Origin of the sequence: Pseudomonas sp. SR18 (assembly GCF_023701505.1) — a bacterium.
Lineage (GTDB): Bacteria > Pseudomonadota > Gammaproteobacteria > Pseudomonadales > Pseudomonadaceae > Aquipseudomonas > Aquipseudomonas cyclaminis.
This window is the reverse complement of sequence record NZ_JAMQAU010000004.1, coordinates 1-57671: the sequence shown is the minus strand read 5'-3', so window position 1 is coordinate 57671 and position 57671 is coordinate 1. Positions and strand designations below refer to the sequence as shown.

Genomic DNA, 57671 nt, shown 5'->3' with positions numbered 1-57671 from the left:
GGAATCCCTGCAGAAAGCCCTGCGTGGCCTGGAAGTGGGCGTTTGCGGTCTGGACGAGAAGCTCGACCTGAGCAACCCGGAAAGCATGAGCGTGCTCAAACGCGAGCTGACCGTTCCGGGCGCTGAGCGTATCTGGTACGTGGCCGATGCTTTCCGCGCCGGCATGACCGTCGAAGATATCTTCGGCATGAACATGATCGATCCGTGGTTCCTGGTACAGATCGAAGATCTGATCAAGGAAGAAGAGAGGGTCAAGACCCTCGGTCTTTCCTCTATCGACCGCGACCTGATGTTCCGCCTCAAGCGCAAAGGCTTCTCCGACCAGCGTCTGGCCAAGCTGCTGGGCGTGACCGAGAAGAACCTGCGTACGCATCGCCACAAGCTGGATATCTTTCCGGTCTATAAGCGCGTTGACACCTGCGCTGCAGAGTTCGCCACCGACACCGCGTACCTGTACTCCACCTACGAGGAGGAGTGCGAGGCCGCACCGTCGGGTCGCGACAAGATCATCATCCTGGGTGGCGGTCCAAACCGTATCGGCCAGGGCATCGAGTTCGACTACTGCTGCGTACACGCCGCTCTCGCCCTGCGCGAAGACGGGTACGAGACCATCATGGTCAACTGCAACCCAGAAACCGTTTCCACTGACTACGACACTTCCGACCGCTTGTACTTCGAGCCGGTTACGCTGGAAGACGTGCTGGAAATCTGTCGCGTCGAGAAGCCAAAAGGCGTGATCGTCCAGTACGGCGGCCAAACCCCGCTGAAATTGGCACGCGCTCTGGAAGCTGCCGGTGTGCCAATCATCGGCACCAGCCCGGACGCTATCGACCGTGCTGAAGACCGTGAGCGTTTCCAGCAAATGGTTGAGCGCCTGAACCTGCGTCAGCCGCCAAACGCTACCGTGCGCAGCGAAGACGAAGCTATTCGCGCAGCCAGCAAGATCGGCTACCCGCTGGTGGTGCGTCCGTCCTACGTGCTGGGCGGCCGGGCGATGGAAATCGTCTACGAAGAAGAAGAACTCAAGCGTTACCTGCGCGATGCAGTGAAAGTGTCCAATGACAGCCCTGTGCTGCTGGATCACTTCCTCAACTGCGCCATTGAAATGGACGTGGATGCGGTTTGCGACGGCACTGATGTAGTGATCGGCGCGATCATGCAGCACATCGAACAGGCGGGCGTTCACTCCGGTGACTCCGCGTGCTCGCTGCCGCCGTACTCGTTGCCGCTGCACATCCAGGACGAGATGCGCGAGCAGGTCAAGAAAATGGCCCTGGAATTGGGCGTGGTCGGCTTGATGAACGTTCAGTTGGCGCTGCAAGGCGAAGACATCTACGTCATCGAAGTCAACCCACGTGCTTCGCGTACCGTACCTTTCGTGTCCAAGTGCATCGGTGTGTCCCTGGCGATGATCGCTGCCCGTGTAATGGCCGGTAAGACCCTGAAGGAAATCGGCTTCACCAAGGAAATCATTCCGAACTTCTACAGCGTGAAAGAGGCGGTGTTTCCATTCGCCAAATTCCCTGGTGTGGACCCGATCCTGGGCCCAGAGATGAAGTCCACCGGTGAAGTGATGGGCGTGGGCGATACCTTCGGTGAAGCGTTCGCCAAGGCTCAGATGGGTGCCAGCGAAGTGCTGCCGACCGGCGGTACTGCGTTTATCAGTGTGCGTGATGACGACAAGCCACTGGTTGCAGGTGTTGCCCGTGATCTGATCAACTTGGGCTTTGAAGTCGTGGCTACTGCCGGTACTGCCAAGCTGATCGAAGCGGCGGGCCTGAAAGTGCGTCGCGTAAACAAGGTGACGGAAGGCCGTCCGCACGTGGTCGACATGATCAAGAATGACGAAGTCACGCTGATCATCAATACCACCGAAGGTCGTCAGTCGATCGCGGACTCCTACTCCATTCGTCGTAATGCCTTGCAGCACAAGATCTACTGCACCACCACCATTGCTGCTGGCGAAGCTATCTGTGAAGCGCTCAAGTTCGGTCCGGAAAAAACCGTGCGCCGCTTGCAGGATCTACACGCAGGATTGAAGGCATGATCAAATACCCAATGACCGTCCAGGGCGCAAAGGCCCTGGAAGAGGAGCACGCTCATCTGACCAAGGTCGTACGTCCGAAGCTGAGCCAGGACATCGGTACGGCCCGCGAGCTGGGTGACTTGAAGGAAAACGCTGAATACCACGCGGCTCGCGAGCAGCAGGGGATGGTTGAGGCGCGGATTCGTGACATTGAGGGTCGGATCCAGAATCAGGTCGTCATCGACGTTACGAGCATTCCTCACACTGGCAAAGTGATCTTCGGTACCACCGTCGAAATCGCCAATGTGGAGACTGATGATCGCGTGACTTACCATATCGTTGGCGAAGACGAAGCTGACTTTAAGCTCGGAAAAATCTCCGTCGGTTCGCCGCTGGCCCGCGCCTTGATTGCCAAGGAAGAGGGTGATGTGGTGGCTGTAAAAACACCCGGTGGCGTGATCGAGTACGAGATTGTTGAAGTTCGCCACGTCTGAAAGGCGGCGCCCGCTTCGTGCGGGCGCCATGCTTTGGCAGCTTGCCCAGATGCTTTGGGTGGGTGGCCTGTGGTTGCTGCACATTGGTGTGCTGCCGGCGCTGGGCCTTATTGGTCTGGCTCCGTTGCTGATCGATGAGATCGATGGATTACTGAGTGCGTTGCTGGTGGGTTTTGCAGCAGCGTGCGTGACTCTTCAGGCATTGGTGCTGGTCAAGGCCGAGGGCTTGGGGAGTTTGTGGCGGGATATTCGCGGCCAACTGCTGTTGATGGCGCTGTATGCGTGTGCAATGTTTTGCATCGTGCATGTGTGGCTGCCGGAAGCGTTGCGCTGGCAGCTATTCAGCTATCTTGTATTAGGGTTCTCCGGCCTGGTGCTGGTTGTACAGCCCGCGCCAGGATGGAGTGGCAGGGCGCGCAAAGCACGCCCGTGACCCTTGTATCATTTGAAGCGATGCACGTTCGACAGTTGCTTGTTGACGCTGAAGTTCTTGCGATACAGCAGCGCCATCTTGCCGATGACCTGAACCAGGTCCGCTTTGCCAACCTTGCACAGTTCTGCAATGGCGGCCAGGCGCGCTTCGCGGTCAAGGATGTTGACCTTGATCTTGATCAGTTCATGATCGCCCAATGCGCGTTCAAGTTCGGCTAACACACCTTCAGTCAAACCGTTGTCTGCCACAATCAGAACTGGTTTCAGATGGTGGCCAATGGATTTGTACTGTTTCTTCTGCTCTTGAGTGAGCGGCATAATCTGACCCCTGCGTCTGATCTTGTAAAAAGCGGCGGCCAGTTTACCCGAGCGAGTCCGGGACCGCCCAGTTAATCACGACCCGTTTTATTTTCGAGGTGGCCCGTGGCCCGTTCCAAAACTAGCCTTAAGTGGCTGCAAGAGCATTTCAACGATCCTTACGTCAAAAAGGCGCAAAAGGACGGGTACCGTTCGCGGGCCAGCTACAAGCTCCTGGAGATCCAGGACAAGGACAAATTGATCCGTCCGGGCATGAGCGTTATCGATCTGGGTGCCGCTCCAGGTGGTTGGTCCCAGGTGACCAGTCGTCTGATTGGTGGGCAAGGCCGGTTGATCGCCTCCGACATCCTTGAGATGGACAGCATCCCGGATGTGACCTTCGTGCACGGCGACTTCACCCAGGACTCGGTGTTGGCCGAGATCCTGGAGGCTGTGGGAAATTCGCAGGTAGACCTTGTGATTTCCGACATGGCCCCCAATATGAGTGGATTACCGGCCGTCGATATGCCGCGAGCCATGTTCCTCTGCGAACTGGCGCTGGATTTGGCGGGTCGGGTGTTGCGTCCCGGTGGAGATTTCCTTGTGAAAGTCTTCCAGGGCGAAGGTTTTGACGAGTATCACAAGAACATTCGCAAGCTGTTCGACAAGGTGCAAACTCGCAAGCCAGACTCGTCCCGAGACCGTTCTCGTGAGCAATACCTGCTGTGCCGTGGGTTCCGCGGGGTTGAAGGTGCGGCGAGCGAAGAGCGTTTTTGATTTATTCGAGGAGGGTGATAGGTTTTTTTATATCGCTTTCGTCACGAAGCTTTACGAATATTGTGTAGTCAAAGTTTCACAAAGGGTTACAGACGGCGCCTGCCAGAGTTGTAGGTAATGTAGTAAGTTAGGCCGGTGAATATCATGCGAAGCGCGCGCCAGTAGCGGAGCTTGCTTCAGAGGGTAGTTAATTGAACGATATGGCAAAGAATCTGATCCTGTGGTTGATCATCGCGGCTGTCCTGGTGACGGTGATGAACAACTTCTCCAGCCCTAACGAGCCGCAGACCCTCAACTACTCCGACTTCATCCAGCAAGTTAAGGATGGCAAGGTCGAGCGCGTAGCGGTTGATGGCTACGTGATCACCGGCAAACGCAACGATGGCGACAGCTTCAAGACCATTCGTCCGGCAATCCAGGACAACGGTCTGATCGGCGACCTGGTGGATAACCACGTGGTGGTCGAAGGCAAGCAGCCTGAGCAGCAGAGCATCTGGACTCAGCTCCTGGTGGCAAGCTTCCCGATCCTGGTAATCATTGCCGTGTTCATGTTCTTCATGCGCCAGATGCAGGGCGGCGGCGGAGGCAAGGGCGGGCCGATGAGCTTCGGCAAGAGCAAGGCGCGCCTTCTCTCAGAAGATCAGGTGAAAACTACCCTGGCTGATGTTGCAGGCTGCGATGAGGCCAAGGAAGAAGTCGGCGAACTGGTCGAGTTCCTGCGCGATCCAGGCAAGTTCCAGCGCCTGGGTGGTCGTATTCCTCGCGGCGTTCTGATGGTAGGTCCTCCGGGTACCGGTAAAACCTTGCTGGCCAAGGCGATTGCTGGCGAAGCCAAGGTGCCGTTCTTCACCATTTCCGGTTCTGACTTCGTTGAGATGTTTGTCGGCGTGGGTGCCAGTCGTGTCCGCGATATGTTCGAGCAGGCCAAGAAGCACGCTCCGTGCATCATCTTCATCGATGAAATCGACGCTGTTGGTCGCCATCGTGGTGCTGGCATGGGTGGTGGTCACGACGAGCGTGAGCAGACTCTCAACCAGTTGCTGGTCGAGATGGATGGTTTCGAGATGAATGACGGCATCATCGTCATCGCCGCAACCAACCGTCCAGACGTGCTGGACCCTGCGCTGCTGCGTCCGGGCCGTTTCGACCGCCAGGTTGTGGTCGGTTTGCCGGACATCCGTGGTCGTGAACAGATTCTGAAAGTGCATATGCGCAAAGTGCCAATGGGGGATGACGTGGCTCCGGCCGTGATTGCCCGTGGTACTCCAGGCTTCTCCGGTGCCGACTTGGCCAACCTGGTGAACGAAGCTTCGTTGTTTGCGGCTCGTACCGGCAAGCGCATCGTTGAAATGAAAGAGTTCGAGCTGGCGAAAGACAAGATCATGATGGGCGCCGAGCGCAAGTCCATGGTCATGTCCGAGAAAGAGAAGCAGAACACTGCCTATCACGAAGCCGGCCACGCCATTGTTGGGCGCGTTGTGCCTGAGCATGATCCGGTCTACAAAGTGTCGATCATTCCTCGTGGTCGTGCGCTGGGTGTCACCATGTTCCTGCCGGAAGAGGATCGTTACAGCCTCTCCAAGCGTGCGCTGATCAGCCAGATCTGCTCGCTGTACGGCGGCCGTATTGCAGAAGAGATGACGCTGGGCTTCGACGGCGTAACCACTGGTGCTTCCAACGACATCATGCGTGCAAGCCAGATTGCTCGGAACATGGTGACCAAGTGGGGATTGTCGGAAAAGCTGGGCCCGTTGATGTATGCCGAGGAAGAAGGCGAAGTGTTCCTGGGGCGTGGTGGTGGCGGTCAAAGCGCCAGCTTCTCCGGTGAGACAGCCAAGCTGATCGACTCTGAAGTGCGCAGCATCATTGATCAGTGCTACGGCACAGCCAAGCAGATCCTGACCGACAATCGCGACAAGCTGGATGCAATGGCTGATGCGCTGATGAAGTACGAAACCATTGATGCGGACCAGATCGACGACATCATGGCTGGTCGGGCGCCTCGTGAGCCTCGCGATTGGGAAGGTGGTTCGGGGACTTCGGGTACACCGCCCGTGGTTCAAAACGAGCGTCCTGAAACCCCGATCGGCGGTCCGGCAGCGGATCACTAAGGTTTGAAATGACTTTTGGTACGTCCTCCACCCGGTTGCCTTGCGGCAACCGGGTTCTTGATTTGGCCCATGCGCATGTCATGGGTATTCTTAATGTAACCCCCGATTCCTTTTCCGATGGTGGCCGCTTCAGCCAGGTTGATGCAGCATTGCGTCATGCCGAGTCAATGGTGGCTGCCGGCGCGACACTGATTGATATCGGTGGCGAGTCGACCCGGCCGGGTGCTCGTGTTGTTTCTCCGCTGGAGGAGCTGGAGCGTGTGGCACCGATTGTCGAGCGCATTGCCCGTGAGCTGGATGTGATTATTTCGGTAGACACGTCAACGCCGGCCGTGATGCGCGAGACGGCTCGGCTGGGGGCCGGATTGATCAATGATGTGCGGTCCCTGCGGCGCGACGGCGCTCTGGATGCGGCCGCTGCTACCGGTCTGCCCGTGTGCCTGATGCATATGTTGGGTGAGCCCGGCAATATGCAGGACAGCCCGCACTACGATGATCTGGTCGGCGAGGTAAGTGGTTTTCTCTCCGAGCGGGTTGCCCAGTGCGCCGCGGTGGGCATTGCGCCGGAAAAGATAATTCTTGATCCGGGTTTTGGTTTTGCCAAGACCCTGCAACACAATTTAAGTCTGTTCAAGCACATGGAGTCCCTTCATGCCCTTGGTCGCCCCTTACTGGTTGGCGTTTCACGCAAGAGCATGATCGGGCTGGCGTTGAATCGGCCTGTGGGTGAGCGATTATACGGTGGCCTTGCGCTGGCCGCGCTGGCCTTGACCAAGGGTGCGCGCATCTTGCGTGTGCATGACGTCGCAGAAACCGTTGATGTGGTGCGCATGATTGCCGCTGTAGAATCAGCCGAATAAGAATGATGGAGCACTTATGACTAAAAAATACTTTGGCACCGACGGGATCCGTGGTCGGGTCGGCGAATTTCCAATTACTCCTGATTTTATGCTCAAGCTGGGTTGGGCGGCGGGTATGGCCTTTCGCAGCATGGGCGCTTGCCGGATCCTGGTGGGCAAGGACACCCGAATCTCGGGGTACATGTTTGAGTCTGCGCTTGAGGCAGGTTTGTCCGCCGCAGGTGCTGACGTGATGTTGCTAGGCCCTATGCCGACCCCGGCGATTGCATACCTGACGCGTACCTTCCACGCTGAAGCCGGTATTGTGATCAGCGCCTCGCACAACCCTCATGATGACAATGGCATCAAGTTTTTCTCGGGGCAGGGCACCAAGTTGCCGGACGAGATTGAGCTGATGATTGAAGAGCTGTTGGACGCGCCGATGACTGTGGTCGAGTCCAGCAAGTTGGGCAAGGTTTCGCGGATCAATGACGCGTCGGGCCGGTATATCGAGTTCTGCAAGAGCAGCGTGCCAACCAGCACCAACTTTGCAGGCCTGAAGATTGTGATCGATTGCGCCCATGGTGCGACCTACAAAGTCGCCCCAAGCGTGTTCAAGGAATTGGGCGCAGATGTCACAGTGCTCTCGGCCCAGCCCAATGGATTGAACATCAACGAAAACTGCGGCTCCACCCATATGGGGCAGTTGCAGGCCGCTGTCCTGGCTGAGCATGCGGACCTCGGGATTGCCTTTGACGGTGATGGAGACCGCGTGCTGATGGTTGATCACACGGGGGCCGTGGTGGATGGCGATGACCTGTTGTTCATCATTGCTCGTGACCTGCACGAGCGTAACAAGCTCCAGGGCGGTGTCGTCGGTACGTTGATGAGCAATCTGGGGCTTGAGCTCGCATTGGCAGACTTGGGTATTCCTTTTGTCCGTGCCAACGTGGGTGATCGTTATGTGATTGCCGAGCTGCTGGAGCGTAATTGGCAGGTGGGCGGTGAAAACTCTGGGCACGTCGTATGCTTCCAGCACACCACCACGGGCGATGCGATTATCGCGGCTTTGCAGGTGTTGCTGGCTTTGCGTCGTCGTGAAGAGAGCTTGGCGCAGGCGCGTCAGGCTTTACGCAAATGTCCGCAAGTTTTGCTTAACGTGCATTTCTCGGGCGGCGAAAACCCGATCGAGCACCCTGCTGTCAAAGAGGCTTGCGAGCGCGTGACCCTGGCAATGGCGGGGCGCGGGCGGGTACTGCTGCGCAAGTCCGGCACAGAGCCTTTGGTGCGCGTTATGGTCGAAGGTGACGACGAAATACAGGTTCGCGGCCACGCCGAAGACCTGGCAAAACTGGTAACTGAAGTTTGCGCCTGAATTCGGCTTGCCAGTAATGATGTGGTTGGGTAACATCTGCGCCCACTTTGACCGACGAGGTACAGCATGCGTCGCACTATGGTAGCTGGTAACTGGAAGATGCACGGTACCCGCGCCAGTGTCGCTGAGCTGATCAATGGCCTTCGTCACCTGGCCTTGCCTAGCGGTGTTGATGTCGCGGTTTTCCCGCCTTGCTTGCATATCACCCAAGTGGTTGATGGCTTGAAAGGTAAGTCGATTCAGGTCGGCGCGCAGAATTCTGCGGTGGAGGCCATGCAAGGTGCGTTGACCGGTGAGATTGCACCGAGTCAGCTGGTCGATGCGGGTTGTTCCTATGTGCTTGTTGGGCACTCCGAGCGTCGTCAGATGATGGGCGAGCGTGATGGAACACTCAATCGCAAGTTCGCAGCGGCACAGGCTTGTGGCTTGATTCCAGTGTTGTGCATAGGCGAGACCCTAGAGCAGCGCGAATCAGGCAAGACTCTTGAAGTTGTCTCGCGTCAGTTGGGCAGCATCATCGAGGATCTGGGTGTTGGTGCGTTTGCAAAGGCGGTAATTGCTTACGAGCCGGTCTGGGCCATTGGTACCGGGCTGACTGCTACGCCGCAACAGGCGCAGGATGTGCACGCAGCCATCCGCGCGCAGTTGGCGGCAGAGAATTCTGAAATCGCACAAGGTGTGCGGCTTCTATACGGCGGCAGCGTGAAGGCGGCCAATGCGGTCGAACTGTTCGGCATGCCGGATATCGATGGGGGGCTCATTGGTGGAGCTTCCCTGAATGCAGATGAGTTCGGTGCGATCTGTCGCGCCGCGGGAAACTGAAAAAATGCTGGAAACAGTCGTAGTCGTTTTTCATCTGTTGGCTGCCCTGGGCGTAGTTGCCCTGGTTTTGTTGCAACAGGGTAAAGGTGCGGATGCTGGTGCGTCTTTCGGTGCAGGTGCTTCAAATACTGTGTTCGGAAGCCAAGGTTCCTCTACCTTTCTTAGTAAGTTTACTGCTATACTTGCCGCCGGTTTCTTCATAACCAGCTTAGGGTTAGGTTACTTTGCTAAAGAGAAAGCTCATGTGCTGACTCAAGTAGGTTTGCCAAACCCAGCAGTGTTGGAAGTTCCAAAAGCAAAACCGGCTTCTGATGATGTCCCGGTGCTTCAAGAGCAAAAGTCGGCTACTCCAGCGACTGACGTACCTCCAGCTCAAGAGCAGAAGTAAGAAGGGTTGTAAGCGCTGTATTGCCGAGGTGGTGGAATTGGTAGACACGCAACCTTGAGGTGGTTGTGCCCATAGGGTGTAGGGGTTCGAGTCCCCTTCTCGGTACCAATTATCAGAAGAGCCCGCTGTTGCGGGCTTTTTTGTAGGTGGAAGGTTACATTGACCCTGTAAGGGATCGGTCGTATACTTCCGCCCCAGCTTTGTCGCGGGGTGGAGCAGTCTGGTAGCTCGTCGGGCTCATAACCCGAAGGTCGTCGGTTCAAATCCGGCCCCCGCAACCAGTTTTAGCGGAGCCCCTTTTAAGGGGCTTTTTGTTAGCTGGACACTTTCAACGCCGCTGTTCGACGGCGTTTCAAGGATGGGCGTTTCGCCCATTTTTTTATTTTGCACAGCATGCACATACATGCACGAGGGGGTTCAGGTGTCGAGCAAGCTAGAAGAGTTGCAGGCCTTGCTGGCCCCGGTGGTCGTGGCCCTAGGCTATGAATGCTGGGGTATTGAGTTTTCGGCTCAAGGTCGCCACTCAATGTTGCGCGTTTATATCGATAAAGAGGGCGGTGTGCTGGTGGACGATTGTGCCATTGTCAGCCGTCAGATCAGCGGTGTCCTGGATGTTGAAGATCCAATTTCCGTTGAATACACCCTCGAAGTTTCCTCGCCAGGCATGGAACGCCCACTGTTCACTATTGAGCAGTTTGCAAAATTTGCCGGTGAACAAGTGAAGATCAAGCTGCGGTCTCCTTTTGAAGGGCGACGCAACTTTCAGGGCCTTCTGCGCGGTGTAGAAGAACAGGATGTCGTGGTGCAGGTAGAAGACCATGAGTTCCTGTTGCCGATCGATATGATCGACAAGGCCAACATTATTCCCAGTTTTGACTGAGACGCGGATCCCGCGGATCCAATGGCTTGCGAAAGGCGAGGCGTACGATGAGCAAAGAAGTACTGCTGGTTGTTGAGTCGGTATCCAATGAAAAGGGCGTACCGGCAAACGTGATTTTTGAAGCGCTGGAGCTGGCCCTGGCCACTGCTACCAAAAAGCGTTTTGAAGACGAAGTTGATCTGCGTGTGGAAATTAACCGCCACACCGGTGCCTATGAGACTTTCCGTCGCTGGACGGTCGTCGAAGAAGCCGATCTTGATGATCCGGCCATCGAAACCTGGCCAAGCAAGGTTGCTGAAACGCACCCGGGCGCCCAGGTCGGTGATGTCGTCGAAGAAAAGATCGAATCCATCGAGTTCGGCCGTATTGCTGCACAGACCGCCAAACAGGTGATCGTGCAAAAGGTTCGCGAAGCCGAGCGCGCTCAAGTTGTCGACGCTTATCGCGAGCGCCTGGGTGAAATCATCTCCGGCACCGTGAAAAAAGTGACCCGCGACAATGTGATCGTCGACTTGGGCAACAACGCCGAAGCGTTGCTGGCCCGCGAAGACATCATCTCTCGCGAAACCTTCCGTGTTGGCGTGCGCCTGCGTGCACTGCTCAAGGAAATCCGCACCGAGAACCGCGGCCCTCAGTTGATCCTGTCGCGTACCGCGCCGGAAATGCTGATCGAGCTGTTCCGTATCGAAGTGCCGGAAATCGCCGAAGGCCTGATTGAAGTCATGGCTGCGTCCCGCGACCCGGGCTCGCGCGCCAAGATCGCGGTCCGCTCCAAGGACAAACGCATCGACCCGCAGGGTGCTTGCATTGGTATGCGCGGTTCGCGCGTCCAGGCAGTGTCGGGCGAATTGGGCGGTGAGCGTGTGGACATCGTCCTGTGGGACGATAACCCGGCGCAGTTTGTGATCAACGCAATGTCGCCTGCTGAAGTGGCGGCAATTATCGTTGACGAAGATGCCCATGCAATGGACATCGCCGTTGGCGCAGACAATCTGGCTCAGGCCATTGGTCGTGGTGGTCAGAACGTGCGTCTGGCCAGCCAACTGACCGGTTGGACCCTGAACGTGATGACCGAATCGGACATCCAGGCTAAGCAGCAAGCTGAAACCGGTGACATCCTGCGCAACTTCATCGACGAGTTGGAAGTCGACGAAGACCTGGCACAGGTGCTGGTAGATGAAGGCTTTACCAGCCTGGAAGAGATTGCCTACGTACCGTTGGAAGAAATGCTCAACATCGACGGCTTTGACGAAGACACCGTCAACGAGCTTCGCGCTCGGGCCAAGGATCGTTTGTTGACTAAAGCCATCGCTACTGAGGAAAAGCTGGCAGACGCCCATCCGGCCGAAGACCTGCTCTCGCTTGAGGGTATGGACAAGGATTTGGCGATGGAACTGGCGGTGCGCGGCGTAATTACCCGCGAAGACCTGGCCGAGCAGTCTATTGACGACCTGCTCGACATCGACGGCATTGACGATGATCGTGCCGGCAAGTTGATCATGGCCGCCCGAGCCCATTGGTTCGAGTAATTAGGCGCGGCCTGAGGAGAGAAGTGCATGACGCAAGTCACGGTGAAACAACTGGCCGATGAGGTCAAAACACCGGTAGAGCGCCTGTTGCAGCAGATGCGTGAGGCAGGTCTGCCGCACACCGCCGCCGATGAAGGTGTGAGCGATAGTGAGAAGCAGTCTTTGCTGACTCACTTGAAGAGCAGCCACAAGGCGAAAGTGGAAGAACCGCGCAAGATTACATTGCAGCGCAAAACTACCAGCACCCTGCGTGTTGCTGGTAGCAAGAGCATCAGCGTTGAAGTACGCAAGAAAAAAGTCTTCGTACAGCGCAGCCCGGAAGAAATCGAAGCCGAGCGCAAACGCGAACTGGATGAACGTCGCGCAGTAGAAAATGCTGCTCGTCAGAAGGCTGAAGAAGAATCCAAGCGTCGCGCCGAAGAAGAAGCGCGCCGTCAGCCTGCTGCTGCGCAAACTGCTTCGACTGATGCGGTCGCCGCTCCCGCAGAAGCTGTGCGTGAGGCCGCTCCGGTTGCCGCAGCACCAGCACCTGCTGCCGATGCCCGCAAGCGCGAGGAACCTCGTCGTCCGGACAAACCACGTGCCGACGATAACAATCGTCGCGGTGGCGGTGGCGATGGCGAGCGCAAAAACGCTCCGCATCGCGCTTCGGTCAAAGAGAAAGCGCCTGCGCCACGCGTTGCCCCACGTACTACCGACGAAGAAAGCGATGGCTTCCGTCGTGGTGGTCGCGGCAAGGCCAAGCTGAAGAAGCGCAACGCCCACGGTTTCCAGAGCCCAACCGGCCCTGTCGTGCGTGATGTGCAGATCGGCGAGACCATCACTGTTGGCGATCTCGCCAACCAGATGTCGGTCAAGGCTGCTGAAATCATCAAGTTCATGTTCAAACTGGGTACTCCAGCGACCATCAACCAGGTGCTTGATCAGGAAACTGCTCAGCTGGTAGCCGAAGAACTGGGCCACAAAGTGACCCTGGTCAGCGACACCGCCCTGGAAGATTCCCTGGCAGAGTCCCTGAAGTTTGAAGGTGAGACGTTCTCCCGTGCACCAGTTGTGACCGTAATGGGCCACGTTGACCATGGTAAGACGTCGCTGCTCGACTATATCCGTCGTGCCAAGGTAGCTGCTGGCGAAGCCGGCGGTATCACCCAGCACATCGGTGCATACCACGTTGAAACCGAGCGCGGCATGGTCACCTTCCTCGACACCCCTGGTCACGCCGCGTTTACCGCAATGCGTGCCCGTGGTGCCAAGGCGACTGACATCGTGATCCTGGTAGTTGCAGCGGACGACGGCGTGATGCCGCAGACCATTGAAGCTGTCCAGCACGCCAAGGCCGCTGGTGTTCCACTGGTTGTTGCCGTGAACAAAATCGACAAGCCGGGCGCCGATCTTGATCGCATCCGTAGCGAACTGTCGGTTCACGGCGTGACGTCTGAAGAGTGGGGCGGTGATACGCCGTTCGTTTCGGTTTCGGCGAAAGTCGGTACTGGCGTGGACGAACTGCTCGAAGCGGTCCTGCTGCAAGCTGAAGTACTCGAACTGAAAGCAACCCCATCGGCCCCAGGTCGTGGCGTTGTGGTTGAATCGCGTCTCGACAAAGGTCGTGGCCCGGTTGCAACCGTTCTGGTTCAGGACGGTACCCTGCGCCAAGGCGACATGGTCCTGGTCGGTTCGAACTATGGCCGTGTACGTGCCATGCTCGACGAGAACGGCAAGCCAATCAAGGAAGCCGGTCCTTCCATCCCTGTCGAGATCCTCGGCCTGGACGGTACCCCGGACGCTGGCGACGAGATGAGCGTGCTGTCGGACGAGAAGAAAGCCCGTGAAGTGGCTCTGTTCCGTCAAGGCAAGTTCCGCGAAGTCAAACTGGCTCGCGCTCACGCCGGCAAGCTGGAAAACATCTTCGAGAACATGGGCCAGGCAGAGAAGAAGACGCTGAATATCGTCCTCAAATCTGACGTTCGTGGTTCCCTCGAAGCGTTGAACGGCGCCTTGAATGGCCTGGGTAACGACGAAGTGCAAGTGCGTGTTGTGGGTGGCGGTGTCGGTGGTATCACCGAATCCGACGCTAACCTGGCACTGGCTTCCAACGCTGTATTGTTCGGCTTCAACGTGCGTGCCGATGCTGGCGCACGGAAGATCGTCGAGCAGGAAGGCCTGGACATGCGTTACTACAACGTCATCTATGACATCATCGAAGACGTCAAGAAAGCCCTCACCGGCATGCTTGGCAGTGACGTTCGGGAAAATATCCTGGGTATCGCCGAGGTGCGTGACGTGTTCCGCTCGCCGAAATTCGGTGCGATCGCCGGTTGCATGGTTATCGAAGGTACTGTGTACCGTAACCGTCCGATCCGTGTACTGCGTGAAGACATCGTTATCTTCGAAGGCGAGCTGGAATCCCTGCGCCGCTTCAAGGATGACGCTTCCGAAGTACGTGCCGGCATGGAATGCGGTATCGGCGTCAAGAGCTACAACGACGTCAAGCCTGGCGACAAGATCGAAGTCTACGAGAAGGTTCAGGTTGCTCGCAGCCTCTAACTCGCGCACTTCCGGAGCCACGTCGCGTGTGGGCATGCAAATGCCCCGCGCAGCGTACGGACTCTAAACGCAACGCCCGGTCTGGCTTTTGTCAGGCCGGGCGTTTGCCGCTTTCAGACCCCACGGGTTTCACCGTGTGGCAGTAACAGGTAACAAGACATGGCAAAAGAATACAGCCGTACCCAACGTATCGGCGATCAGATGCAGCGCGAGCTGGCCCAACTGATCCGTCGCGAAGTCAAAGACCCGCGCGTTGGCCTGGTCACTATCACCGCCGTTGAAGTGAGCCGTGACGTGGGTCACGCCAAGATCTTCATCACTGTGATGGGGCAGGACAACAGCGAAGAAATCGCACAAAGCATCAAGGTGCTCAACTCTGCCGCCGGTTTCCTGCGCATGCAGTTGGCCCGCGAAATGAAGTTGCGCAGTGTTCCGCAGTTGCACTTCCACTACGACGAAAGCGTCGTGCGTGGTGCGCACCTGTCGGCGTTGATCGAGCGCGCCGTGGCTGAAGACAGCCAGCATCCGTCCACACCTGAAGACGCCAAGGAGTAAGCGGTGGCTCAGGTCAAACGTATCCGTCGCAACGTCAGCGGCATCATTCTGCTCGACAAGCCCATTGGCTTTACCTCCAATGCCGCGTTGCAGAAGGTCCGCTGGCTGCTCAATGCCGAGAAAGCCGGGCATACCGGTAGCCTCGATCCCCTGGCTACCGGCGTACTGCCGTTGTGCTTTGGCGAAGCGACCAAGTTCTCGCAATACCTGCTGGATTCCGACAAGGGTTACGAAACCCTGATGCAACTGGGCAAGACCACCACCACGGCGGATGCCGAAGGTGATGTTTTGCAGATTCGCGAGGTGACCGTTGGTCGTGCTGATATCGAAGCCGCTTTACCCGCTTTTCGTGGGCAAATCAGTCAGATACCGCCGATGTACTCGGCTCTCAAGCGTGACGGGCAGCCACTTTACAAGCTGGCACGTGCGGGCGAAGTAGTGGAGCGTGAACCGCGTTCTGTTACTATTGCGCGCTTGGAATTGCTCGCCTGTGAAGGTGAAACCGCACGCCTGGCCGTGGACTGCAGCAAAGGCACCTATATCCGTACCCTGGTGGAAGATATTGGTGAACAGCTCGGTTGCGGCGCGTACGTTGCAGAACTGCGACGCACCCAGGCCGGACCTTTCAGCCTCGCTCAGACGGTCACGCTGGAAGAGTTGGAAGCGGTACACGCCGAAGGCGGCAATGAAGCGGTTGATCGCTTCCTGATGCCATCGGACAGCGGTTTGCTGGATTGGCCGTTGCTGCACTTCTCGGAGCACAGCGCGTTCTACTGGCTCAACGGCCAGCCGGTACGTGCCCCGGATGCTCCGAAGTTCGGCATGGTGCGGGTACAGGATCATAACGGTCGCTTTATCGGTATCGGTGAAGTGAGCGAAGACGGGCGCATCGCGCCGCGTAGACTGATTCGGTCAGAATGACCGGACGAGTGTGGCTGTTAACAGGCACGGTCAACACTCATTTTTAGATACAGGGATTTGTCCCTGGCCTGTTGAAACTGCCCTTTGGGTGGTTTCCTGAAAAAAGGATTGCCTCATGGCTCTCGACGTTCAAGAAAAAGCACAAATCGTTGCTGACTATCAGCAAGCTGTTGGTGACACTGGTTCGCCAGAAGTGCAAGTTGCACTGCTGACCCACAACATCAACAAGCTGCAAGGTCACTTCAAGGCCAACGGTAAAGATCACCACTCCCGTCGTGGTCTGATCCGCATGGTAAACCAGCGTCGTAAGCTGCTGGATTACCTGAAAGGCAAGGATCTGGGTCGTTATCAGGCTCTGATCGGTCGCCTGGGTCTGCGTCGCTAATAAGCGATTGCGCTAGAGGTTGGTTGTCTGCCGTGTGTCATCGGGATTCCCGTTGGCTCATGGTAGGCTCCCAGCCTCAAGTTTTATCTGGATACACGTTTTACCCCCTGGACAAGGGTTGGGCCGATTCCCGACATTGCCCAAGAATTTCGCAAGAAAACAAGTTCCCCAAGAGCCACAAAGAAGGTAGGACACCGTGAACCCGGTTATCAAAAAATTCCAGTTCGGTCAGTCGACCGTTACCCTTGAGACAGGCCGTATCGCCCGTCAAGCCTCCGGCGCAGTGCTGGTTACCGTTGATGACGACGTTACCGTATTGGTGACCGTTGTTGGCGCCAAGACCGCTGATCCGAGCAAAGGCTTCTTCCCTCTTTCTGTTCATTACCAGGAAAAGACTTACGCTGCCGGTAAGATCCCTGGCGGTTTCTTCAAGCGTGAAGGTCGTCCTTCCGAGAAAGAAACCCTGACTTCCCGACTGATCGACCGTCCGATCCGTCCGCTGTTCCCTGAAGGCTTCATGAACGAAGTGCAGGTTGTCTGCACCGTCGTTTCCACCAGCAAGAAAACCGATCCGGACGTTGCTGCAATGATCGGTACGTCGGCTGCCCTGGCGATCTCCGGTATTCCTTTCGATGGCCCGATCGGCGCTGCCCGCGTTGCTTTCCACGAAAGCACCGGCTACCTGCTGAACCCGACTTACGAGCAACAGAAAGCATCGAGCCTGGACATGGTCGTTGCCGGTACCTCGGAAGCCGTATTGATGGTTGAATCGGAAGCCAAAGAGCTGACCGAAGACCAGATGCTGGGCGCCGTACTGTTTGCTCACGACGAATTCCAGGTTGTGATCAACGCAGTTAAAGAACTGGCTGCCGAAGCTGCGAAGCCTACTTGGGCCTGGGCTCCACAAGCCGAAGCTACCGAACTGCTGGGCGCTATCCGCTCCGAGTTCGGCGCAGCCATCTCCGACGCCTACACCATCACCGTCAAGGCCGACCGTTACGCTCGCCTGGGCGAGCTGAAGGATCAGATTGTAGCCAAGCTGTCCGGTGAAGAAGGCCAGCCTTCTTCCAGCGAAGTCAAAGCTGCATTCGGTGAAATCGAATACCGCACCGTTCGCGAAAACATCGTTAACGGCAAGCCACGTATCGACGGTCGTGACACCCGCACCGTACGTCCGCTGAACATCGAAGTCGGCGTTCTGCCGAAGACCCACGGTTCGGCACTGTTCACCCGTGGTGAAACTCAGGCTCTGGTAGTTGCGACCCTGGGTACCGCCCGTGACGCACAGCTGCTGGACACCCTGGAAGGCGAGAAAAAAGACCCGTTCATGCTGCACTACAACTTCCCTCCGTTCTCGGTGGGCGAGTGTGGTCGTATGGGTGGTGCTGGTCGTCGCGAAATCGGTCACGGCCGTCTGGCCCGTCGTTCGATTTCCGCAATGTTGCCTGCTGCTGACGTGTTCCCGTACACCATCCGTGTTGTGTCGGAAATCACTGAATCCAACGGTTCCAGCTCCATGGCTTCCGTTTGCGGTGCTTCCCTGGCCCTGATGGACGCCGGTGTACCGATGAAGGCACCGGTTGCCGGTATCGCCATGGGTCTGGTTAAAGAAGGCGAGAAGTTCGCCATCCTGACCGACATCCTGGGCGACGAAGACCACCTGGGCGACATGGACTTCAAAGTAGCCGGTACCGCTAAAGGTGTTACCGCGCTGCAGATGGACATCAAGATCAAAGGCATCACCGAAGAAATCATGGAGATCGCTCTGGGCCAAGCCCTGGAAGCGCGTCTGAACATTCTCGGCCAGATGAACCAGATCATTGGCCAGTCGCGCACCGAGCTGTCGGAAAATGCTCCGACCATGATCGCGATGAAAATCGACACCGACAAAATCCGTGATGTTATCGGTAAAGGTGGCGCGACCATCCGTGCGATCTGCGAAGAAACCAAGGCTTCGATCGACATCGAAGACGACGGCTCGATCAAGATCTTCGGCGAAACCAAGGAAGCGGCTGAAGCTGCACGTCAACGCGTCCTGGGCATCACCGCTGAAGCCGAGATCGGCAAGATCTACGTGGGTAAGGTTGAGCGCATCGTCGACTTCGGCGCATTCGTCAACATCCTGCCGGGCAAAGACGGTCTGGTTCACATCTCCATGCTGAGCGACGCTCGTGTTGAGAAAGTGACCGACATTCTGAAAGAAGGCCAGGAAGTGGAAGTGCTGGTACTGGACGTGGACAACCGCGGCCGTATCAAGCTGTCCATCAAGGACGTAGCAGCAGCCAAGGCTTCGGGAGTTTAATTACCCGCAGGTTTAAGCTGAAAAAAAGGACCCTTCGGGGTCCTTTTTTCATGGGCGCGGGAAAGTGAAGCGAAATCAGCCGTTTAGCCCAATGCAAAAGCCGCAACTTGCATGCAGGCACGACGGCCTTCATGCAAGTTGCACGATTCCGGAAATATTCAATATTCATAAGTTATTGTTTTATAAGGGTTTAATTGAGGGCTTCGACTTGGCACACTGCCTGCAATATCCCTGTTAACGCTGCAGCATCAAGGTTCACGTACTGCAGACTTTTAATAAAACAGGAGTTACTCGTATGAAGAAGTTCGCTCTCGCTACTGCTACCGCTCTGACTCTGGCCATGGGTGCTAACGTAGCCTTTGCTCAGACTTCCCAAGCCCCTATGACGTTGGCGGCTGGCGAAGCTACCAAGGCCAAGGAAAGCGTTTCGGATACTTGGATCACCACCAAAGTCAAATCCGACCTGCTGACCGAAAAGGGCATTCCTGGTTCGGACATCAAGGTTGAAACCAACAAAGGCGTGGTTTCCCTGTCCTCGACAGTCGCTATCTCTGACGCACAGAAAACTACTGCTGTCGCGATCACCAAAAAGATCAAAGGCGTCACTGCTGTTTCCGCTGATGGCCTGATGGCTGGCGGTGCTACCAAAGCAGATGGCATCGACAAAACCAAAGGCGCAGCCCATGACGCCAAGGAAACCACCAGCGACACTTGGATCACCACCAAGGTAAAAGCTGACCTGGTTACCGAAAAGGGTATTCCTGGCACCGACATCAAGGTCGAAACCAACAAAGGCGTTGTTTCCCTGTCGTCGACCGTAGCCGTTAGCGAAGCGCAGAAAACCACTGCTGTAGCGATTACCAAGAAAATCAAAGGCGTTAAAGCTGTCTCGGCCGATGGCCTGAAAGCAGAGTAACGCTGGACAGTTCGTTTGACTTAAGCGGCGGCCACGAGTGAGCTAGATATCCACTCAATGCACCTCTAAGGTTCATGCGACCGACCACACGGATGTGGTCAACTCAGGCCCCGGCACTTGTGTCGGGGCCTGTTCTATTGGGCCAGGTTATTCGGCATCCAGGTGCATGAGCGTTACCACACGGCCATCTTTCTCCGCCTGGCCCAGGTTGGCATCAATAAAGTACACGCGGTCGTCTTCCAACTGGCCCTTGTCCACCAGGTAATCCTTGATGGTGCTGGCACGATCCTGGCCGAGTTGACGCAGCAGCACGTCGCTATTGCTCCAGAACTTGATCACGCCGTCACGCAGCTTGGCTGACCGGTCATCGCGGCTCAGGTCTTTCCAGTCCGCAGGTGGCTGTTGTTTCACGCGGGTACGGTAGATGCCTTCGAGCAACGGTGCTTTTTCGCTTTCCGGAACGACCAGCAATGACGCCTGAGCCGGGACTTTATCGCCGCGGCGCTGGAGGATTTTGTAGTAGTTGTACTGGTATTCGCGTTCCAGGCGTTCGGCGGCCAGGAAAGGGCCGTCGCTGCTGGCAGCCGCTGTGCCTTCAATTTCCAGGCGCAGGGCTGGGCGTTCCTTGAGTGCCTTGGCCAGTGTGTTCAGCGCGCTCTCGGCGTCTTTGCTCAACTCGGTGGAACCCGGGGCGAAGGACACATTGCCCAAGTCCTCCGAGCCGCCCCCGGTGACCAACCCGCCGATAAACTTGAACGGCGCTGTCGCTGCACGGACCACCAGGTTACGCAGGGTCTGCCACACAATCGGCATCACGCTGAATTGCGGGTTGTTCAGGTCGCCAGTAACCGGCAGCTCGATCGAGATCTTGCCGTCGGTGTCCTTGAGCAAGGCGATTGCCAGACGAATCGGCAAGTCCACGGCATCGGCGCTGTCGACCTTCTCACCCAGTTGCAGTTGCTCGACCACCACCTTGTTCTCGGCCTTCAACTGGCCTTTGGTGATCACGTAGTGCAAGTCGAGGTTCAGGCGGCCCTTGCGGATACGGAAGCCGGCGAACTTGCCTGAATAAGGCGTCAATGTGGTCAGCTCAACGCGTTTGAAACTGGTGGCGATGTCCAGCGCTGACATCGGGTCAAACGGGTTTACGCTGCCTTTGATCGTGACCGGCGCGTAGCGGTCCACCTTGCCCTTGATATCGACGCTGGCCGGTTTGGCCTGACGGCTGTCAATCGTGCCGATCTGTCCGTTGAGCTGTTGAATGGCGGTGGCGAAGTTGGGTGTAAGACTGAAGTCGGCAAAATTGGCCGAGCCGTCGTTGATAGCAATCTGCCCGATACGAATGCCCAGGGGTTTATCGTTGCTCGCAGCAGGCTTGGCCGCCGATTTGGCACCCGTGTCGGCTGGCTGCGGGATCAGCAGGTCGTCGACGTTGGTGGTGCGGTCATCGTTGATCATGAACCGCGCATAGGGTTGCAACAGGTTGACCTTGTCGATCGACAGGCTGTTGCCGTGCTGATAGTTCAGACCCTCGACGACCAGACGCTGCCATTTGAGGAAGTCACGGGTCTTCAGGGTGTCCAAGGTGTGCAACTGGTCAACCTGCGCCCGCCCGGTAATCTGCAGCGCCAGGGGCTCGGTGCTTTTCAGGTTCACGTCGAGGTCACTGCCGAGCATGCCACTACGCAGTTCAAGACGGATAAACGGGCTGATATAGGACTGGGCGACCCGCAGGTCGATGTCCTTGGTGGTGACCTTCAACTTGGCGCTGACCGGGTTGAGGTTGACTTCGCCGGTTGCCTGGATCTTGCCTTGCTTGCCCAGGCCGCTGTCGACCTTGAGGGTGAATGGGCTCTGGTTGAGGCTGTCGAAATTCTGTACATCGACATTCAGCGGGCCCAGCTCCAGCGCTACGGCTGGTTTGACCTGTCGGTCGGCCAAGTGCACTTGATAGTTGCGCAGTTGCACGTCCTTGAGCAGCACCTGCCAAGGTTTGCTTGGCGCAGCGGGTGCAGGCTTTGGCGAATCGGCGGTGGCGGGCGCCGTGGCTGGCTCCGGCGCCTTGGCTGGCTTGCTCGGTTGGCTGGCGAACAGTTTCTGCCAGTCCAGTTGCCCATCGGCTTCACGGGCGGCCCAGGTTTCCAGTTTGTTGCTGCGGATCTTGCCGACCACCACTTGTTGCTTGGCCAGGTCCACCGTGGTCTCGCTGACGTCCAGGCGCTCCAGGCGCACCAGCGGGCGGCCATCCGGCGCCTTGATGGCGAACGGCGCGATGCTGGCGGCTGTGTTTGTCAGGTTCAGCTCGGTTTCTTTGGCCAGGCTGAATTTATAGTCGGTACTGAAGTTGAGCACACCGTCTTCGAGGACCAGGGGCAGCGCGTCACGCACATACGGCCACCAGGCTTTCATCTTGCCGTCAGTGACCTTCAGCGTACCTTCGGACGTGATCGGCACCAGGCTGAAGTTGCCTTTCCAATCGATCTGCCCGCCCTCAGGGCCTGCCGCGACCAAGGTCATGTCGGCATTGTCTTCAGGCAAGGTGCTGAGGTTTTTGAGCTCAAAGTCGAGTTTGTCGTAGAGAAATTCGATCGGCTCGCTGGGGCGTAGATCCTGGAAGTGCACATAACCGCCGGCCAGCTTGATGCTGTCGATACGCAGTGGGAACGGCTTGGCGTCGGGATCGGCGGGGGACGGTTCGCTCGCAGGCAATTTGAGCAACTGCGCCAGGTTCAATTGGCCAGACTTGTCGAACAGCAGCTCGGTCTTGGGCTGATCCAATTGCACATCGGCCAGATGCAGTGCGCGGGTCCACAGGCTGTCGATCTGCAGGTTGGCGTAAAGGCGCTCAAAACCTACCTGTTCCTTGCCGGGTTCACCAATCTTCAGGCCCCATGCGGTGACTTCCAGGCTGAACGGATTGAGCTCGATGCGCTCGATCCGCGCCGGCACCGTGGCGTAATTGGCCAGTTGTTGGTTGGCAATGCGAAGGGCAATGCCCGGCAGAATCAAAAAGCCCAGCAAGCTGTACAGGGCAAGGGCGGTCAACAAGGCGCCAGTGGCGCGAATCAATCCTTTGGACATGGGGCGGCGCCATCTATATCGAACAGGAGTGCCTTGGAGTATGGCACGGGTTTTCGGTTCCGAAGAACCGGGGCTTTGGGACGTGTCCTACAGCTGGAGTATCAGTGTTTTCAGAGGTGGCTGCTGATCCTGTGAAGGAAAGTCCGCCCCCGGTGTCATGATTTGCCAGTCGCGCACTGGCCGCCCGGCTTTTTCCGCACAGCGCAGGACCTGTTCGCGCCAATCCTCCATGCTGACTTTTGCCAGGTTGTTGCAGCAAATCAGCACGCCGTTATCCGCCGTCGCGAGCAGTGCGGGCTTGAGCAGGCTCTGGTAGTCGCGCAACAGGTCGACGGTGCCGAAGGCGCTCTTGGCCCAGGCCGGAGGATCGAGCAGCACCAAGTCATATTGACGCTGTTCAAGACGCGGGTAGCTCGGCAGTTTCTGCCCGCGCCGTTGGGTAATCGGCAGTCCGGCCAGCTGGCGAATCGCCGGGAAGTAGTCGGACTGCACAAACGCCATGCTTGGCAGTTTTGGGTTGAGCAGGCCGTTTTCACGCCCCACCGCCAGGTTGCCTTCAGCGAAGTCCAGGTTGCACACCTCACTCGCGCCACCGGCCGCCGCGCTCAGGCCCACGCCGCAGGTGTAGGCGAACAGGTTCAGCACGCTTTTGCCGGCGCTGTGCTCTTTGACCCAGCCGCGTGTATTGCGCAGGTCGAGGAACAGCAAAGGATCCTGCCCGGCATGGCGGCCACGCACACGGTAATTGAGGCCCCATTCGTGGCCGACCAGGTCTTCCAGTGCTGCGGGTTCGGCGCGATAGACCGTGTCTTCGCGGTCGATCCGCGAGTTGCCACGGGAGCGGTCGTTGTAGACCAGCAGCAACTCCAGGCCCAGGTACTGGTTGATCAGTTGATGCAGGTCCAGCAGGTCTGCTGTTTCCAGCGACTGGTGGAAACTCTGCACCAGCAACTGCGGGCCGTAGCGGTCGATGGTCAGGCCACCGGCACCTTCCTGGCTGCCGTGGAACAGGCGATAGCAATCGGTGCCTTGGGCGTGCAGCTCGTTGATCAGGTCTTGGCGATGATCGAGGGCGGCGCGCAGCGCCTGATTCAAGGGAGACATGGAGCGCGCCTGGCTGTAAATGAGGGCGCGAAGTTTAACAGCTATAGGGCCTTGCCTACATCAACCCCATCCGTCGGTGTGCCCGTTGTACCGAACCATTGCGCATCGCCCAGCGCAGCAGCGGCGCACTGCGCTTGACCCCGGCGCGGATCATCTGGCGTTGCATCGGGTTCTGCTGCTGACCGAGCATGGCGCTGGCCCAGTCCGGCAGCAGGTCGATTCCGGCCTGCATCATAAAGGCGCCAAACGGCTTGGCCAACGTGCTGGGCGAAGGCGCGTTCAGCAGCAGGCGCAGTACTTCGCGGCTGCGTTCGTCACACAGCAATTGCGGGCGGATGCGCTCCAGATAATCGGAAATTTCCTGCCGTGATCGCGGTACATTCCGTGCGCCCAAGCGCTCCGCTATCAGGGCGATTTCGCTGTAGTAACGATCCTGGTCGCGCCCCGAAAGCGTCGGGTTGCGATAGCGCAAATGGGCGGCGAGAAAGTTACTCACCTCCGCTACATGCACCCAGGTCAGCAGGTCCGGGTCGCTTGCCGCATAGGGCCGCCCATCCGGGGCATGGCCGACCACCTGCAAATGAATGGTGCGCACTTTTTCGATCAGCCAGTCGGCATCTTTGCGCGAACCGAAGGTAGTGCCGGAAATGAACTGCGAAGTGCGCCGCAGGCGCCCGAGCATGTCCTGGCGAAAGTTCGAATGGTCCCACGCGCCGGCCAGGGCCAGAGGATGCAGGGCTTGCAGCATCAACGCACTGATACCGCCGATGAGCATGCTGCTGAAATCGCCATGAACCTGCCAACTGACCGAGTCCGGCCCGAACAGGCCTGGATCGCCCTTGGGGTTTTCCAGGTCCAGTTGGCCCAGTGACAAGCCGGTGAGGCTCATCAGTTGGGTTTCGATACGGCTGCGGATAAATTCCATGGCGAGTCAGGGGTTCCTAGCGGTTCAGGCGTTTGTCGATCAGGCCGTCCACGACGCTGGGGTCGGCGAGGGTCGAGGTATCGCCGAGGCTGTCCAGTTCGTTGCAGGCGATCTTGCGCAAAATCCTGCGCATGATCTTGCCGGAGCGGGTTTTCGGCAAGGCCGGTGCCCATTGGATCAGTTCCGGCTTGGCAAAGCTGCCGATTTCCTTGCTGACCAGCTCCAGCAGGTGTTTTTTCAGCGCATCGCTGGGTTCCACGCCGTTCATGGGGGTGACGAAGGCGTAGATGCCCTGGCCTTTGACATCGTGGGGGTAGCCCACCACCGCAGCCTCGGCCACTTGGTCGTGGAGCACCAGCGCACTTTCCACCTCGGCGGTGCCGATACGGTGCCCGGACACGTTGATCACATCGTCGATACGCCCGGTGATCCAATAATCGCCGTCTTCATCGCGACGTGCGCCGTCGCCGGTGAAGTAGTAGCCGGGGTAGGGCTTGAAATAGGTGTCGATCATCCGCTGTGGGTCGCCGTAGACACTGCGGATCTGCCCCGGCCAGCTTGATTTGATCGCGAGCACGCCGCTGCCGGCGCCCGTGATCACCTTGCCCTGCTCATCCAGCAACACCGGTTGCACGCCAAACATCGGCTGGGTGGCGCAGCCCGGCTTGATCCGCTGGGCGCTGACCAACGGGCTGAGCATGATGCCGCCGGTCTCGGTCTGCCACCAGGTATCCACAATCGGGCAGCGTTGTTCGCCCACGGCGTTGAAGTACCAGTCCCAAGCCTCCGGATTGATCGGCTCGCCCACGCTGCCCAGTAAACGCAGGCTGGCGCGGGAGGTGTTTTCCAGTGGGCCGTGGCCCTCGCGCATCAAGGCGCGCAAGGCCGTTGGGGCGGTGTAGAAAATATTCACCTGGTGTTTATCGATGACCTGCCAGAACCGCGAGCTATCCGGGTAGCTCGGCACGCCCTCGAACATCAGCGAGGTGGCGCCATTGGCCAGCGGGCCATACACGATGTAGCTATGGCCGGTGACCCAGCCCACATCGGCGGTGCACCAGAACACCTCGCCGTCTCGGTAATCGAGCACGTATTTGAAGGTCATGGCCGCCTGCAGCAGGTAGCCGCCGGTGGTGTGCAGCACGCCTTTGGGTTTCCCGGTGCTGCCGGAGGTGTAGAGGATGAACAGCGGGTCTTCGGCGTCCATCGGCTCTGGCGGGCAATCGTCGCTGGCCGCGTCCACGGCCTGCTGGTAGTTGAGGTCGCGGTCTTCGCTCCAGTTCACGGCGGCACGGGTGCGTTGCACCACCACGACGGTGCTGACATTCGGACAACTGGCCAGGGCCTTGTCGACATTCTGTTTCAAGGCCACGGGCTTGCCGCCGCGCACGCCTTCATCGGCGGTGATCACGGTCCGACAGTCGGCGTCGAGAATACGGTCGCGCAGCGCATCCGGCGAAAAGCCACCAAACACGACTGAGTGCACGGCGCCAATCCGCGTGCAGGCCAGCATGGCGTAGGCCGCTTCCGGGATCATCGGCATGTAGATGCACACGCGGTCGCCTTTATTCACCCCACGGCTTTTCAGCACGTTGGCCAGGCGGCAGACGTTTTTGTGCAGTTGGCGGTAGGTGATGGTGCAAGAGTTTGTCGGATCATCGCCCTCCCAGATGAAGGCCGGCTGATCGGCGCGTCGTGCCAGGTGACGGTCGATGCAGTTATAGCTGACGTTCAGTTGGCCGCCGGCAAACCATTGGGCCGCGCCCGTGCGGATGTCCGAGTGTTGAACGGTGTGCCAGGGGGTGATCCAGTCGAGAAAGCCCTTGGCCTGTTTGGCCCAGAACGTATCGGGTTGCTCAATGGATTGACGATAGAGGCGCTGGTAGTCCTCTTGACTGAGTTGCGCAGCCCGACGGACGGCATCGGCGGTGGGAAACGTGCTGATATCGAACATGAGCGATCCTTATTCTTGTTTTTGCGACAAGCTATAAAGATGCACCCTGTGTGAGGAGGGTTCAAGGCCAACGTCCAAACGGACGTTGGCCCTTTAATACCTGGATCAGCCGCGGTGACGGCCGCGGAAGTAGTTGATCAGGCCCTGGGTCGAAGCGTCTTCGGCCAAGGTTTCTTCGGCGCCGGTCAGGCGGTTGTAGACGCCCTTGCCCAGCTCTTTACCCAGCTCCACGCCCCATTGGTCAAAGGCGTTGATACCCCAGATCACGCTCTGCACGAACACTTTGTGCTCATACATGGCAACCAGCGCGCCGAGGCGACGCGGGCTGATGCGCTCCACCACCAGGGTATTGCTCGGGCGGTTGCCCGGGATCACCTTGTGAGGGGCCAGCTTCTGCACTTCGTCTTCCGGGATGCCCTTGTCGCGCAGCTCGGATTCGGCTTCGCTGCGGGTTTTGCCGAGCATCAGGGCCTGGCTCTGGGACAGACAGTTGGCGTACAGCCACTGATGGTGGTCGGACACCGGGTTGAAGCTGACGATCGGCACGATGAAGTCGGCCGGGATCAGTTGAGTCCCTTGGTGCAGCAACTGGTGGTAAGCATGCTGACCGTTGCAACCCACGCCACCCCAGATCACCGGGCCAGTATCGGTGGACACCGGTTTGCCATCCTGGCGCACGCTCTTGCCGTTGGATTCCATATCCAGCTGTTGCAAATGTTTGGTGATGTTACGCAGGTAGTGATCGTACGGCAGGATCGCATGGCTCTGCGCACCCCAGAAGTTGCCGTACCACACGCCCAGTAGGCCCAGCAGTACCGGCATGTTCTGCTCGAAGGGCGCGTTCTGGAAATGCTGGTCCATGGTGTAGGCACCGGACAGCAGTTCCTTGAAGTTGGACATGCCGATGGCCAGGGCAATAGGCAAGCCGATGGCCGACCACAGCGAGTACCGGCCGCCGACCCAGTCCCACATCGGGAAGATGTTTTCTTCGCGGATACCGAAGGCCACGGCTGCCGCGTTGTTGCTCGACACGGCAATGAAGTGGCGGTACAGCTCGGCTTCCGAGCCACCCTGGGCCAGGTACCAGGCGCGGGCGGCCTGGGCGTTTTTCAGGGTTTCGAGGGTGTTGAAGGATTTCGACGAGACGATAAACAGCGTGGTCTCGGCGCGCAGCTTCATGGTCAGCTCGTGGAACTCGCTGCCGTCGATGTTCGCCAGGTAATGGCAGCGCACGCCTTTGTGGGCGTAGGACAACAGCGCTTCGGAGACAAGTTCCGGGCCGAGGAACGAGCCACCGATGCCGATGTTCACCACGTCGGTGATGGGCTTCTCGGTGTAGCCACGCCACAGGCCGTCATGGATGCGGCCGACCAGGTCAGTGATCTGGTTCAGCACCTTGTGCACGTCCGGCATGATGTTCACGCCGTTGACCGACAGCTTGTCGCCCACCGGGCGGCGCAGGGCGGTGTGCAGGGCAGGGCGGCCTTCGGACGAGTTGACCGGCTCGCCAGCGTACAGCGAGTCGATCGCGTCCTTGAGGCCGACTTCCTTGGCCAGGCCGACGAGCAGGTCGCGGGTCTCGCTGGTGATCAGGTTTTTCGAGTAATCGAGGAAAAGTCCGCAGCTGCTCAAGGTGAATTGGGAAAATCGCTGGGGATCGGCATTGAACGCTTCGCGCATGCTGAAATCCTGCATGGCTTGGCGATGTTGATTGAGCGCTTGCCAGGCGGGCAGAGCGGTAACGTCATGAGGGGTGCGGTAGTACGCCATCGCTGCGGGTTTCCTTTTATTACGGGGACTGCCTTTAGGACACTTCAAAGCCCGGAACATCCAGTCTTATCTCAAGGAATGGGTTCCAGACAGCGCTAACTATAGCGCCGGGCGATTACATTAAACCTAGCGTGTCGATATGTCTTGGCTTTGTCTGCGCTGTGGCCGGTACTTTTTTATACCGGCACGGCGAGCAGGGCAATCGGCGGGGTGTATTGCGGGGTTTAAATGAGGTTCAGATGCAGGTTGTCGATCAGGCGGGTCGTGCCCAGGAAGGCCGCCACCAGGATGACGATGTCCTTGTCCTCGGGGGTTGCCGGGCGCAGATGCACGCCCTGGCGCACTTCGAGGTAATCCAGGCGCAACCCGGCCGCTTCGATCTGCTTGACCTGTTCGGCGCGCAGCGCGGCAAAGTCGTGGTCACCATTCTTGATGGCGGCGGCAATCTGGCTGAGGCAGCGATACAGCACCGGCGCGATCCCACGTTCCTCTGCATTGAGGAAACCGTTGCGCGAGGACAGCGCCAGGCCGTCTTCGGCGCGCACGGTGGGCTCGCCGATGATCTGGATCGGCATGTTCAGGTCATGGACCATGGCGCGAATCACCGCCAGTTGCTGGTAATCCTTTTGACCAAATACAGCGATGTCCGGCTGGACCATATTGAACAGCTTGCTGACCACGGTCGCCACGCCTTCGAAATGCCCAGGACGGCTGGCGCCGCACAAGCCTTCGGACAGTTGCGGCACGCTGACGCGGGTCTGACCGGTCATGCCGCCGGGGTACATCTCTTCGACGGTCGGTGCGAACAGCAGGTTGCAGCCCGCTTGCAGGAGCTTCTCCTGGTCGGCGGCGAGGGTGCGGGGATACTTGTCCAGGTCTTCACCCGCGCCAAATTGCAGCGGGTTGACGAAGATGCTGGCGACGACAAAGTCCGCTTGCTGCACAGCCTTGGTCACCAGGGTGGCGTGGCCGCTGTGCAGGTTGCCCATGGTGGGCACGAAGCCAATGCGTTTACCGGCTTTGCGGGCGTGGGCGACGGCGGATCGTAGTTCGCGTACGGTTCTTACGGTGTTCATGCAGAGAATCCGTGTTCGGCGCCTGGGAAGGTCACGCCTTTGACTTCGCTGACGTAAGCGCTCAATGCCGCGTGGATGCTGTCCTGGCCGGTCATGAAGTTCTTCACGAACTTGGGCACGCGGCCGGTAATCGACAGGCCAAGCATGTCGTGGAGCACCAGCACCTGCCCATCGGTGGCCGAGCCCGCGCCAATGCCGATCACTGGCACTTTGACGGCCTGGGTGATTTCGGCGGCGAGTTCGCTGGGCACGCATTCAAGCAGGATCATCGCAACGCCCGCTTGCTCCAGGGCAATGGCATCGGCACGCATCTGGCGCGCCTGGGCTTCGTTGCGGCCTTGTACCTTGTAGCCGCCGAGGATGTTCACCGACTGTGGCGTAAGGCCCATATGTGCGCACACCGGCACGCCGCGTTCAGCCAGCAGGCGAATCGACTCGGCGAGCCACACGGCACCTTCCACTTTGACCATGTGCGCACCGGCGCGCATCAGTTTGCCAGCGTTGAGGAAGGTCTGTTCGACCGTGGCGTAGTCCATGAACGGAAGGTCGGCGATGATGAAGGCGCCGTTGTTACCGCGCTTGACGCTGGCCGTGTGGTAGGCCAGTTCATCGGTGGTCACGGGGAGGGTGCTGTCATTCCCTTGAAGAACCATGCCCAGGGAGTCGCCTACCAGCAACACCTCAACCCCTGCCTGGCAGCTGGCGTGGGCGAAGGTAGCGTCGTAGCAGGTCAGCATGGTGATTTTTTCACCTTTGAGCTTGAGGCTCTGCAAGGTGGTCAGGGTAATGTCTGGCATGAAAAGGGTCCTCGTTCAGGCGCTTGGAAACAGCGAGTTACGCGCGTGAGTCTTCGTTTTATACAGGCGCACCGTCTTGAGAGCAGTGCTTATAAGGCCTGGATTGCGCCCTTCAGCGCCGGGTTGGCGGCAGCGGGACGCCTATAGTCGTGAGGAGGACACGGGAAGTCAATTGGATGTGTTACCGCATTGTTACGATGACGGTGTTACCGCTGTTACTGACGCGATTCAGCAAATGGGAAAGCAATTTTGAGGGTGTAGGTGATCAAAATGTGGGAGCTGGCTTGCCTGCGATGCAGGCGCCTCGGTCTTTCAGTGAAACCGAGGTGATGCTATCGCAGGCAAGCCAGCTCCCACATTGATCGAGTCAGTTTTGGGGCAAGCGTTCCAGGCCGACAAACGGGCAGGCGGTCAGCAAGTCGTTGAGCGTTTGACCGTTGGGCAGTTGCAGCGATGCGGGCGCTAGCTCGGCCAGTGGATACAGCACAAATGCGCGCAGGTGCATCTGGTAGTGCGGGACCTTGAGGCGCGGTTCATCGATCAGTTGATCGCCAAACAGCAGGATATCCAGGTCAAGCGTGCGCGGCCCCCAGCGCTCAAGGCGTTCGCGGCCCTGGTCGTTCTCGATGGCTTGCAGCGCATCCAGCAGGTCCAGGGGCGCGAGGTTGCTGTCCAAGGCGGCGACCGCATTGGTGTAGCGCGGCTGGCCTGGGAGCAGGGAATCACTTTGATAGAAGGCAGAGACGCCTGAGACGTGGGTGCCGGGCAACTGCGCCAGCGCTTCGATAGCGCTGCGCAATTGTTGCTCCGGGGCAGCGAGGTTGCTGCCCATGCCGATGTAGATACGTTCCACGTTTATTCGCCTGCGGCGCCCGAGGCATCAGCGCTGCGTTTGCGCTTGCTGCCGCTGCGACGACGCTTTTTAGGTCCTTCGCCGACACCATCACCCTTGCTGCCGAGGTCGCGAATCATGTCGCGGCGCTGGCTGTCGTTGGCGTCCTGGTAGTCGGTCCACCATTCGCCCAGGCCATCGGTCTGCTCGCCGGCACTTTCGCGCAGCAGCAGGAAGTCATAGCCCGCCCGGAAGCGCGGGTTGTCCAGCAGCAGGTCGGCGCGCTTGCCGCTACGGCGGGGCAAGCGTTCCTGCATGTCCCAGATTTCGCGGATCGGCATGGTGAAGCGTTTCGGAATGGCGATACGCTGGCACTGTTCGGCAATCAACTCGTGGGCGGCTTCCTGCATCGCTGGAATCGGCGGCATGCCACGGTCCTGTAAACGCAGTACGCGTTTTGGCAGGGCTGGCCACAACAGGGCAGCAAACAGGAACGCCGGGGTGACCGGTTTGTTCTGCTTGATGCGCAGGTCGGTGTTGATCAAGGCTTCGCTGATCAGCGTGTGGGTATAAGTCGGGTTGTGTTCCAGTGCCTCGGCGCTGGCCGGGAACAGTGGGTCGAACAACTGCAGGTCCACGAGCATCTCAAAGGTGTCGGCGGCGTAGCCCGACAAGAACAGCTTGAGCACTTCTTCGAACAGGCGCGCGGACGGGATTTCCCGCAGCATCGGTGCCAAGTCGCGAATCGGCGCGGCAGTGTGTTTCTCGATGCCGAAGTTGAGCTTGGCGGCAAAACGCACGGCCCGCAGCATGCGCACCGGGTCTTCCTGGTAGCGCTGTGTCGGGTCGCCGATCAAGCGGATCAGGTTGTTACGGATATCGTGTACGCCATTGGCGTAATCGAGGATGCGCTCGCTGACCGGATCGTAATACAGGGCGTTGATGGTGAAGTCACGGCGTTGCGCGTCTTCTTCCAGGGTGCCGTAGACGTTGTCGCGCAGAATGCGCCCGCTCTCGTTGCGCGAAGACTGATTGGTGTCTTCCTCGTCATCGTTTTGCGGGTGACCGGCGCGGAAGGTCGCGACTTCGATGATTTCGCGACCGAAGTGGATATGCACCAACTTGAAACGCCGACCGATGATCCGCGCATTGCGAAACTCGGCGCGGACCTGCTCAGGCGTGGCGCTGGTGGCGACGTCGAAGTCCTTGGGCGTGATATTGAGCAGCATGTCGCGTACGCAGCCGCCCACCAGATAAGCCTGGTAGCCGGCGTTCTGCAAACGTTCGACGATGTTCACCGCATAACGGCTGAACTGAGCGCGCTGCAATGAATGCTGATTGCTGTTAAGCACTTCAGGCGTGCTGCGAATGTGTTGCGTACGACGCAAGGGAGAACGGAATGACTGGAACAACTTCTTCAGCATGGGATGCACTGTTTGAAGGAATGTTCGGCCATAACGAAGAATGACCGCATGATGGGCGGGGATTCTAGCATTTAGTCAGGGGATGGTGTAGGAACAAGCTACAGGCATTGCGCCATAAGCCTTTGAAACGTCAAATTCCAGAAACTACAAGGGGAGCCGAAGCTCCCCCAGAAGTAGTTGCGTGCTCTATTTTTATTATTGGTTTCGGGCTTTTTGTTTTTGTTGATCGCCCTCGCCATGAAGCTTCACCTTCATGACACTCCCAATCGGGAGTCAAGAGCAAACGGATTGCTTTGGTCGCTGTGTTGCTGATCTACGATCCAACCAGTTCAGGCTCTGCCTTAGGGCAGTTTTTGTTGTTCTCGGCCTGGTTGCGGGGCAAGCCCCAAATGCAACGCCTCTCCAAAAGAATCAGTTAGCTGCGCCTCCGCCGTGTTGTTTTTGTTATGCGTGAGTCGATTCGTCTTATTTTTATTGTCTTGTACAAAGCTTGTTATTGTTTTTGTACTAAGCATATAGCAGGGTGCGTGCCAACTTTTGCGAGGCCCAATAAAACCAGGGGTTTGAGGGGTTTTCGGGTTTTTGACGGACCAAAAAAAGCCGGGGCTCCGTTACCGTAAGCCCCGGCTTTTGTTACGCAAAAAATCAGCGGTAACAGTTTTTTCACATTACTGGGTGTTACCTGTAGGGGCGAACCCCTCAGCTTTCGCTGGCCACACCGGTCTTGCGGCGTGGAATACCCAGGCGCTGGCGCCGTTCCCACAGGCATTTGCGGCTCACGCCCAGTTTGCGTGCCAATTCGGTCTCGGTCATGTGGTCCTGATGCTCAAGGACGAAGTGCTGGAAGTAATCCTCCAGTGACAAATCCTCTGTCGGCTCATGGCTGGTATTGCTGGCGCCCTGTTGCGGGGCCAGACCCATGAAGTCGTCGTCTTCCAAGTCACTGAGCTCGATATCGATACCCAGCAGCTCGGCGGAAATTTCCGGGCTCTCCGACAGAATCACCGCACGTTCTACCGCATTCTCCAACTCACGTACGTTACCCGGCCACGAGTAATGTCGAATGGCCTGCTCGGCGTCCGGTGCAAACTTCAGGTCGGTACGGTTGATGCGTGCGCTCTGGCGCAGCAGGAACGCGCTGGCGATCTCGTTGACGTCGGCGCCGCGTTCACGCAGAGCCGGCAGCTTGAGTGCGATCACGTGCAGGCGGTAGTACAAGTCTTCACGGAACTGGCCGATCTTGGCGAGGCTCTTGAGGTCCCGGTGGGTCGCCGCGATCAGGCGCACATCGACCTTCTGGGATTGCACCGAACCCACCCGACGAATTTCACCTTCCTGCAGCACGCGCAGCAAGCGCGCTTGTGCTTCCAGTGGCAGCTCGCCGATTTCATCAAGGAACAGCGTGCCGCCGTCCGCCGCTTCCACCAGGCCCGCACGTCCGGCGCTGGCGCCAGTGAACGCGCCTTTTTCGTGGCCAAACAGTTCGGATTCGATCAGGGATTCGGGGATCGCCGCGCAGTTCACCGAGATCATCGGCGCCTTGGCGCGTTTGGACAGGTTGTGCAGGGCGCGGGCCACCAATTCCTTACCGGTGCCTGACTCGCCCTGGATCAATACATTGGAGTCGGTAGGCGCCACTTTGCGGATCTTGCTGTACAGGTCCTGCATCGGTGGGCAGGAGCCGATGATGCCAATCTCGCCGTTGCTGTTGTCGACACCCGGTTTTTCGGCAGCCTTGCCAGCGGGCCGTTGTTCGGCTGGCGCGCTGCTGGCCGACTGACGGTCACGCAGGATGCGCGCCACGGCCTGGAGCATTTCATCGTGGTCGAAGGGTTTGGCGATGTAATCCACCGCGCCCATCTTCATGGAGTCCACTGCCGAGCGCAGGCTGGCGTAGCTGGTCATGATCAGCACGGGCGTGCCCTGGCCAAGCTTGATCAGTTCGGTGCCCGGCGCGCCAGGCAGGCGCAGGTCACTGACAATCAGGTCGAACGTGGGAATGCTGAAACGCTCTTGGGCTTCCTGCACCGAGCCGGCTTCGCTGACTTGGTACTGGTTACGTTCAAGCAGGCGACGCAAGGCAGAGCGGATAATGGTTTCGTCTTCGACGATCAAAATGTGCGGCATTGATTCAATTCTCTCGACGGTCTCAGTTCACAGCGGACGTCGCTTCGACATGACGCGGCAAGGTCACCCGAATACGGGTACCGCGTTGGCTTTCGGTGTCAGCCGGGCTGTCGATGGTGATTTGTCCATAATGCTCTTCAACGATGGAATAGACCAGTGCAAGGCCCAGACCGGTACCTTCACCTGGATCCTTGGTGGTGAAGAAGGGTTCGAACAATCGGTCCATGATGTTCTGTGGAATGCCGCTACCTTCATCTTCGACGATCAGATCGACCGTGTGTTCGAAAGCCTCGGTCTTGACGCGTACTGCACCACCAGCCGGCGTTGCGTCGCGGGAGTTGGACAGCAGGTTGATCAGTACTTGGGCCAGGCGTTGTGAGTCGCCATCGACCCAATGATCGGGGTCGCACAGGTTGAAAAACTGTACTTCGAAATTGCGTCGGTTCAAGGCGAGCAGCCCAATGGCATCCTGCGCCACTTCGGCCAGACAGACGGCTTCGTCCTGATTCTGATGGGCGCCGGCATGGGCAAAGCTCATCAGCGACTGCACGATGCGTGACACGCGTTTGGTCTGTTCGAGGATTTGCCCGCTGATCTCGGTAATTTCGCCGTCTTCTTCGCGCTCTTCGCGCAGGTTTTGCGCGAGGCAGGCAATACCGGTGATCGGGTTGCCAATCTCGTGGGCCACACCCGCCGCCAGGCGCCCAATACTGGCCAGGCGCTCGGAGTGCACCAGTTTGTCTTCGAGCATCTGGGTTTCGGTCAGGTCTTCCACCAACAGCACCAGGCCGCTGTTACCGGGGGCGAGGGGTTCGTCGATGGCGGCTTTGTGCAGGTTGAGCCAGCGGGTCTGGCCATCCAGGGCCAGATGTTGCTTGTGCAAGTGTTCGTCGGGCAGGTTGATAAAACCCTGGAGCAACTCTTTCCATGGATCGCCGAGTGTATTCAGGCGCGAGCCGACGACGCGCTGGGCGGCGATACCGGTGAGTTCTTCCATGGCTTTGTTCCACATCAGGATCTCCTGATCCTTGGCCAGGGAGCACACGCCCATGGGCAACTCTTGCAGCGTCTGGCGATGGTAGCGGCGCAAGGCATCGAGCTCGGCGGCAAGGCCCGTGAGGCGTGAGTGGTAATCCTCCAGCCGGCTCTCGATGAAATGGATGTCTTCGGTAACGTAGTTTTCGCCGCCGGCCTTGTAGGGCAAAAAGGTCTCTACCATGTCCTGGGACACGCTGGGGCCCATCAGGCCGGACAGGTTGGCTTCGATGCGGTCGCGTAACCGGCGTAGCGCATACGGGCGCCGCTCGTCGAATGGCAGGTAGAGATCGCGCAGCGCCTGTTCAACTTCTTTTTGCGCGGCTTTGGCGCCCAGGGGCTTGGCCAGTTGAGTGGCGAACTCCTGGGGCGAGGCCGCATGCAGTTCGCGCCGTTGCGGGCGACGTACGTTATCCACCGCGCATGCTTCGGCGGCGCTGGTTTCTTCGGGGCTGGCGTTGGTGAACAGCGAGATCAGGGTGAACATCAGGACGTTGGCGGCCAACGAAGCAATCGCGGCCATGTGCCAACTGGTGTCGTCCAACACGTAAATCATGTTCAGCAGCGGGATGTAGAAACCCTGCAGGTTGCCGACCAGCGGCAACAGCATGGTGACGATCCACACCAGAATCCCGGCGAGCAGACCCGCGATAAAACCTCGGCGATTGGCCGTCGGCCAATACAGCACCGACAGCACGCCCGGCAGGAACTGCAAGGTGGCGACAAACGCGACGATACCCAGGTTGGCCAGGTCTTGCCCGGCGCCGAGTAACAGGTAAAAACAGTAACCGGCCATGATGATCGCGACGATCAGCGCGCGGCGCGTCCACTTCAGCCAGCGGTAGATATTACCTTCGGCCGGTGGCTGATAAAGCGGCAGCACCAGGTGATTGAGTGCCATGCCGGACAGGGCGAGGGTCGTGACGATGATCAACCCGCTGGCCGCCGACAAGCCGCCGACATAAGCGAGCAGCGCCAATGCCGGGCTATTGGCGGCAATGCCGATGCCGAGGGTGAAATATTCGGGGTTGGTGGTGGCGCCCAACTTGAGGCCGGCCCACAGGATCAACGGCACTGCCAGGCTCATCAGCAGCAGGAACAGCGGCAACCCCCAACTGGCGCTGACCAGCGAGCGCGGGTTGAGGTTTTCGGTAAAGGTCATGTGGTACATGTGCGGCATCACGATCGCCGAGGCGAAAAACACCAGCAGCAGCGTTCGCCATGGACCTTCCTGCAGCGGAGTGTGGAGGGCGGCGAGGGCGGTCTGGTTTTGCAGCAGCCACAGTTCCAGCTGTTGCGGGCCGTCGAACACGCCATACAGCGCATAGAGGCCGACGCCGCCGATGGCGATCAGCTTGATCACAGACTCGAAGGCAATCGCAAACACCAGGCCTTCATGTTTTTCGCGGGTGGCGATATGGCGTGAGCCGAAGAAGATCGTGAACAGTGAAATCAGCGCGCAGAACGCCAGGGCCACCCGATGCTGCACCGGCTCACGGGTGAGAATGCTGATGGAGTCAGCCACCGCTTGTATTTGCAGGGCCAGCAAGGGCAGCACACCGATCAGCATGAACACCGTGGTCAGGGCCCCGGCCCAGGTGCTGCGAAAGCGGAAGGCAAACAGGTCGGCCAGGGACGACAGCTGATAGGTGCGGGTGATTTTCAGGATCGGGTACAGCAATACCGGCGCCAGCAAAAACGCGCCGGACACGCCAAGGTAGCTGGAGAGAAAGCCGTAGCCGTACTGATAGGCCAGGCCCACGGTGCCATAGAAGGCCCAGGCACTGGCGTACACGCCGAGGGACAAAGTGTAGGTCAACGGATGGCGAATGATCGCCCGCGGAATCATTCCGCGCTCACTGATCCAGGCAACGCCGAACAGTGCGGCCAGGTAGGCGGCGCTGATCAGCAGCATCTGGGTGAGGCTAAAGCTCATCGGCATCTTTTTGGCTCTGCAGGATGAAGGTCACGACGATCAGGATCAGCCACAGCAGATAAGGGCGATACCAGGCGCCCGTGGCGTCGATCCACCAATCCATGATGGCGGGAGAAAACAGGTAGATCCCGACGACCAGCAGCAGGACCAATCGATAGATGTACATGTTGGCCTCTGATTAAAAAACTGCGGCGATGGTAACGGATGCTTGGCAAGCTGCAAGCGCCTTCAGCTCAATTGCGCTTCGGCCAGGGTGAGTGTGCGCGGGATCCGCGTGGGATCCCAGTGCCGTATGCCCCAATCCAGCAGTTCCCGCGGGCTGGCGTGAAGCAGTTCGCTGCCGGGTTGCTGGCCGAGGGCGCGCAGCGCTCTTACTAGCAAGGGCGTGGCCTGGTCGGGCGTCAACGGCGGCGAGCGGTAGGATTTGCCCAGTTTGTTACCGTCCGGCTGGACGATCAACGGCACATGCAGGTAGCGCGGTTGGCGCAGGCCTAGCAGTTCTTGCAGATACAGTTGGCGCGGCGTGGAGTCGAGTAAATCGGCGCCCCGCACGATATCGGTAACACCTTGCCAGGCGTCATCCAGGACCACGGCCAGTTGGTAGGCATAGAGGCCGTCGCGGCGACGGATGACAAAGTCGCCCGCTTCGCGCCCCAGGTGTTGTCGGAATTCGCCCTGTACACGGTCAGTAAAGTGATATGAAAGCTCAGGAACACGTAAGCGGATGGCGGCATCTTGCTGCTCGTGGCCGGCGTTGCGGCACAGGCCAGGGTAGATCCCGTTGTAGGGTTCCAGTTGTTTGCGCGAGCAGGTGCAGGCGTAGGCAAGGCCGTGGTTGAACATGTCGTTCAGCACTTTGGCGTAGGCCTCATGCCGCTCGCTTTGTCGGACCAGTTCACCGTCCCATTCAAAACCATAGCTTTCCAGGGCATGCAGGATCGCCGCCTGGGCACCGGGTTCTTCGCGGGGTGGGTCGAGGTCCTCCATGCGCATCAGCCAGCGGCCTTGGTTGGCGCGGGCATCAAGATAGGAGGCGAGGGCGGCGACCAGGGAGCCAAAGTGTAAATGGCCGCTGGGCGTGGGGGCGAAACGCCCGATATAGGTAGAGGCTGTCATGGGCCGGATACTACTGGAAATTCGGTAAACGCCAGAAACAAAAATGGGGCGTTCGCACGCCCCATCCGTTCAGACCGGCTGAATTATTTGCCGACCTGTTTTTCCTTGATCTCTGCCAGGTTCTTGCAGTCCACGCACATATCAGCGGTAGGACGGGCTTCGAGTCGGCGGATACCGATTTCGATGCCGCAGGAATCACACCAGCCGTATTCTTCGTCCTTGATCAACTGCAGCGTCTTGTCGATCTTCTTGATCAGCTTGCGCTCGCGATCGCGTGCGCGCAGTTCGAGGGCGAACTCTTCTTCCTGGCTGGCACGGTCGGCCGGGTCAGGGAAATTGGCTGCTTCGTCCTTCATGTGGTCAACGGTACGGTCGACCTCCTGCATCAAGTCCTGTTTCCACTTGTTCAGGATCTTGGTGAAGTGCTCGCGCATGGGCTCGCCCATGTACTCCTCGCCCTTTTTTTCTACATAGGGTTCGAAGCCGCCGAGGCCTTGAGTCTGCTGTTGCTTTGCTTGGGTGGACATGACTAGACCGCCTCTCACTCTTCTAATCCATTGCGCAGGATTGCAACGTCACCGACACCTGCCGGCCCTGCGGCTGCAAGCGGGCGAACTTACCAGATAGATTCGGGGTGCGCCACTCCCGGTTGTCGAGCCTGTCGCGTCGGGGTTGCAAACTGTAGCGGCCCGTCGTGACTGGGTATGTTTTGGCTCGAATGTTGATTTTAGTCGTTTTGTGCGCGCTTGCTGTGGCCGCTTGGGTGGCCAGGCAGGCAATAGAACATGTTTTACCGCGCGGGTTCGGTAGAATCCTGATTTTGTCCTCACCGTTAAGGAAGGCTAATGGCCCAGCCCTACAGTGCGCGCAGTCGCGCCATCGAACCTTTTCATGTCATGGCGTTGCTGGCGCGGGCCAATGAGCTGCAGGCCGCCGGCCACGATGTCATCCATCTGGAGATTGGCGAGCCGGATTTCACCACGGCGGAACCGATCATCCAGGCCGGTCAGGCGGCGCTCGCCAATGGCAAGACGCGCTACACCGCAGCCCGTGGCCTGCCGCAATTGCGTGAAGCCATCAGCGGTTTCTACCAGCAGCGGTACGGCTTGAGTGTAGATCCCGAGCGTATTCTGATCACTCCAGGAGGCTCCGGTGCGTTGTTGCTGGCCAGCAGCCTGCTGGTGGATCCGGGCAAGCATTGGTTGTTGGCAGATCCGGGCTATCCATGTAACCGGCACTTCCTGCGACTGGTTGAGGGCGCCGCGCAACTGGTGCCGGTAGGGCCTGAAGTGCGCTATCAACTGACCGCCGACCTGGTGGCCAAGCATTGGGATCAGGACAGCGTAGGTGCATTGGTTGCCTCCCCGGCGAATCCCACCGGCACGATCCTCACTCGCGAGGAGTTGGCCGGGCTTTCCGGCGCAATCAAGGCGCGCGACGGCCATCTGGTAGTCGATGAGATCTATCACGGCCTTACCTACGGCACCGACGCGGCCAGCGTGCTGGAAGTCGACGACGACGCCTTCGTGCTGAATAGTTTTTCGAAGTATTTCGGCATGACCGGCTGGCGCCTGGGTTGGCTGGTGGCCCCGCCCGCTGCGGTGAGTGAGTTGGAGAAGTTGGCGCAAAACCTTTATATCAGCGCGCCAAGCATGGCCCAGTATGCGGCGCTGGCGTGCTTTACCCCGCAAACCTTGAGCATCCTCGAAGAGCGCCGCGCCGAATTCGGCCGTCGCCGCGACTTCTTGCTGCCCGCCCTGCGCGAGTTGGGTTTTGGCATCGCCGTCGAGCCGGAGGGGGCGTTCTATTTGTACGCCGATATCAGTGCGTTCGGCGGGGATGCCTTCGCGTTTTGCCGGCATTTCCTCGAAACCGAGCATGTCGCATTCACACCGGGTCTGGATTTTGGTCGTTATCAAGCCGGCCATCATGTGCGTTTTGCCTACACGCAAAACCTTGATCGACTACAGGAGGCGGTGGAGCGCATCGCCCGTGGCTTGCGGAGCTGGCAAGGCTGATGCGTTTTCATCCTCCCCTCGAAGAAGGCCGACTGATTCGCCGCTACAAGCGTTTTCTCACCGATATCGAGACCGTTACCGGCGAGTTGTTGACCATTCACTGCCCGAACACCGGTTCGATGCTCAATTGCATGGTTGAAGGTGGCCAGGTCTGGTTCAGCCGTTCCACCGACCCCAAGCGTAAGCTGCCCGGCACTTGGGAAATCGCCGAAACGCCCCAGGGCCGCCTGGCGTGCGTTAACACGGCGCGCGCCAATCAGTTGGTCGAGGAGGCGTTACGCGCTGGCGTGATCACGGAGCTCAATGGCTTTACCGCACTCAAGCGCGAAGTGCCTTACGGACAGGAGAAAAGCCGGATCGATTTTCGCCTGGAGTACCCCGATGGCGCCGCCTACGTCGAAGTCAAAAGTGTCACCCTGGGTTTCGATGACACCCGTGTTGCTGCTTTCCCTGACGCGGTGACCCAGCGTGGCGCCAAGCATCTGCGGGAGTTGGCCTACCTGGCGCGTGAAGGTGTGCGAGCGGTGCAGTTGTATTGCGTCAACCTCTCGGGAATTGACGCCGTGCGCCCAGCCCTGGAAATCGATGCCGCCTATGGTGTTGCCTTGCGCGAAGCTAAAGCGGCCGGAGTGGAAGTATTGGCATATGGCGTGCGCGTGACGGCCGAGGAGGTATGCGTGGATCGCCGGTTGGACGTGCTGCTCGACTAGAGGTCCACCCACAGGCCCTGTTCGTCTTCGCGGCCGCGCAGGGCTTCGAGGCTTTTACCGGCGCAGGGGCCGGCAATGCACTCACCGCTCTCGATCAGGAACAGGGCGCCGTGGGTGGCGCATTGGATCAGGCTGGCACTGTCATCGAGGAACTGGTCGGGCCGCCATTCGAGCGGGATGCCGCGATGGGGGCAGCGGTTGATATAGAAGTAGGCAATGCCGTCCCGGCGTACGGCCAACAATTTGCAACCATCGATTTCAAAACCGAGGCTGCTGTCTGGCGCGAGGGTCTTGGAGGGGCAGAGAAACTTCATTTCAATCCTTAAGTGCCTTGACGTTCAAATGCAAACAATTATCAAATGCCGGCTTCGCCCATTAGCTGACTGGGTGCTCAGTTCGATGCCCGGCAGGGATTACCTGTCACATCAACGAGTGCTCGAAAGGCCCTGCCCTCGGAAGGAAACCCTGTTATGCGCCTGAGTGCCAGCGCTATTGCGCTTGTTGTCGGACTGCTGGTCAACCCTGGGGCGCACGCCTCGGAACAGCCACAACGCTGGGTGAGTGCCGGTGGGGCGCTGTCGGAATGGGTGACGGCTCTGGGCGGTGAACCGAAGTTGGTTGGCGTGGATACCACCAGTCAGCATCCTGAGTCGCTCAAGTCGTTGCCCAGTATTGGCTATCAGCGGCAATTGTCGGCCGAGGGCATTCTCAGCCTGCGCCCTCAAGTGCTGGTGGGCACAGAAGAGATGGGGCCGCCGCCGGTACTTGCGCAGATTCGCAGCGCGGGCGTCCAGGTTGAAATGTTCTCGGCGCAGCCGGATCTGGCGACTTTGAAAGGCAATCTTCAGCACCTGGGAAAATTGCTGGGAGAAGAGGCCAAGGCCAACGAATTATTTACCGGGTACGAGCAGGCGCTTGATCAGCAGAAAAGCTCGCTCGCCAAGGCCCAGGCCTCGCAAAAGGCCCCTGGCGTTTTGCTGTTGGTTGGTCACGCCGGCGGCAAGCCGCTGATTGCCGGCAAGGGCACGGCGGGGGATTGGATGGTGCAGCAGGCGGGCGGGCACAACCTGGCCACCCATACGGGTTACAAACCGTTTTCGGTGGAGTCGCTGGCAGGGCTGAGCCCGGATGTACTGGTGTTCGCTGATCGTGCCCTCACGGGGGATGCAGCCCGTGCGGCCCTATTCAAAGAAAATCCGATCCTCGCTTCGACGCCGGCGGCCAAAAGCGGGCGGGTGTTTGAGCTGGACCCGACACTGCTGGTGGGCGGGCTCGGGCCGCGTCTGCCGCAAAGCCTGGCGAAGTTGTCTGCCGGGTTTTATCCGTCCCAGGCTAAACCGGCCCCATGACCGCACTGGTCAAGCCCAAAACCCTGTTTATCGGGCTGACGCTGTTGTGCGTATTGGCGATCTGGCTCTCTTTGGCGCTGGGGCCGGTGAGTCTGCCATTGCTGGATACGCTCAAGGCCGCCTTGCGTTTGGTGGGCGTGCCGATTGAGGCGCAGGGGCTGGAGCAGGCCGAGCTTATCCTGGGGCAGATTCGGTTGCCGCGTACCTTGCTGGGCTTGGCGGTGGGTGGCGTGTTGGCATTGTCGGGCGTGGCCATGCAAGGGTTGTTTCGCAACCCGCTGGCCGATCCTGGGTTGGTGGGGGTGTCCAGTGGTGCGGCGCTCGGAGCGGCCGTCGCCATCGTCGGAGGTTCGTTTTTTGGTGGCTTGCCGGATGCGTTCGGGCCGTACCTGCTGTCGCTGTGTGCATTCCTTGGTGGGTTGGGAGTGACTGCGCTGGTCTATCGACTGGGGCGGCGCAACGGCCAGACGAATGTGGCGACGATGCTGCTCGCCGGCATTGCTCTCACTGCGCTGGCTGGCTCGGCTGTGGGCCTGTTCACTTATTTGGCGGACGACGCAACGTTGCGCACGCTGGCGTTCTGGAACCTGGGCAGCCTCAACGGTGCGAGCTATTCGCGGCTGTGGCCGTTGTTGCTGGTGAGTGCGGGGGTGGCGCTGTGGTTGCCGCGCCGGGCCAAGGCGTTGAATGCGCTGTTGCTGGGTGAGTCCGAGGCCAGTCACTTGGGTATCGATGTTGAAACGCTCAAACGCGAATTGGTGTTCTGTACCGCATTGGGTGTCGGTGCTGCGGTGGCTGCAGCGGGCATGATTGGTTTTGTGGGGCTGGTGGTGCCGCATCTGGTCAGATTGCTGGCAGGGCCTGATCACCGCGTGTTACTGCCGGCTTCAATCTTGGCGGGCGCGAGTCTGCTGCTGTTTGCCGACTTGGTTGCACGGCTGGCCTTGGCGCCAGCAGAGTTGCCGATCGGCATAGTGACTGCGTTCATTGGTGCGCCATTTTTTCTTTACCTGTTGCTGCGGGGGCGTGCCTGATGTTGCGTGTTGAAGACCTGCAGGTCCGCCGCGGTCGCAAAACCGTGCTGGCGGATGTCACTCTGGACCTGCTGCCAGGCGAAGTGCTTGGCGTGCTGGGGCCCAATGGCGCCGGCAAGAGTACTTTGCTGGGGGCATTGTGCGGTGAGTTACACCCCGATCAAGGCAGGGTATGGCTGGGCCAGCAGGCGTTGAAAGACTGGACCGGGTCGCAGCGCGCCCAGCGTCTGGCGGTGTTGCCACAAAGCTCGACCCTGGATTTCGCCTTTCGCGTCGAAGAGGTCGTCGGCATGGGCCGTCTGCCCCACCAGACTGGACGTGTGCGCGATGACGAAATCATCAACGCAGCCTTGCAGGCCGCGGACGTCGCACACTTGAGTGGCCGCTGTTACCTGGCATTGTCCGGTGGCGAGCGCCAGCGCGTGCACCTGGCCCGGGTGCTGGCGCAGCTATGGCCGGGTGAAGCGGGGCAGACGTTGCTGCTGGATGAGCCGACGTCGATGCTTGATCCCCTGCATCAGCACACGACATTGCAGGCCATCCGTACCTTTGCCGATCGGGGCGCGGCCGTGTTGGTGATCCTCCACGACCTGAACCTGGCGGCGCGTTACTGTGATCGTATTCTGCTGCTGGAGGAGGGGCGCCCCCACGCTTTGGACACGCCGGTGAAGGTGCTGCGGCCTGAGCCGCTCAAGGCTGTATTTGGTCTGGATGTGTTGGTACAGCCACACCCGGAGCGTGGGCATCCGCTGATCATTGCGCGCTGAAGTCTGCTTTCTTGCAGGCAAAAAAAGACCCGGCAAGAGCCGGGTCAAATAACCGTGATTAGCCTGATGAGGAGATAATCTGAGAGTCCGAACCAATGGTCTTTCAGTTATCGGCTGATCTCGCGATCAGTTGTGATAATCATAACGATTCTCATTTGAGAGTCAATACTAGTTTTTGGTCGATCTTCCGTTTTTCTCAAACGGTCGTTCGAAACCTGCGTAAACATTGGGTCTTCTGGTCGATCTAATTCTTTTGCCGCGTTGAAATGGCATCCAGTTGGCGGTTCAACGCTTCCTTGCGCTCAACGGGAATATCGTTCCAGTGCACGTCCATCAGCGCCCCCTCGATCGCATACAGCAAAACCTTCGATGCGCGGAAGCCGCGGGTCCTGACTGCGCGATACGCATCGACTGCGCCCAGGCGCCGCAAGTCGGACGCGCTGTGGATGCCCACCGCATGCAGCCACTGCGCTGACGTCTTGCCAAGGTTTTTCAGGTGTTGCAGCTCATCGTTCATCAAGCCTCCTTGCGACGGCCGAAGGGTGCGGTGGGTATTCGTGACCAGGCAAGCCTGAACAGGAGTGTAGCGTTCAGTAGGAAAAGCGTGGTTCTTTGGTCCGAAACGGCCCAAACGCTTATAAGAATGGCGCGGGGATTTTGACAGCGGGCAGGCATGAGCAGCCCGCTACGCGTTGCGCGTAGTCGGGCTTGGGGCGCGTGTTACTTAGTGCGGTAGCGCAGGCGCGTGCCGAAATTGACCGACATGAGGATCTCGTCAGCGGTCAATTCAGGTGGGAAGTAGGTGCCCGAAATCTGCGCATGGGCCAGGCTGGCGCCTTCCAGCGAGCAGTCGCGTAAATCCAGGCCGCGCAAGTCGGCGGAGCGGAAGTATGCGTCGGTAAAGTCGACGCCAGTGGCGTTCAATTCACGCAAGTCCAGCCCACGGAAGTCACCACCGCGCATGTCGATAGCGCCGTCTTTCGGACGCTCCTGGTTGAAGCCGCGAATATCGTCTTTATGCAGGAGCGAGTAGAGCGGGGTATCAAGAAGCTTGGGCTGAGTCATGACGGCGAACTCCTGTTGGATTTATGACGCCATTATAGTGCCACTATTGCTCGGTCGTGCGCCCAAGTAGACGACACGACCAAGAAATTTTTCTTACAGGCCTGGCAAGCGCTGGCGAATCTGTGCAACTACCGCGTCGAGGGTCCCGCTTTGATTAGTCTCCACGCGTTTGCTCAGCAACAGCTCTTCAGCTGTAAGTGGGTCACGGTTTGCCTGCTGGGCTTCGATAACGGCCAGGGTCGCGTCGGATGGATCGTTTTTGTCTGTCTGACGTTGCGCCAGCCAGCTGCTGATAACGGCCTGGGGTGCGTTGCAATCCAGAATCAGGAAGGGCGCACCGGTAGCTTCGGCAACCTGGGCGGCGGTTTCACGTTGTTCGCGTTTCAGGAAGGTGGCATCCAGCACCACCGGGAAGCCGGCGCGCAGCACGGTATCCGCGATGTCGTTCAAGCGAGCGTAGGTTTTGGCACTGGCATCGGACGCATAAATGCCGGCCTGTGGCGTGTTCTCCACGTGCTGCTCGCCGAACAGGCGCTTGCGCTCCACATCCGAGCGCACGCGTACGGCACCGAGCGCCTCTACCAGACGCATGGATACGTGGCTTTTGCCCACAGCCGAGACACCGTGGGTAATCGCCAGAAAACGTGACGGAATGGTGCTGTAGCTTTCTGCCAGGTTGGCGTAGTTGCGGTACTGGCGCAGTGTTGTGGCACGTTGTACCGGGCTTGCTTCGCTCGGCATGCTGAATAACGACACCTTGGCACGCACCAGGGCGCGATAGGCTTTATAGAAGTTCAGCACTTCAAGGCCCTGATAGTCGCCGGTCAGCTCCAGGTACTGGCTGATGAAGCGGCGGGCCAGGGACTTGAGGCCTCGGTCTTCCAGGTCCATGGCCAGGAAGCCGGTGTCGGCGTACACGTCGGTGAAGCGAAACGGCTCGTTGAACTCGATGCAGTCGAAAATCACCACTTGGCCATCAATCAAGGTGGCATTACCGAGGTGGATGTCACCGTGGCACTCGCGGGTGAAGCCATCGAGCTTGCGCTGTGCTAGCAGCGGCTTGAGGCGGTCGAAACTGCTTTCGGCCCAGGCTTGCAGGGCTTCCAGTTGAATCAGGTCGGCCTTGTCGCTCAAAAACGGACGGATTTGGTCGAAGTTCTGCCGTACCGGTGCCATCACTTCGTCGGGAGTGCCGGCTGGGTGGGTTTGTGGCACTTTCGGCGCGGTGAGATGGAAGTGTGCGATCTGCTTGGCCATTTCATCAATGTGCGCGGCAGTCAGTTCGCCATTGGCCTGCAGGGTGCTGAGCAGTTGGCTTTGCGGGAACTGGCGCATCTTCAGTGCATATTCGATCACCGGGCCGTCGCCGCCCAATTGGGGGGCTTCGGCGGTGCCGGTAATCGGCAGCACATCCAGATACAAATCGTCCGTCAGGCGCTGGTTCAGGCGCAGCTCTTCATTGCAGAAGTGCCCGCGCTTTTCCAGGTCGGTGAAGTCCAGAAAGCCGAAGTTCATCGGTTTCTTCAATTTGTAAGCGAAAGGGCCGGTCAATACGACCCATGAAATATGAGTCTCGATGACTTGGAACGCTTCGACCGGATGAGGGTACAAAGCCGGGTTTTGCAGGGCGGCGATCAGTGACTGGCTCACGGGCGATCCTTCAGAGTCTGGGGGAAATCATGGCGCGCATTATGGCTGCTACGGACGGTCGTGCAAACCGCTGTCCGGCTCATGTTGATCATCAATAAAGTGCGTATAATCCGCCGCCATGACTCGATCCCGATCTCCCCGTTCCCGTAAAAAACCTCCTTCCCGCGGCCTGCGTCCGTGGCTTGGCTGGGCGCTCAAGCTCGGCCTTGTAGGCCTTGTGGTGCTCGCCGGCTTCGCGGTGTACCTCGACGCAGTGGTCCAGGAGAAGTTCTCCGGCAAGCGCTGGACCATCCCGGCCAAGGTGTATGCACGCCCGCTGGAACTGTTCAGCGGACAGAAGCTGAGCAAGGATGACTTCCTCACCGAACTTGACGCCCTCGGCTACCGCCGCGAACCCGTGAGCAATGGCCCGGGTGCGGCCGCCGTCAGCGGTAACACGGTCGACCTGAATACCCGTGGCTTCCAGTTCTATGAAGGTCTGGAAAAAGCCCAGCCGGTGCGCGTGCGCTTTTCCGGTGACTACGTGGCCGAGCTGTCCTCCCTCAACGGCTCGAAATTGCCGGTGGTCCGCCTTGAACCGTTGATGATCGGCGGGATTTACCCGAAGAACCTTGAAGATCGCATCCTGATCAAGCTTGATCAGGTGCCGCCTTACCTGCTGGAAACCCTGGTTGCGGTAGAGGATCGCGACTTTTATAGCCACTGGGGTGTGTCGCCGAAGTCGATTGCCCGTGCGGTTTGGGTAAATACGTCCGGCGGCAGGATGACCCAGGGCGGCAGTACGCTGACCCAGCAGTTGGTGAAGAACTTCTACCTCACCAACGAGCGCAGCCTGACCCGTAAGCTCACCGAAGCGATGATGGCGATGCTGCTTGAGCTGCACTACAGCAAGCAGGAAATCCTTGAGGCGTACCTCAACGAAGTCTTCGTCGGCCAGGACGGCCAGCGCGCGGTGCACGGCTTCGGTCTGGCCAGCCAGTTCTTCTTCGGTCAGCCGCTGTCCGAATTGAAGCTGCATCAAGTGGCGTTGTTGGTGGGCATGGTCAAAGGGCCTTCCTACTACAACCCGCGTCGCAATCCGGAGCGTGCGCTGGAGCGCCGTAACCTGGTGCTGGATGTGCTTGAACAGCAAGGCGTGGCCACGGCTGAACAAGTAGCCGCAGCGAAGAAAATGCCACTGGGTGTGACAACCCGCGGCAAGTTGGCGGACAGTTCATTCCCCGGCTTTATCGATCTGGTTAAACGCCAACTGCGTGAAGACTACCGCGACGAAGACTTGACCGAAGAAGGCCTGCGAATCTTCACCAGTTTTGATCCGATTCTGCAGATGAAGGCCGAAGCGTCTGTCAGCGACACTTTCAAGCGTCTGACGGGGCGTAAAGGTTCCGATGAAGTAGAAGCCGCCATGGTGGTGACGAACCCGGAAACCGGTGAAGTTCAAGCCATGATCGGCAGTCGTCAGGCGAGTTTTGCCGGATTCAATCGCGCGCTGGATGCTGTGCGGCCGATCGGTTCGCTGGTCAAGCCTGCGGTCTACCTTACCGCGTTGGAAAAACCGAGCAAGTACACCCTGACCAGTTGGCTGTCGGACGATCCGCTATCCGTCAAAGGCGGCGACGGCCAGGTGTGGACACCACAGAACTTCGATCGCCGCTCTCACGGCACGGTGTTCCTGTATCAGGGCTTGGCACATTCCTACAACATCTCCACCTCTCGGCTTGGCCTGGAAGTGGGCGTGCCGAATGTGCTCAAGACGCTGGCGCGACTGGGTATAACCCGCGAATTCCCCGCGTTCCCATCGATCCTGCTGGGTGCTGGTGCCATGACGCCGATGGAAGTCGCGACCATGTACCAGACCCTCGCCAACGGTGGCTTCAACACCCCGATGCGCGGGATCCGCAGTGTGCTGACGGCCGAGGGCGAGCCGCTCAAGCGCTACCCGTTCCAGATCCAGCAGCGTTTCGATGCGGGCTCGATCTACCTGATCCAGAACGCCATGCAGCGCGTGATGCGTGAAGGTACCGGTAGCTCGGTCTACAAGGTGCTGCCGTCCAATCTGACACTGGCGGGCAAGACCGGTACCAGTAACGATTCGCGCGACAGTTGGTTTGCAGGTTTCGGTCAGGATGTACTGGCCGTGGTGTGGTTGGGCCGTGACGACAATGGCAAGACGCCGTTTACCGGTGCTACCGGTGCATTGCAGGTCTGGACCAGTTTTATGCGCAAGGCCGATCCGTTGCCATTGAACATGCCGCAGCCGGATAACATCGTGCAGGCCTGGATTGATCCACATACCGGCCAGGGCTCCGATGCCAATTGTCCGGGCGCAGTCCAGATGCCGTATATTCGCGGCAGCGAACCACCACCCGGTGCTGCGTGCGGTGGCGGTGCCCCTGCGGACGCGGAATCGGTGATGGATTGGGTCAAGGGCTGGATGAATTAAGCAAAGAGGGTTTCAAGTGAACAAGTGGTTGATTCCAGCTATTACAACATTGGCTTTGCTCAGCGGTTGCTCCAGCGTGCAGCGCGGCTCCATCCCCGTGGTGGATTCGAGCACAGCCGTCTCCAATAACGACCGGATCTCGGCCAATGGCGGTTTCCGCCAGACCGTGACCAATCGTCCGGCGCAGGCCAAGCCTCAGGCCGTGCCGCAGGATTCGGGCGTGGTGGTGATGGTGCCGGGCGGCGGCGCGGCTACGTCTGCCCCGATCAGCGCTGAGCCATGGACGCCTGGTCCAAGCACCTCTGGGCCGATCGACTCCACGCCGATTCAGGCTGCGCCGATCAACCAGGGCACCTACAACATGCCGTCGACGCCAAGTGGCATTCCATCCTCCTCCAACTCGGGCGGCTTGTCGGCTGACGAACAGTTGGATGGCCCAGTGTTGGCCTTGCTGACTACGGCTCAGCAACAACAGGCCGGTGGCGACCTGAACGGTGCGTCATCGAGCCTTGAGCGTGCGCAACGCGTTGCACCGCGTGAACCACAAGTGCTGTATCGCCTGGCGCAGGTGCGCATGGCCCAGGGCGATGCGCCGCAAGCCGAGCAGTTCGCCCGCCGTGGCCTCACGATGGCCAGCGGTCGTCCTGATCTGCAAGCCAGCCTGTGGGCGTTGATCGGAGATGCGCGTGCCGCACAAGGTGATGCCGCGGGTGCCGCCCAGGCCCGTCAAAAAGCCAAGGTCAGCCTCTGATGGATGTACGGTTTCCTGCGATTGCCGAGCAGTTATTGCTCATCGAGCGCGAATTGCGCATTCAGGGCTGGTGGGATGAGGTCTCCCCCGGCGTCGAGGCGCTTAGCAGCGTTGAGCCGTTTTCGGTGGATACCCTGGACTTTCACCAGTGGCTGCAATGGATCTTCCTGGCGCGCATGAAGCAGATCCTCGAACAGGACCTGCCGTTGCCCAGCGCATCGGGGATCCTGGAAATGGCCGAGATGGTCTATGCCGATCGGCCGCGAGAAAGCGTTGGCTTGCGTAATGCGCTGAAAAAGTTCGATCAATTGATCGTCGACGCTCGTTAATTGCCTGACTGCCGGGTTTTCCGGCAGTCTTGCGCATATTTCTACCGCTTGACGACATTCAGGCGAGTTTTATCCCTCCTCAAAGCCCTTTCTTCTGCGTTCTCATGCGCTTAGTTGGAAAAAAGCGCAATTATTGCTTGACTTGAACGGCCTGAAACAGAAGAATCCAAAGTCCGCTGTATCGGGACTGCCAGAAGCAGGCCCGCTCAGCAGATCATGAGGCGCACATCCGCGCCGACCTGTTACACCCGCAACGCGTTACCTCGCGCTGGGTGGGAAAAGCCCGCAACACTTGGGACGATCCCAATACTTGCTCAGTCAGTGCTGACGTAGTCGGCGACCACCGTCGCTCATGCTCTGTTGAGAAGTAAACCTATTAAGACCCGTCGGTTTTCAACGGACGGTATTCTGGCGTTTTAGAGGTGAACAACGTGGAGCTTTTATCTGGCGGTGAGATGCTCGTCCGCTTTTTGCGTGACGAAGGCGTCGACTATATCTACGGGTACCCAGGTGGTGCTCTGCTGCATGTTTACGACGCACTGTTCAAGGAACCGGCTGTTACCCACATCCTGGTTCGCCACGAACAGGCCGCGACCCATATGGCTGACGGTTATGCCCGTGCCACCGGTAAAGCCGGCGTGGTACTGGTAACGTCCGGCCCAGGCGCAACGAATGCCATTACTGGCATTGCGACTGCCTATATGGACTCCATCCCGATGGTGATCATCTCTGGCCAGGTGCCTAGCACCATGGTCGGTACCGACGCGTTCCAGGAAACCGACATGATCGGTATCTCCCGGCCGATCGTGAAACACAGCTTCATGATCAAGCACGCCTCGGAAATTCCGGAAGTCATGAAAAAGGCCTTCTACCTCGCGCAGTCCGGTCGCCCGGGGCCTGTCGTGGTCGATATCCCGAAAGACATGACCAACCCGGCTGAAAAATTCGAATACGTCTTCCCGAAAAAAGCCAAGCTGCGCTCCTACAGCCCGGCCGTTCGTGGGCACTCGGGGCAAATCCGCAAGGCGGCAGAAATGCTCCTGGCGGCCAAGCGCCCGGTGCTGTACTCGGGTGGCGGCGTGATCCTGGGTGGCGGTTCTGCACCGTTGACCGAATTGGCCAAGCTGCTCAACCTGCCGGTCACCAATACCCTGATGGGCCTCGGCGCCTTCCCGGGTACGGACCGTCAGTTCGTCGGCATGCTCGGCATGCACGGCAGCTACACCGCCAACCTGGCCATGCACCATGCTGACGTGATTCTGGCTGTGGGTGCACGTTTTGATGACCGCGTGATCAACGGCGCGAGCAAGTTCTGCCCGAATGCCAAGATCATCCACATCGACATCGATCCGGCATCCATCTCCAAGACCATCAAGGCCGACGTGCCGATTGTGGGGCCTGTGGAAAGCGTATTGACCGAAATGGTCGCTGCGCTCAAGGACATCGGCGAGACGCCTAACAAAGAATCCGTTGCCAGTTGGTGGAAGCAGATCGACGAATGGCGTGGCGATCGCGGCCTGTTCCCTTATGACAAGGGCGACGGCAGCATCATCAAGCCACAAACCGTGATCGAAACCCTGTGCGAAGTGACCAAGGGCGACGCCTTTGTGACCTCCGACGTGGGTCAGCACCAGATGTTCGCGGCGCAGTACTACAAGTTCGACAAGCCTAACCGCTGGATCAACTCCGGTGGCCTGGGCACGATGGGCTTCGGCTTCCCGGCGGCCATGGGTGTGAAACTGAGCTTCCCGGACACCGACGTGGCGTGCGTCACCGGTGAAGGCAGCATTCAGATGAACATCCAGGAGCTGTCGACGTGCCTGCAGTACGGTCTTCCGGTGAAGATCGTCTGCTTGAACAACGGCGTACTGGGCATGGTTCGTCAGTGGCAGGACATGAGCTACGGTAGCCGTCACTCCCATTCCTACATGGAATCGTTGCCGGATTTCATCAAGTTGGTTGAAGCCTATGGCCATGTCGGCATTCGCATCACCGATCTGAAAGATCTCAAGCCGAAGATGGAAGAGGCGTTCGCCATGAAGGACCGTCTGGTGTTCATCGATATCAAGGTGGATACCAGCGAGCACGTCTACCCGATGCAGATCAAAGACGGCTCGATGCGCGACATGTGGCTGAACAAGACGGAGCGTACTTAATCATGCGGCACATTATCTCCCTGCTTCTGGAGAACGAACCCGGCGCTCTGTCTCGTGTTGTCGGCCTGTTTTCGCAACGCAACTACAACATCGAAAGCCTGACCGTGGCCCCGACCGAAGACCCGACACTGTCGCGCCTGACGTTGACTACCGTGGGCCACGATGAGGTGATCGAGCAGATCACCAAGAACCTCAACAAGCTGATCGAAGTGGTCAAGCTGGTCGACCTGTCGGAAAGTGCCCACATCGAGCGCGAGCTGATGCTGGTCAAGGTCAAGGCCACCGGTGCCCAACGTGCCGAGATCAAACGCACCACCGACATCTATCGCGGGCAGATCGTGGATGTAAGCGCCAGCGTTTATACCGTGCAACTGACCGGTACAAGCGACAAGCTGGACAGCTTCATCCAGTCGATCGGGACGGCCTCGATTCTGGAAACGGTACGCAGTGGTGTCACCGGGATTGCCCGTGGCGACAAAGTACTCAGCATCTAACCCAAATTAGTGAATGGCCTTACGGCCTGGATATATAGAGGAACCTCATGAAAGTTTATTACGAAAAAGATTGTGACCTGTCGATCATCCAGGGCAAGAAAGTCGCCATCATCGGCTACGGCTCCCAGGGTCACGCGCAAGCTTGCAACCTGAAAGACTCTGGCGTTGACGTGACCGTTGGCTTGCGCAAAGGCTCGGCCACTGTTGCCAAGGCAGAAGCCCACGGCCTGAAAGTGACTGATGTTGCTTCCGCTGTTGCTGCTGCCGACCTGGTCATGATCCTGACCCCGGACGAGTTCCAGTCCGCGCTGTACAAGAACGAAATCGAACCGAACATCAAGAAGGGCGCCACCCTGGCCTTCTCCCACGGTTTCGCGATTCACTACAACCAGGTTGTGCCACGCGCTGACCTGGACGTGATCATGATCGCGCCGAAAGCACCGGGCCACACCGTGCGTTCCGAGTTCGTCAAAGGCGGCGGTATCCCTGACCTGATCGCGATCTACCAGGACGCGTCGGGCAATGCCAAGAACGTTGCACTTTCCTACGCTGCTGGCGTGGGTGGCGGTCGTACCGGCATCATCGAAACCACCTTCAAGGACGAGACTGAAACCGACCTGTTCGGCGAACAAGCCGTTCTGTGCGGCGGTACCGTTGAGCTGGTGAAAGCCGGTTTCGAAACCCTGGTTGAAGCTGGCTATGCGCCGGAAATGGCCTACTTCGAATGTCTGCACGAACTGAAGCTGATCGTTGACCTCATGTACGAAGGCGGTATCGCCAACATGAACTACTCGATCTCCAACAACGCTGAGTACGGCGAGTACGTGACAGGCCCGGAAGTTATCAACGCCGAGTCCCGTCAGGCTATGCGCAACGCCCTGAAACGTATTCAGGACGGCGAATACGCCAAAATGTTCATCACCGAAGGCGCTACCGGCTACCCTTCGATGACCGCCAAGCGTCGTAATAACGCCGCTCACGGTATCGAAGTCATCGGCGAGCAACTGCGCTCCATGATGCCGTGGATCGGTGCCAACAAGATCGTCGACAAAGCCAAAAACTAAGTCGTACGCATCAAGAGAAAACGCGGCTTAGGCCGCGTTTTTTCGTTTGGGGGCGGGTTCTGGTATAAAGCTGCATCGTTTGCGGGCGAACACTCGCCGCAAGTATTGGTCGAACTTTTTTCACACCGTTGCAAGGTAAAGTCCATGAGCGAACGTCCCGACGAGCCTAACCAGGCTCCTGACGCCGAAAGCCTGCTACCGATCGATGAGCATGTCGAAGAGGGGCATGACGCGGAAGGCCGTAAGGTCCGGCACCGTGGCATCTATCTGCTGCCCAATCTGTTTACCACGGCGAACCTGTTTGCCGGTTTCTATTCCATCATCAACTCCATGAGCGCCCAGAGTGCGCTGGCGGCAGGTGATGCCGCGAATGCCAGCAAGTACTTCGGTTTTGCGGCTATCGCCATTTTCGTGGCCATGGTGCTCGACGGTCTGGATGGTCGTGTTGCACGTATGACCAACACCCAAAGTGCCTTCGGTGCCGAGTACGACTCGCTGTCGGACATGGTCGCGTTTGGGGTGGCTCCGGCATTGTTGGCATTTGCCTGGGCGCTGGGTGACATGGGCAAGGTTGGCTGGATGGTGGCCTTCATCTATGTTGCGGGCGCCGCGTTGCGTCTGGCGCGTTTCAATACCCAGGTAGGTACTGCCGACAAGCGCTACTTCATCGGGCTGGCCAGTCCGGCAGCAGCGGGTGTCGTGGCGGGTATCGTCTGGGCATTCAGTGACTACGGCATCCAGGGTTCGAAGATGTCGTTCCTGGTGGCGTTGATGGTGGCAGCGGCCGGTATGCTGATGGTCAGCAATATCAAGTACAACAGCTTCAAGGAGCTTGACCTCAAGGGGCGCGTACCTTTTGTGGCGATCCTGGCAGTGGTGCTGGTATTTGCCGTGGTCTTCAGCGATCCGCCGCGGATTCTGCTGTTGGCCTTCCTGGCCTACGCTGCTTCCGGGCCGGTTCAGTACTTGCTGCATATGCGTCGGGACAAAACATTGCCTTAATGTAATTTCCCCCATACTCCGCAGTCTATTGGTGTATCAGTCCTCCAATGCTGCGGAGTTGCCATGTTAATCAAATTGCCTAAAGCGTCCGATTGCCACGAGTCGGACGTCACCCCTGAATCTTTCTACCTCTCTCGCCGCAGCTTGCTCGGTGGTGCGCTTGCCGGTATCGCCGCCAGTAGCTTGCCACGCTGGGCCAGTGCGGATGAGGCTGCGCGTTATGCCGATGTTGAGCCGGGGAAGGCGCCGGGCTGGTTTGCTGACAAGCTGCCAGGCACGAAATGGCAGGCGGTGACGGTTGCAGGTGAAGCTATCACCCCGTTCAAGGACGCAACCCACTACAACAACTTTTATGAGTTTGGCACTGACAAGGGCGATCCTGCGAAGAATGCGGGTTCGCTCAAGACCGAATCCTGGAGTGTTGTGATTGATGGTGAGGTTGCCAAGCCGGGGCGTTATGCCCTGGAAGACTTCATGAAGCCCTATCAGTTGGAAGAGCGGATCTACCGGCTGCGCTGTGTCGAGGCGTGGTCGATGGTCATACCGTGGATGGGCTTTCCGATCTCTGCCTTGCTCAAGCAAGTTGAGCCGACCTCCAAGGCTAAGTACATTCGTTTTGAAACCCTCCAGGACCCCAAGAGTATGCCTGGTCAGCGTTCGAGTTTTGGCTTGATCGACTGGCCTTATGTAGAGGGGTTGCGCCTGGATGAGGCGATGAACCCTTTGGCGATTCTTGCCGTTGGCATGTATGGGCGCGAGTTGCCCAATCAGAATGGTGCACCGTTACGTCTGGTCGTGCCTTGGAAGTACGGTTTCAAGAGTGTGAAGTCCATCGTGCGGATCAGCCTTGTGAGTGAGCAGCCGAAAACCACCTGGCAGAGCATTGCTGCGGACGAGTATGGGTTTTATGCGAATGTGAACCCTACCGTGGACCATCCACGTTGGACCCAGGCACGGGAGCGTCGTTTGCCAAGTGGTCTATTCAGTCCGAATGTGCGTGAGACGCAGATGTTCAATGGCTACTCGGAAGAGGTTGCTTCTTTATATGCTGGCCTCGATCTGCGGAAGAACTACTGATGCGTTATCCCGTCTGGCGTATCGGCGTTTTTATAGCGGCGGCAGTGTGGCCGTTGATATGGCTATATGAAGCGTGGAGTTTTGCCTTGGGTCCAGATCCGGGAAAGGTGCTGGTTGATCGGCTGGGGTTGGGCACGTTGATCCTGCTGCTGATCACGCTGGGGATGACGCCGCTGCAAAAGTTGAGCGGCTGGGCGGGGTGGATAGCGGTGCGCCGGCAGCTTGGGTTGTGGTGCTTTGCTTATGTGGTGCTGCATCTGGCGGCCTATTGTGTATTTGTTCTGGGCCTTGATTGGTCGCAGCTTGGAGTTGAGCTACGTAAGCGGCCTTACATTATTGTGGGTACGTTGGGTTTCTTGTCATTGTTGATGTTGGCGGTGACGTCTAATCGCTATAGCCAGCGTCGACTGGGAAATCGTTGGAAGAAGCTGCATCGCTTGGTCTATGTGATTCTTGGGCTTGGGCTGCTGCATATGTTGTGGATCGTGCGGGCTGACCTGAAGGAGTGGGCAGTCTATGCATCTATAGGTGCGCTGCTGCTGGCATTGCGTATACCTGCGGTAATGCGCCGAATCCCTAGGCTTATTACGAAAAAAGCACCTTCTGCAGAAAAAACGTAATTAATGCTTGACCGAAAATTCTGGAAGCCTATAATTCGCCCCACTTCCGGCGCAGTCGAAACGGAAAACTCCTTGATAAACAATGAGTTACGCAGTTTTCGGCAGCAGGTTGCTTCGGTTCATCGAAGCCAAAAGGAAGTTGAAAAAGAGGTGTTGACAGCAGCGTGTAACGCTGTAGAATTTGCCTCCCGCTGATGAGAGATCTGAAGCGCAAGTGGTTGAAGTTGTTAAGGATTCCTTGAAAACTTCTGAAAATAATCACTTGACAGCAAATGAGGCTGCTGTAGAATGCGCGCCTCGGTTGAGACGAAAGATCTTAACCAACCGCTCTTTAACAACTGAATCAAGCAATTCGTGTGGGTGCTTGTGGAG

Annotated in this window: 50 protein-coding genes and 2 tRNA genes (1 of these 52 running past the window's edge); 33 read left to right on the top strand and 19 right to left on the bottom strand. The window is 58.6% G+C overall.

Features of this window, described 5'->3' with window-relative positions:
* The 3 genes in view from carB to NDJ82_RS07900 are tightly spaced (at most 28 nt apart) and all read left to right on the top strand, a layout consistent with a single transcriptional unit that may run on beyond the window.
* On the top strand, positions 1 to 2047 hold the 3' portion of the coding sequence (carB, locus tag NDJ82_RS07910; protein WP_250925260.1) for a carbamoyl-phosphate synthase large subunit. Its footprint begins 1175 nt before the window's first position; only the last 2047 of its 3222 coding nucleotides appear in the window; its start codon lies off the left edge, out of view; its stop codon occupies positions 2045 to 2047.
* A complete protein-coding gene (gene greA, locus NDJ82_RS07905; RefSeq protein WP_099584787.1) occupies positions 2044 to 2520 on the top strand; it encodes a transcription elongation factor GreA in 477 nt (158 codons plus the stop codon). Before carB ends, greA begins: the two co-directional genes overlap by 4 nt.
* Positions 2521 to 2548: 28 nt before the next feature.
* The gene (locus NDJ82_RS07900; protein ID WP_112196765.1) at positions 2549 to 2953 is read left to right on the top strand and encodes an MFS transporter; all 405 of its coding nucleotides are present in this window, start codon (positions 2549 to 2551) and stop codon (positions 2951 to 2953) included.
* A gap of 8 nt (positions 2954 to 2961) precedes the next feature.
* Here NDJ82_RS07900 and NDJ82_RS07895 read toward each other — a convergent pair whose 3' ends face one another.
* Entirely contained in the window at positions 2962 to 3270 is a 309-nt protein-coding gene (locus NDJ82_RS07895) for a YhbY family RNA-binding protein (protein ID WP_017139256.1), read from the bottom strand.
* 105 nt (positions 3271 to 3375) lie between these two features.
* On the opposite strand from NDJ82_RS07895, the gene rlmE reads away from it, so the two are divergent.
* The 16 genes from rlmE (at position 3376) to NDJ82_RS07815 (ending at position 19593) form a co-directional block, all read left to right on the top strand.
* Positions 3376 to 4026: a 23S rRNA (uridine(2552)-2'-O)-methyltransferase RlmE gene (rlmE, locus tag NDJ82_RS07890; protein ID WP_003235041.1), complete on the top strand. Its 651-nt coding sequence runs from the start codon at positions 3376 to 3378 to the stop codon at positions 4024 to 4026.
* 200 nt (positions 4027 to 4226) lie between these two features.
* A complete protein-coding gene (ftsH, locus tag NDJ82_RS07885; RefSeq protein WP_099584789.1) occupies positions 4227 to 6137 on the top strand; it encodes an ATP-dependent zinc metalloprotease FtsH in 1911 nt (636 codons plus the stop codon).
* Between the two features lie 8 nt (positions 6138 to 6145).
* Positions 6146 to 6997 (top strand): dihydropteroate synthase, encoded by an 852-nt coding sequence (folP, locus tag NDJ82_RS07880; protein ID WP_099584790.1) that lies wholly within the window; start codon positions 6146 to 6148, stop codon positions 6995 to 6997.
* A 16-nt stretch (positions 6998 to 7013) separates the two neighbouring features.
* Positions 7014 to 8351 (top strand): phosphoglucosamine mutase, encoded by a 1338-nt coding sequence (glmM, locus tag NDJ82_RS07875; protein WP_112196763.1) that lies wholly within the window; start codon positions 7014 to 7016, stop codon positions 8349 to 8351.
* A 66-nt stretch (positions 8352 to 8417) separates the two neighbouring features.
* Positions 8418 to 9173: a triose-phosphate isomerase gene (gene tpiA, locus NDJ82_RS07870; protein ID WP_112196762.1), complete on the top strand. Its 756-nt coding sequence runs from the start codon at positions 8418 to 8420 to the stop codon at positions 9171 to 9173.
* A gap of 4 nt (positions 9174 to 9177) precedes the next feature.
* Positions 9178 to 9561 carry a preprotein translocase subunit SecG gene (gene secG, locus NDJ82_RS07865; protein WP_010206600.1) on the top strand — a complete coding sequence of 128 codons (384 nt, stop codon included), beginning with the start codon at positions 9178 to 9180 and terminating at the stop codon, positions 9559 to 9561.
* A gap of 22 nt (positions 9562 to 9583) precedes the next feature.
* Positions 9584 to 9669: transfer RNA gene (locus NDJ82_RS07860), tRNA-Leu, on the top strand.
* A 96-nt stretch (positions 9670 to 9765) separates the two neighbouring features.
* Positions 9766 to 9842, top strand: a tRNA-Met gene (locus NDJ82_RS07855).
* Positions 9843 to 9982: 140 nt separating this feature from the next.
* Positions 9983 to 10441 (top strand): ribosome maturation factor RimP, encoded by a 459-nt coding sequence (gene rimP / locus NDJ82_RS07850; RefSeq protein WP_038843818.1) that lies wholly within the window; start codon positions 9983 to 9985, stop codon positions 10439 to 10441.
* A gap of 47 nt (positions 10442 to 10488) precedes the next feature.
* A complete protein-coding gene (nusA, locus tag NDJ82_RS07845; RefSeq protein ID WP_003212187.1) occupies positions 10489 to 11970 on the top strand; it encodes a transcription termination factor NusA in 1482 nt (493 codons plus the stop codon).
* Between the two features lie 27 nt (positions 11971 to 11997).
* Positions 11998 to 14514 carry a translation initiation factor IF-2 gene (infB, locus tag NDJ82_RS07840; RefSeq protein WP_099584793.1) on the top strand — a complete coding sequence of 839 codons (2517 nt, stop codon included), beginning with the start codon at positions 11998 to 12000 and terminating at the stop codon, positions 14512 to 14514.
* Positions 14515 to 14673: 159 nt separating this feature from the next.
* Positions 14674 to 15069 carry a 30S ribosome-binding factor RbfA gene (rbfA, locus tag NDJ82_RS07835; protein WP_003176137.1) on the top strand — a complete coding sequence of 132 codons (396 nt, stop codon included), beginning with the start codon at positions 14674 to 14676 and terminating at the stop codon, positions 15067 to 15069.
* Between the two features lie 3 nt (positions 15070 to 15072).
* Positions 15073 to 15990 (top strand): tRNA pseudouridine(55) synthase TruB, encoded by a 918-nt coding sequence (gene truB, locus NDJ82_RS07830; protein WP_191947606.1) that lies wholly within the window; start codon positions 15073 to 15075, stop codon positions 15988 to 15990.
* A gap of 115 nt (positions 15991 to 16105) precedes the next feature.
* Positions 16106 to 16375, top strand: a complete 270-nt coding sequence (rpsO, locus tag NDJ82_RS07825; RefSeq protein WP_003176135.1) for a 30S ribosomal protein S15 — start codon at positions 16106 to 16108, stop codon at positions 16373 to 16375.
* A gap of 196 nt (positions 16376 to 16571) precedes the next feature.
* A complete protein-coding gene (pnp, locus tag NDJ82_RS07820; RefSeq protein WP_250925259.1) occupies positions 16572 to 18677 on the top strand; it encodes a polyribonucleotide nucleotidyltransferase in 2106 nt (701 codons plus the stop codon).
* Between the two features lie 295 nt (positions 18678 to 18972).
* Complete coding sequence (locus NDJ82_RS07815) at positions 18973 to 19593, top strand: BON domain-containing protein (RefSeq protein WP_250925258.1); 621 nt, start codon at positions 18973 to 18975, stop codon at positions 19591 to 19593.
* A gap of 147 nt (positions 19594 to 19740) precedes the next feature.
* Here NDJ82_RS07815 and NDJ82_RS07810 read toward each other — a convergent pair whose 3' ends face one another.
* The 14 genes from NDJ82_RS07810 to dksA form a co-directional block, all read right to left on the bottom strand.
* On the bottom strand, positions 19741 to 22674 hold the full coding sequence (locus tag NDJ82_RS07810) for a DUF748 domain-containing protein (RefSeq protein ID WP_250925257.1): 2934 nt from the start codon (positions 22672 to 22674) through the stop codon (positions 19741 to 19743).
* Between the two features lie 87 nt (positions 22675 to 22761).
* Positions 22762 to 23778: a class I SAM-dependent rRNA methyltransferase gene (locus tag NDJ82_RS07805; RefSeq protein WP_191959295.1), complete on the bottom strand. Its 1017-nt coding sequence runs from the start codon at positions 23776 to 23778 to the stop codon at positions 22762 to 22764.
* Positions 23779 to 23833: 55 nt separating this feature from the next.
* The gene (locus NDJ82_RS07800) at positions 23834 to 24703 is read right to left on the bottom strand and encodes an oxygenase MpaB family protein (RefSeq protein WP_250925256.1); all 870 of its coding nucleotides are present in this window, start codon (positions 24701 to 24703) and stop codon (positions 23834 to 23836) included.
* A 16-nt stretch (positions 24704 to 24719) separates the two neighbouring features.
* Positions 24720 to 26657 carry an acetate--CoA ligase gene (gene acs, locus NDJ82_RS07795; RefSeq protein WP_250925255.1) on the bottom strand — a complete coding sequence of 646 codons (1938 nt, stop codon included), beginning with the start codon at positions 26655 to 26657 and terminating at the stop codon, positions 24720 to 24722.
* Between the two features lie 105 nt (positions 26658 to 26762).
* Entirely contained in the window at positions 26763 to 28427 is a 1665-nt protein-coding gene (pgi, locus tag NDJ82_RS07790; protein ID WP_099584801.1) for a glucose-6-phosphate isomerase, read from the bottom strand.
* Between the two features lie 224 nt (positions 28428 to 28651).
* Entirely contained in the window at positions 28652 to 29503 is an 852-nt protein-coding gene (gene panC, locus NDJ82_RS07785) for a pantoate--beta-alanine ligase (protein ID WP_250925254.1), read from the bottom strand.
* Positions 29500 to 30300, bottom strand: coding sequence for a 3-methyl-2-oxobutanoate hydroxymethyltransferase (panB, locus tag NDJ82_RS07780; protein ID WP_099584803.1), 801 nt, complete (start codon positions 30298 to 30300; stop codon positions 29500 to 29502). The genes panC and panB overlap by 4 nt, the downstream gene beginning before the upstream one ends.
* Before the next feature lie 367 nt (positions 30301 to 30667).
* Complete coding sequence (gene folK / locus NDJ82_RS07775; protein WP_099584805.1) at positions 30668 to 31153, bottom strand: 2-amino-4-hydroxy-6-hydroxymethyldihydropteridine diphosphokinase; 486 nt, start codon at positions 31151 to 31153, stop codon at positions 30668 to 30670.
* A 2-nt stretch (positions 31154 to 31155) separates the two neighbouring features.
* Positions 31156 to 32556 carry a polynucleotide adenylyltransferase PcnB gene (locus NDJ82_RS07770; RefSeq protein ID WP_099584806.1) on the bottom strand — a complete coding sequence of 467 codons (1401 nt, stop codon included), beginning with the start codon at positions 32554 to 32556 and terminating at the stop codon, positions 31156 to 31158.
* Positions 32557 to 33255: 699 nt separating this feature from the next.
* Positions 33256 to 34683, bottom strand: coding sequence for a sigma-54-dependent transcriptional regulator (locus NDJ82_RS07765; protein ID WP_099584807.1), 1428 nt, complete (start codon positions 34681 to 34683; stop codon positions 33256 to 33258).
* A gap of 22 nt (positions 34684 to 34705) precedes the next feature.
* Positions 34706 to 37660 (bottom strand): sensor histidine kinase, encoded by a 2955-nt coding sequence (locus NDJ82_RS07760; protein WP_160385051.1) that lies wholly within the window; start codon positions 37658 to 37660, stop codon positions 34706 to 34708.
* Positions 37644 to 37820: a hypothetical protein gene (locus NDJ82_RS07755; protein WP_003176118.1), complete on the bottom strand. Its 177-nt coding sequence runs from the start codon at positions 37818 to 37820 to the stop codon at positions 37644 to 37646. The genes NDJ82_RS07760 and NDJ82_RS07755 overlap by 17 nt, the downstream gene beginning before the upstream one ends.
* Positions 37821 to 37882: 62 nt before the next feature.
* Positions 37883 to 38770, bottom strand: a complete 888-nt coding sequence (gluQRS, locus tag NDJ82_RS07750) for a tRNA glutamyl-Q(34) synthetase GluQRS (protein WP_250925253.1) — start codon at positions 38768 to 38770, stop codon at positions 37883 to 37885.
* Positions 38771 to 38853: 83 nt separating this feature from the next.
* Positions 38854 to 39297 (bottom strand): RNA polymerase-binding protein DksA, encoded by a 444-nt coding sequence (gene dksA, locus NDJ82_RS07745; protein ID WP_099584810.1) that lies wholly within the window; start codon positions 39295 to 39297, stop codon positions 38854 to 38856.
* A gap of 318 nt (positions 39298 to 39615) precedes the next feature.
* Here dksA and NDJ82_RS07740 point away from each other — a divergent pair, with 318 nt between their 5' ends.
* Together NDJ82_RS07740 and sfsA are read left to right on the top strand one after the other, a co-directional pair.
* Positions 39616 to 40788 (top strand): pyridoxal phosphate-dependent aminotransferase, encoded by a 1173-nt coding sequence (locus NDJ82_RS07740; protein WP_112196754.1) that lies wholly within the window; start codon positions 39616 to 39618, stop codon positions 40786 to 40788.
* Positions 40788 to 41498, top strand: a complete 711-nt coding sequence (gene sfsA, locus NDJ82_RS07735) for a DNA/RNA nuclease SfsA (RefSeq protein ID WP_250925252.1) — start codon at positions 40788 to 40790, stop codon at positions 41496 to 41498. The genes NDJ82_RS07740 and sfsA overlap by 1 nt, the downstream gene beginning before the upstream one ends.
* Here sfsA and NDJ82_RS07730 read toward each other — a convergent pair.
* Positions 41495 to 41812, bottom strand: coding sequence for a Rieske (2Fe-2S) protein (locus tag NDJ82_RS07730; protein WP_099584813.1), 318 nt, complete (start codon positions 41810 to 41812; stop codon positions 41495 to 41497). The genes sfsA and NDJ82_RS07730 overlap by 4 nt on opposite strands.
* Before the next feature lie 156 nt (positions 41813 to 41968).
* Here NDJ82_RS07730 and NDJ82_RS07725 point away from each other — a divergent pair, with 156 nt between their 5' ends.
* The 3 genes from NDJ82_RS07725 to NDJ82_RS07715 are packed head-to-tail and all read left to right on the top strand — an operon-like array spanning position 41969 to position 44648.
* Entirely contained in the window at positions 41969 to 42847 is an 879-nt protein-coding gene (locus tag NDJ82_RS07725; RefSeq protein WP_250925251.1) for a heme/hemin ABC transporter substrate-binding protein, read from the top strand.
* Positions 42844 to 43881, top strand: coding sequence for a FecCD family ABC transporter permease (locus NDJ82_RS07720; RefSeq protein ID WP_250925250.1), 1038 nt, complete (start codon positions 42844 to 42846; stop codon positions 43879 to 43881). The genes NDJ82_RS07725 and NDJ82_RS07720 overlap by 4 nt, the downstream gene beginning before the upstream one ends.
* Positions 43881 to 44648, top strand: coding sequence for a heme ABC transporter ATP-binding protein (locus tag NDJ82_RS07715; protein WP_250925249.1), 768 nt, complete (start codon positions 43881 to 43883; stop codon positions 44646 to 44648). Before NDJ82_RS07720 ends, NDJ82_RS07715 begins: the two co-directional genes overlap by 1 nt.
* A gap of 244 nt (positions 44649 to 44892) precedes the next feature.
* Here the strand turns inward: NDJ82_RS07715 and NDJ82_RS07710 are convergent, their stop codons facing one another.
* The 3 genes from NDJ82_RS07710 to NDJ82_RS07700 all read right to left on the bottom strand — a co-directional run bounded on the left by NDJ82_RS07710 (position 44893) and on the right by NDJ82_RS07700 (position 47363).
* Complete coding sequence (locus NDJ82_RS07710; protein WP_032884753.1) at positions 44893 to 45165, bottom strand: TfoX/Sxy family protein; 273 nt, start codon at positions 45163 to 45165, stop codon at positions 44893 to 44895.
* Between the two features lie 203 nt (positions 45166 to 45368).
* Entirely contained in the window at positions 45369 to 45713 is a 345-nt protein-coding gene (locus tag NDJ82_RS07705; RefSeq protein ID WP_099584817.1) for a pentapeptide repeat-containing protein, read from the bottom strand.
* 93 nt (positions 45714 to 45806) lie between these two features.
* On the bottom strand, positions 45807 to 47363 hold the full coding sequence (locus tag NDJ82_RS07700; protein ID WP_191947614.1) for an AAA family ATPase: 1557 nt from the start codon (positions 47361 to 47363) through the stop codon (positions 45807 to 45809).
* A 118-nt stretch (positions 47364 to 47481) separates the two neighbouring features.
* Here NDJ82_RS07700 and mrcB point away from each other — a divergent pair, with 118 nt between their 5' ends.
* The 9 genes from mrcB (at position 47482) to msrQ (ending at position 57299) form a co-directional block, all read left to right on the top strand.
* Entirely contained in the window at positions 47482 to 49806 is a 2325-nt protein-coding gene (gene mrcB / locus NDJ82_RS07695) for a penicillin-binding protein 1B (RefSeq protein ID WP_099584819.1), read from the top strand.
* Positions 49807 to 49822: 16 nt separating this feature from the next.
* Positions 49823 to 50557 (top strand): tetratricopeptide repeat protein, encoded by a 735-nt coding sequence (locus tag NDJ82_RS07690; protein ID WP_099584820.1) that lies wholly within the window; start codon positions 49823 to 49825, stop codon positions 50555 to 50557.
* Positions 50557 to 50886 (top strand): YqcC family protein, encoded by a 330-nt coding sequence (locus tag NDJ82_RS07685; RefSeq protein WP_112196750.1) that lies wholly within the window; start codon positions 50557 to 50559, stop codon positions 50884 to 50886. The genes NDJ82_RS07690 and NDJ82_RS07685 overlap by 1 nt, the downstream gene beginning before the upstream one ends.
* Positions 50887 to 51317: 431 nt before the next feature.
* Positions 51318 to 53042 carry an acetolactate synthase 3 large subunit gene (locus NDJ82_RS07680; protein ID WP_112196999.1) on the top strand — a complete coding sequence of 575 codons (1725 nt, stop codon included), beginning with the start codon at positions 51318 to 51320 and terminating at the stop codon, positions 53040 to 53042.
* Between the two features lie 2 nt (positions 53043 to 53044).
* Positions 53045 to 53536: an acetolactate synthase small subunit gene (gene ilvN / locus NDJ82_RS07675; protein WP_003176102.1), complete on the top strand. Its 492-nt coding sequence runs from the start codon at positions 53045 to 53047 to the stop codon at positions 53534 to 53536.
* Positions 53537 to 53583: 47 nt separating this feature from the next.
* Entirely contained in the window at positions 53584 to 54600 is a 1017-nt protein-coding gene (gene ilvC, locus NDJ82_RS07670; RefSeq protein ID WP_099584822.1) for a ketol-acid reductoisomerase, read from the top strand.
* Positions 54601 to 54744: 144 nt separating this feature from the next.
* Positions 54745 to 55602, top strand: coding sequence for a CDP-diacylglycerol--serine O-phosphatidyltransferase (gene pssA / locus NDJ82_RS07665; protein WP_250925248.1), 858 nt, complete (start codon positions 54745 to 54747; stop codon positions 55600 to 55602).
* 63 nt (positions 55603 to 55665) lie between these two features.
* The gene (gene msrP, locus NDJ82_RS07660; RefSeq protein WP_191959303.1) at positions 55666 to 56679 is read left to right on the top strand and encodes a protein-methionine-sulfoxide reductase catalytic subunit MsrP; all 1014 of its coding nucleotides are present in this window, start codon (positions 55666 to 55668) and stop codon (positions 56677 to 56679) included.
* Complete coding sequence (msrQ, locus tag NDJ82_RS07655; RefSeq protein ID WP_250925247.1) at positions 56679 to 57299, top strand: protein-methionine-sulfoxide reductase heme-binding subunit MsrQ; 621 nt, start codon at positions 56679 to 56681, stop codon at positions 57297 to 57299. Before msrP ends, msrQ begins: the two co-directional genes overlap by 1 nt.
* Positions 57300 to 57671: the final 372 nt, after the last annotated feature.

Bases quoted from the DNA above. Each gene is read 5' to 3' on its own strand.
- NDJ82_RS07810 (WP_250925257.1), bottom strand. From the start codon at position 22,674: ATGTCCAAAGGATTGATTCGCGCCACTGGCGCCTTGTTGACCGCCCTT.
- msrP (WP_191959303.1), top strand. From the start codon at position 55,666: ATGTTAATCAAATTGCCTAAAGCGTCCGATTGCCACGAGTCGGACGTC.
- NDJ82_RS07760 (WP_160385051.1), bottom strand. From the start codon at position 37,660: ATGCCGATGAGCTTTAGCCTCACCCAGATGCTGCTGATCAGCGCCGCC.
- ilvC (WP_099584822.1), top strand. From the start codon at position 53,584: ATGAAAGTTTATTACGAAAAAGATTGTGACCTGTCGATCATCCAGGGC.
- ftsH (WP_099584789.1), top strand. From the start codon at position 4,227: ATGGCAAAGAATCTGATCCTGTGGTTGATCATCGCGGCTGTCCTGGTG.
- NDJ82_RS07710 (WP_032884753.1), bottom strand. From the start codon at position 45,165: ATGAACGATGAGCTGCAACACCTGAAAAACCTTGGCAAGACGTCAGCG.
- NDJ82_RS07720 (WP_250925250.1), top strand. From the start codon at position 42,844: ATGACCGCACTGGTCAAGCCCAAAACCCTGTTTATCGGGCTGACGCTG.
- sfsA (WP_250925252.1), top strand. From the start codon at position 40,788: ATGCGTTTTCATCCTCCCCTCGAAGAAGGCCGACTGATTCGCCGCTAC.
- NDJ82_RS07725 (WP_250925251.1), top strand. From the start codon at position 41,969: ATGCGCCTGAGTGCCAGCGCTATTGCGCTTGTTGTCGGACTGCTGGTC.
- NDJ82_RS07730 (WP_099584813.1), bottom strand. From the start codon at position 41,812: ATGAAGTTTCTCTGCCCCTCCAAGACCCTCGCGCCAGACAGCAGCCTC.
- panC (WP_250925254.1), bottom strand. From the start codon at position 29,503: ATGAACACCGTAAGAACCGTACGCGAACTACGATCCGCCGTCGCCCAC.
- NDJ82_RS07685 (WP_112196750.1), top strand. From the start codon at position 50,557: ATGGATGTACGGTTTCCTGCGATTGCCGAGCAGTTATTGCTCATCGAG.
- NDJ82_RS07765 (WP_099584807.1), bottom strand. From the start codon at position 34,683: ATGCCGCACATTTTGATCGTCGAAGACGAAACCATTATCCGCTCTGCC.
- nusA (WP_003212187.1), top strand. From the start codon at position 10,489: ATGAGCAAAGAAGTACTGCTGGTTGTTGAGTCGGTATCCAATGAAAAG.
- NDJ82_RS07895 (WP_017139256.1), bottom strand. From the start codon at position 3,270: ATGCCGCTCACTCAAGAGCAGAAGAAACAGTACAAATCCATTGGCCAC.
- rpsO (WP_003176135.1), top strand. From the start codon at position 16,106: ATGGCTCTCGACGTTCAAGAAAAAGCACAAATCGTTGCTGACTATCAG.
- NDJ82_RS07800 (WP_250925256.1), bottom strand. From the start codon at position 24,703: ATGGAATTTATCCGCAGCCGTATCGAAACCCAACTGATGAGCCTCACC.
- acs (WP_250925255.1), bottom strand. From the start codon at position 26,657: ATGTTCGATATCAGCACGTTTCCCACCGCCGATGCCGTCCGTCGGGCT.
- gluQRS (WP_250925253.1), bottom strand. From the start codon at position 38,770: ATGACAGCCTCTACCTATATCGGGCGTTTCGCCCCCACGCCCAGCGGC.
- secG (WP_010206600.1), top strand. From the start codon at position 9,178: ATGCTGGAAACAGTCGTAGTCGTTTTTCATCTGTTGGCTGCCCTGGGC.
- NDJ82_RS07705 (WP_099584817.1), bottom strand. From the start codon at position 45,713: ATGACTCAGCCCAAGCTTCTTGATACCCCGCTCTACTCGCTCCTGCAT.
- pgi (WP_099584801.1), bottom strand. From the start codon at position 28,427: ATGGCGTACTACCGCACCCCTCATGACGTTACCGCTCTGCCCGCCTGG.
- tpiA (WP_112196762.1), top strand. From the start codon at position 8,418: ATGCGTCGCACTATGGTAGCTGGTAACTGGAAGATGCACGGTACCCGC.
- NDJ82_RS07900 (WP_112196765.1), top strand. From the start codon at position 2,549: ATGCTTTGGCAGCTTGCCCAGATGCTTTGGGTGGGTGGCCTGTGGTTG.
- rbfA (WP_003176137.1), top strand. From the start codon at position 14,674: ATGGCAAAAGAATACAGCCGTACCCAACGTATCGGCGATCAGATGCAG.
- NDJ82_RS07715 (WP_250925249.1), top strand. From the start codon at position 43,881: ATGTTGCGTGTTGAAGACCTGCAGGTCCGCCGCGGTCGCAAAACCGTG.
- pssA (WP_250925248.1), top strand. From the start codon at position 54,745: ATGAGCGAACGTCCCGACGAGCCTAACCAGGCTCCTGACGCCGAAAGC.
- greA (WP_099584787.1), top strand. From the start codon at position 2,044: ATGATCAAATACCCAATGACCGTCCAGGGCGCAAAGGCCCTGGAAGAG.
- mrcB (WP_099584819.1), top strand. From the start codon at position 47,482: ATGACTCGATCCCGATCTCCCCGTTCCCGTAAAAAACCTCCTTCCCGC.
- folP (WP_099584790.1), top strand. From the start codon at position 6,146: ATGACTTTTGGTACGTCCTCCACCCGGTTGCCTTGCGGCAACCGGGTT.
- infB (WP_099584793.1), top strand. From the start codon at position 11,998: ATGACGCAAGTCACGGTGAAACAACTGGCCGATGAGGTCAAAACACCG.
- glmM (WP_112196763.1), top strand. From the start codon at position 7,014: ATGACTAAAAAATACTTTGGCACCGACGGGATCCGTGGTCGGGTCGGC.
- NDJ82_RS07740 (WP_112196754.1), top strand. From the start codon at position 39,616: ATGGCCCAGCCCTACAGTGCGCGCAGTCGCGCCATCGAACCTTTTCAT.
- NDJ82_RS07815 (WP_250925258.1), top strand. From the start codon at position 18,973: ATGAAGAAGTTCGCTCTCGCTACTGCTACCGCTCTGACTCTGGCCATG.
- ilvN (WP_003176102.1), top strand. From the start codon at position 53,045: ATGCGGCACATTATCTCCCTGCTTCTGGAGAACGAACCCGGCGCTCTG.
- NDJ82_RS07805 (WP_191959295.1), bottom strand. From the start codon at position 23,778: ATGTCTCCCTTGAATCAGGCGCTGCGCGCCGCCCTCGATCATCGCCAA.
- msrQ (WP_250925247.1), top strand. From the start codon at position 56,679: ATGCGTTATCCCGTCTGGCGTATCGGCGTTTTTATAGCGGCGGCAGTG.
- dksA (WP_099584810.1), bottom strand. From the start codon at position 39,297: ATGTCCACCCAAGCAAAGCAACAGCAGACTCAAGGCCTCGGCGGCTTC.
- panB (WP_099584803.1), bottom strand. From the start codon at position 30,300: ATGCCAGACATTACCCTGACCACCTTGCAGAGCCTCAAGCTCAAAGGT.
- NDJ82_RS07755 (WP_003176118.1), bottom strand. From the start codon at position 37,820: ATGTACATCTATCGATTGGTCCTGCTGCTGGTCGTCGGGATCTACCTG.
- NDJ82_RS07770 (WP_099584806.1), bottom strand. From the start codon at position 32,556: ATGCTGAAGAAGTTGTTCCAGTCATTCCGTTCTCCCTTGCGTCGTACG.